This is a genomic window from Shinella sp. WSC3-e (genome assembly GCF_945994535.1).
Classification (GTDB): Bacteria; Pseudomonadota; Alphaproteobacteria; order Rhizobiales; family Rhizobiaceae; genus Shinella; species Shinella yambaruensis.
Window position 1 is genome coordinate 114733 of sequence record NZ_OZ000532.1, and the last position, 56474, is coordinate 171206.

Consider the following 56474-nt stretch of genomic DNA (forward strand, 5'->3'; position numbering starts at 1 on the left):
CCAGGGCGATGACCGCCGGCCCCGCATTGACGAGAATCTCCAGCCATCGCTCATACACCGAAATACCGATTCCGACGATCAGTGCCACCAGCACCACCAGGCCAAAGGCGCCGACCAGCTTTTCCGCACGGACGGCAAGAGCGGGGGCCTTGTGCCGGATCCCCATGCCGACGATCACGGGAAACAGGATGATCGTGATCATCACCCCGATCGTGCGCAGCACGGGGAGGTAGATGCGGGCATCGCCGTCACTCAGGCGTTCGATCGCGAAATTGGCGAAAAGCGGCAGCGTCGCAATCGCGACCAGACTGCCGACGGCACTCAACGCGATCGACAACGCCAGGTCCCCCCGCGCGAGGTAGGAAAACAGGCTGGACGTGGTGCCGATCGGGCAAGCGGCAACGATAACGAGACCGACCGCGATTTCCGGCGGCAGGCCCATGAGCACGGCAAGCGACAGACCCACCAGCGGAAGAAGCAGGAGCGCGGCCGCGATGCCCCAGATCAGGGCCTTCGGCCGCATGGCCACGCGGTGGAAATCAACGGGGGCGAGCGTCATGCCGATGCCCGTCATGATGATGAAGACGGCAACCGGCAGGCCGATGTCGATGAGGACGGACTGTTCCATGCGACTGCTCTTTCCAACAGAGGCGTTACGGTCCCGCCCGGCCGCCTAGCTTTGATCCATCGGCCCCCGGAATGCAACCGGCCTGTGTCGCGCATCCCGGCCGGCACGCCGCCGCCCGCCGCCGCCATCATGGTGACGGCAAGGCCACCGAGCAGCGTGCGCTCCGGCCGCGCCCGGCCGCGCACGAGCGCAAGGCCGATGCCCGCCGAGACGGTGAAGGCGCCGGCCGCCGCGCCGATGGAGAAAAGGACCGGATCGAGCGCCGTCGTCGAGACGACAACAAGCAGCACGGCGATCGTCGCCCCGCGCGAAACACCGAGGGCCTCCGGCGCGGCGAGCGGATTGGAGGTGCGGCCGAGACCCGGGTTTCCTTTACCGCCATTGCGCTCATGAAAGCCTGCCCCAAATATGATGAATTCCTTCATATTTTCGCGGGCGCCGCCTGACAAGCCCAATAGCAGACGCCCGGCGCGGGGGCTCCAGCCTCCCCGCAGGTGGCATTCTGTACGGGCGTGGGAACAGGCCTTCGGCCACGTCATCAAGGAGAATGCCGGTGGCGGTTTCCTTTATCGCAGGCGTCCAGCGATTTTGAGGAAAGATGGGATCAGCCTTGCCATGGCCGGTCACGGCCATCGGGATCATCTTGCTGCTTGTACTTGCTCGTCAGTCGTCCGCGGCTGCCCGGAGGTAAGCCCTCGACAAGAGGCGGGCCTCCTCGCGAAATCTGCTGAGCACCTCGGGCCCTGAAGCCAAGGCGCCGAAGCTTCCGCGAGAGAGCCCGGCAAGGGCTGACAGAAGCGTGAAGGCGACCCGCCCGAAATCGCCGTATCTTGCATCGGAGGCGTTTTCGAGCCCCCTTACGACAGCCGTTTCCAGCCGCTTGTAGACACCTGCGGACAATCGGAACTGATCTATCGCGCCGGCGACCCGGTAAAGAGCGGTCGTTGCATCGGGACGCGCGATCTTCACGGAGACATAGGCATCGGCGATGCTGTCGGCGAGATCGGAAAGTGGTCGTTTGGCCCCGTCGGCGCTGACGCGCTCGATCGCCTCGGCCATGTCCTCGAAATGGCGCAGCAGGATCGCATAGAGCAGCGCATCCTTGTTCGGGAAATACTGGTAGAGCGTGCCGACCGAAACCCCGGCGCGCTCTGCCACCCGTGTCGTCGTCAGCCGTGCCAGACCCTCCGAGAGCAAAACCTGAATAGCAGCCTCGTGAATGGCTTCGATAGTCGCGCCAGCGCGCGCCTGGACAGGCGGTTTTCGTGGCTGGAGTCGTTGAGGAACGGCGCTTTCCAAATGCGAATACCGAAGTGAAGGATTGTTCAGTTATATTGACGACATCACCTGCTGGTCAAGCGCGGCGTCCGGAGCGACGGGCAACGACAGCCTCCAGCGATGGCGTGCAAAGCTCGGTTTCAGGTCGCGGCAAGCAAAGGACAACGAGATGATCGATGATATCAAAGGTTGGAGTGGACCCCGGATGACCCGCAGGCGGTTCCTGGTGTCCGCCGCCGGTGCAGCCGCCGTCACATCCGCGCCCGCGCTGTCGATGACGGCTTCCAAGGCGATGGCCCAGGCGCCCCGTGTCCTCAAGTTCAGCGATCATGAGCCGCTCGGCGGAATGCGAACCCGTTTCCTCAAGGACGTCGTGTTTCCGGCGATCGAGGCGGAATCGAACGGACGCCTCAAGATCGAGGATCACTGGAACGGCGAGATCGCCGCAGCCTATGACGCACTCGGCGCCGTGACCGATGGAACCACCGACATCGGCACCGTCGTGCCGGAATACACCGCAAGGCAGCTGCCGCTGCACCAGATATTCAAGAGTTTCATCACTGGTCCGGTCGGCGGCCGGCAGATCGATTTCTTCGAGCGCGTCTATGCGGAAGTCCCCGCCTTCCCGGCGGAGCTGGACAAGAACAACATCGTCCAGATCTATTTCGGCACGGGATATCCGGTGGCGTTTTTCCGCAACGCGCCCATGGCCGGCCTGGAAGACCTGCGGGGTGGCAAGTGGCGATCCGCCAGCTTCTGGCATCTGGATTTCCTCAAGAACACCGGGGCTATGCCCGTGACCATGCACTGGGGACCGGAAATCCCCGCCGCCTTGAAGGCGAAGGAACTGGATGGCCTCATGGTGAACGTCGACAGCGGCTACATGCTGAAAGTTCACGAAACAGCACCACATGTGCTGGTTTCAAGGGATTTGTGGTTAGGCCATGTCTACATCCTGTCCATGAACAAGGATGTCTGGAACAGCCTTGCGCAGGAAGACAGGAACGCCATCCGTCGTGCCGCCAGAAGCTCCTACCAGACACTGGGTGCTGCCATGGACAAGAGCTTCGACGCGCAGCTGGAGGACCTGAGGAAGGCCGGTGCGACCGTACGGATCCTTGAACCTGCGGAGGTGCGGCAGTTCCAGGCAGCCACCCGGTACAAGGAGGTGCAGGCCGCTTGGGCAGGAGAACAAAAGGGACAGGGCGTTGCGGACGCCGACGTCGTTGTCGGGAAGGTCACGTCAGTTATGGACGATTTTGTCGGGTGAGCGCTCGCCGGAGCCGAAAACCTCCCAAGGACGTCATAGCCCTGCCCTGAGCGGGAGTTCGCGTCAACCACCGCGGCGAAGCAATAGGCGATGAGATGATGACGACCGCCGTGCCGCGGAAGTGGAGCTAGCGATCGAGGTCGGCATGATCGAGCCCGAAGTGGTCCAGCACCAATTGAAGATTACGATGGTTGGACTTGAAATAGACGTCGAAGACGTCGCCAAGCACCGGCACGCTTCCCGCAACCGTGTCGAACCCGACATTGAACAGCATCCTGACGAGCTTGTCATTCGGGACGCCGAGACGACGCGCCTCATTGACGATGACGAGGCTGACGGCGGCTGCGGCAAAATCGCCGATGCCGGGGATCAGGCCCAGGACTGAATCCGCCCCAAGCGAGACCCGCGTGCCGGGAATGCGCAGCGCCGTATCCATCAGCCGTGCCAAGCCGCGCATCCTCCGGAGGCGTGCCAGTCGTTCGATCGGTAGATTATGTTTGTTCATCGCCCACCTGTACTCTGTGTAGGTAGTCCTGCCAGCCCGCCGTTTCCAGCTGACCGCAATGGCATGAGCCGGCACGAGGCACATCACCGCCATGAATTCCGGAGATCGCACCGACCTTTGGATGGCTTTGCAGACTACGCCTCCTTCCGCTTCAGCGTCCCTGGCTTTTCGCCATCGGGAAGGAACGGTTTCCGGATGAAGACCACTCGCTCGGGAAGCTGCTCCGGAGACGGCCATCGTTCGGCGACCTCCTGCGCGCGGTCAAAGCCGTTGCGGTCGCCCGGCATCTGGATATCGGTGAACATCAGGACGAAAGCAGCCCGATGCCGTTCCAACCGGGCGACGGCCTTCGCGACATCCGTTGCTTCGAGCGCGCGCGCCATCGACAGGCTGAGGACGTCGTCTAGCTTACAGCAAACAACCGGATTCGTTTCATCGAGGTCAAACGATCTGCTTGATGAAGCTCTCCAACATGGTTTTCAGGCGCTGGGCATCCTCGTTGCCATAGCTGTCCTCGACCTTGGCCTCATGCTCCTCGACCCGCTTGTTTTGCGACGCAAGCATCGCGGCGCCTTTGTCGGACAGGAACATGCGGACCTTGCGACGATCCGCCGGATCCGGAACCCGGTAGACCAGAGCGTCCTGCACCATGCGATCGACCAGCTTTGTCAGCGTCGGCAGGTTTAGCGCCAACTCCTCCGCGAGCTTGCCCATCGGCAAGCCGCCTGATTCCGAAAGAACCTTCATCAGGCGCCACTGGTCCAGCGACACGCCCTCGGCCGTCAACTGCCGGCTCAGATGGCGATTTGCCTGGGCAAGCAGATGCGAAAGATGTTCGTTGAGCAAGCGTTCGGCCATGATTCTTTAATCAGCAATTGTTTAATCGGAAACTGTATATATAGTGCTTCTGTCCTGCCGCATAGGCTGGCGCCAACGAAAACAAAACATTCACAATCCGGCATTGCGGAGCGTGTGTCTGGGGTGGAGCGAAAAACAAAAAGGGGAGAATGCCGTGACGCTCGATTTCGCCCTGGCCGGTGGCGCCCGCAGCATATGGATGCGCGGCCCGACCTCCTCGCGTCTGCCAAAGGCTCCCCGGGGTTCGTTTCCGTTTTCGCAAAACGCGCGCGGACACAAAGCGTTTGCGTCGCGCAAGCGTGAGCCCATCCGGATCGGGCTGCTGGTTCCCTTTCAGGGCGCGGATGCGATCTGGGGGCCATCCTGCCAGTACAGCGCCGTTCTCGCGGCGGCGGAGCTCAACGAAAAAGGCGGCATACTTGGCCGGCAGATAGAGCTTCTGGCGGCCGACGCCGGCGGCAGCCCGCAAGCCGTTGTCGAGCGCGCCCGCGACCTTGTCGAGCGCCAGGGCGCCAATGCGTTGATCGGCGTCCACCTCTCCTCCGTCAGGGTCGAACTCGCCCGTGCGCTGGCCGATCGTGTGCCCTATGTCTTCGCGCCGCTCTTTGAAGGCGGCACGGAAAGCGAGAAGGTCTTCAGCATAGGCGAGGTGCCCGAAAGGCAGTTTTCAGGTCCGGTCAGCCATTTCATGGACAATCAGGCGGCCAGGCGCTGGTTTCTGGTCGGCAATGATTACGTTTGGCCCAGGGCTTCGCACAACTGGGTGCGCGATTTCGTTCTGGGGCGTGGCGGAGCGGTCGTCGGCGAGGAGTATGTCGGGCTTGGCTATGACACGACCCACCTTGTCGATATGATCGAGGCGGCCAATCCCGATATCGTTTTCCTCTCCCTTGTCGGTTCGGAATGCGTGCCGTTCAACCGCATGTTTGCCGAACGCGGCCTTTCCCGCCATATCCTGCGCCTGTCGGGCGCTGTCGAGGAAAATACGCTGATGGCGATTGGCGCGGACAATACCGAGAACCTGTTTTGTGCCGCAGGCTATTTCAGTGCGTTGCAGACGCCGGAGAACCACACCTTTCTCAAACGCTACCGGGATGCTTTTGGCGTGACGGCGCCCGTGCAGGGCGTGTTGAGCGAAGCCTGCTATGAAGGCCTTCGCTTCTTCGGCGCCCTGGCAACCCGCGCGCAGTCGCTTGAAATCGATGCCCTGTCGCAGGCCTTCGAAGGCTTGAGCTTCGAAAGCCCGCGCGGCGTAACCACGGTTCGAAACGGCGTCGCCTCCGGGCCGACCTATCTCGCCCGCGCCGAAGGCACCGAGTTCGAAGTCTTGCGCAGCTTCGACAACGCCTGATCCGGAATTTCCGAGCTTCGATAAACAGATAGCACAGGTTCAGCCCGCAAATCCGGACCGCGCTTGAAAGGCGTGCGCCGCATCTTCCCCATCCGGCTGTTTTGAAAGCGCTTTCCAGCTTCGCCAAAGGGCTGCGGAAGACAAAACCTGTCGCCTTATAAAAATACTTGAAAAAGAAAATATTGAATATATAAACATATCGACCGCATGAAATCCTCCTGCCCGCTTCCTTCCGGTTCGGGCCGGGCCTGCAGGCTGCCGCCTGCCGGAGCGGATTCGTGCGCCTATCCGGAGCTATAAAAGAGGGTGAACTCATGAAAATCAGCAGACGCCTGTTTCTCGGCGGCACGGCCGCTGTTCTGACCGCACCGTGGGTCAATCGCAGCTTTGCGGCCGACGACATCACGATCGCAAGCATCTACGATCTTTCCGGCGGTCTCGAGATCTACGGCCAGCCGATCGACGCCTGCCTCGATCTTGCCGTTTCCGAACTGAACGAGGCCGGCGGCCTGCTCGGTCGCCAGATCAAGGTCCAGAAGTACGATCCGCAATCCAACATCCAACTCTATACGCAGTTTGCGACGGAAGCCGCAACGAGCCTGCAGGCTGCAACGGTCTTCGGCGGCATCACCAGCGCCTCCCGCGAAGCCATCCGGCCAATCCTCGGCCGTTACCAGACGCTCTACTTCTACTCGCCGCTCTACGAGGGCGGTGTCTGCGACCGCAACACCTTCCTGACGGGCTCGACCCCTTCGCAGACGATCGGCCAGCTGATGCCCTTTGCCGTCAAGAACTTCGGCAAGAAGGTCTATGTTCTGGCAGCGGACTACAATTACGGTCAGATTTCCGCCAAGTGGGTACGCGACTTTACCGCGCAAGCCGGCGGCGAAGTCATTGCCGCCGAATTCTTCCCGCTCGACGTCACGGATTTCAGCGCGGCGATCCAGAAGATTCAGCGCGAAAAGCCCGACGTGATCTATACGCTCCTGGTGGGCGGCAACCATATGTCCTTCTTCCGCCAGTGGGCGGCGGCGGGCATGGCAGGCCAGATCCCGATCGTCTCCACGTCTTTCGGAGGCGGTAACGAGCACATCGTCCTGACACCCGCCGAATCCGATGGCGTCATGGCCGCGTTCGGCTACTTCCAGGAGATAAAGTCGCCGGCCAACGAGGCCTTCGTGAAACGCTACCACCAGAAGTTCGGAGACAAGGCGCCCTATGTGACCGAGCACGCCTCGGCGACCTACAACGCCGTCCACCATTGGGCAAACGGCGTCAGGAAGGCGAACTCCCTTGATCGCATGGCGGTCATAGAGGCGATCGAGAGCGGCTCGACGGTGGACGGCCCCGGCGGCTCCTCGACGATTGATCCCAAGACGCACCATTGCGCCACGGACGTCCATATCGGCCGGGTCAAGGACCACAGCTTCGAAATCCTCGAAAGCTTCGCAAACCAGCCGCCAGCCGACACGGCTGCCGTTTGCGACCTGGTCGCCAACCCGAACGACAACCAGCAATACGTCATCCAGTAGCCGCGGACGCATTGCCTCCCGGCGCGTGGCAGGCCGCGCACCGGGAGCCCATACGGGACAAATCCAGTGGACTATCTTCTTGTTGTGCTGCTCCAGATCGCTGGAGCCGTCGGCAATCTCGCGCTTGTCAGCGTCGGGCTTGCCGTCATCTTCGGCATGATGCGGGTCATCAACCTCGCCCATGGCGAGTTCATCATGCTCGGCGGCTTTGCCGCCATCTTCAGCGTGCAGGCCGGCATCAACATCTGGCTCGCCATGCTGGTGATCGCGCCGCTGAGCGTGGCCGTGCTCGGCGTGCTGGTCGAACGCCTTGTGATGCGCCGTCTTTATGGCCGCATGGTCGACACCATGCTGGCAAGCTGGGGCCTGAGCCTGCTGCTCATCGGGCTCGCCACCACCTTCTTCGGCAATCGCGTCGTCGGCGTCGCCGCCCCGGTCGGGAGCTTCCGCATCGGTGAATACAATCTCGGCGCGTATGATTTCGTGCTGGCCGGCATCGCCCTCGTCGTCTTTGCCGCGGGCTACGCGATATTGCGCTTCACCCGCGTCGGCCTGGTTGCCCGGGCAACCATGCAGAACCGGGAAATGGCCTCGTCCCTCGGCATCGAACCCTCGCGGGTCTACGCCGTCACCTTCGCGATCGGCTCCGCCCTCAGCGGCTTGGCGGGCGGGCTGCTTGCGCCGATATCCGGCGTCTTGCCCACCATGGGCGTCGCATATGTCGCCAAGGCCTTCATCACCGTCATCACCGGCGGCGCCAGCGTCATCACCGGCACGGCGCTGAGCTCGACCCTGCTTGGCAGCATAAACACGGTCTCCACCTTCATCACCACACCGGTTCTCGGCGACGTGGCCCTGCTTCTGGCTGCCACCATCTTCCTGCGCCTCCTGCCGACAGGCATCACCGGCCGCATCTTCAAGGGGGCACCATGACATTGTCCACGTTCTGCCGTGCCAGCGGCACGCATGTCGCGCTCGCAGCCGTCGCCATGCTGGCAGCGATCGTCATCTTCCCGAAGGTTGCGCCGCTCTACACGCTGATCAACGTGACGCTCTACATGTCCATGGGCGTCTTTGCGCTGAGCCTTGCGCTTCTCTGGGGCTACGGCGGTATCCTTTGTTTCGGCCAGTCGGCGTTCTTCGGCCTCGGCGCCTATGCCTATGCCATTGCCGCCATCAACTTCGGCGACACAACGCTGGCATCTGCGTTCGCCATCGCGATTCCCGCCCTTTTTGCCGCCGGCCTCGGTTATTTCCTGTTCTATGGCCGTCTCAGCGATGTCTATCTCGGTGTCATCACACTCACCGTCACGCTCATCCTGTTCAAGCTGATCAACAGCACCGGCGGCGACGCCTGGCGGATCGGCGAGGCGCGGCTCGGCGGCTTCAACGGCATTCCCAACACGCCGCTGCTGACAATGCCGTTCACCGGCATCCCGCTGTCCCCTGCAAACCTGTTCACGCTCGCCTGCATCGCCCTGTTTGCAACCTATGCCCTTTGCAAGAGGCTGATCACCACCCGCTTCGGCCGCGCCGTGATTGCCGTGCGGGAAAACGAGGTGCGGGCGGAACTGCTCGGCTACAATGCCAGGCGCCTGAAGCTCGCCATCTTCGTCATCTCCGCGGGCATTGCGGGGCTGGCCGGATTGCTGTTCGCCAACTCCGTCTTTGTCAGCCCGACCATGTTCAGCCTTTCCATGGCCGCGCAGGTGCTGATCTGGGTCGTGGTCGGCGGCCTTGGCACGCTCTTCGGCCCAGTCGCGGCCTGCTTCGCCCTGCAAATCGCGGCGGCGGCACTCGGCAAGCTCGGCCTTATCGACCCCAACATCGTGCTCGGGCTGGTGCTGGTCGTCTTCGTGGTCTTCGTACCGGGCGGCATCCAGCCGGCCCTCGCCGCGCTCCTTGCCCGCATCGCCACCCCGCCCCGCGGGTCCCCGGGACATATGCGCGAGGAGGCCGCATGATGAGCGGCTATCTCCTCGAAGCGCGGGATGTCGCCATGCATTTCGGCGGCGTAAAGGCACTCGACGGCGTGGATTTCCGCCTGAAGAAGGGCGAGCTGCGCTGCCTTCTCGGCCCCAACGGCGCCGGCAAGAGCACCTTCTTCCGCTGCCTCACCGGTACCCACAAGCCAACCCGGGGGCATATCCTCTTCAAAGGCACCGATATTGCCGGCAAGGAGCGGCATGACATCGCCCGTGCCGGCATCGGGGTGAAGACCCAGGTGCCCAGCCTGTTCGACGGTCTCACCACCCACGAGAACCTTTGGCTTGCGCTCCGCACGGTTCGGAACGCTGCCGCACGGGAGGAGAAGATCGCCGATGTGATGGAGCGGGTGGGCATTTCACCGCTGCGGGGCAACGTACTCGGGCGCATGGCCCATGGACAGCGCCAGCTCGTGGAACTGGCGATGGTTGTCGCCAGCGATCCGGATCTCGTGCTGCTCGACGAGCCGGCCGCCGGCATGACCGACGGCGAGGTGGAGCGCCTCGCCTCCATCATTCGCGATCTGAACCGCACCCATACCGTCGTGGTCGTGGAGCATGACATGCACTTCATTCGCATGATCGCGGACCAGGTCACCGTCTTCCATCAGGGCCGCATCCTCGCGGAAGGCCATGTGGAAAGCATCCTTGCGAACCAGACCGTCCGGGACGTCTATCTGGGGAAAAAACATGGCGCCTGATCTCCTGACCGCCGAGAACCTTCAGTCCGGCTATGGCCGCATTCCGATCCTCTTCGGGATCAGCCTGTCGATTGCGGAAGGCGAGTTCGTCGGCATTCTCGGCCATAACGGCATGGGCAAATCAACGCTGCTGCGCACGCTGATGGGCCACATCGTCCCGACTGGCGGCAGCATCCATCTTGCCGGTCGCGACGTGACCAGCGCCTCTCCCGCCGCTCGCTCCCGCGCCGGCATCGGCTATGTCCCGCAAGGGCGCCAGATATTCCCGGCGCTTTCCGTAATGGACAATCTGCGCGTCGGCGCCCCCCACCAGAGCCCGAAACAGGCCAAGGCGATCATCGATCAGGTGATCGAGGACCTGCCGCGGCTGAAGCCGATCCTGTCGCGGGCCGGCGGGGTGCTCTCCGGGGGCGAGCAGCAGATCCTCGCCCTTGCCCGCTGCCTGTGCGCCCATCCCAAGCTGATCCTGCTCGACGAGCCGACCGAGGGCATTCAGCCGTCCATCATCGAGGAAATGAAGGACACGCTGAAGGCCCTCGCCCGCTCGCGCAACCTTTCGATCCTGCTCGTGGAGCAGAACCTCGAATTCATCAGCGATCTCGCCACCCGCGTCCTCGTCATCAAGCGCGGCCAGCTCTCCGGCGAGATCGACCCCGCCAAACTGCACGACGCCGATCTGGCGGGCGAATTCCTGCCCGCCTGATCTCCTTCAACACCCAGAAAACGAGGTCATCATGATCACCATCACCGCCGTCATCCGCGCCCGCAAGGGCTATGAGCAGACCATGGCCCAGGCCCTGCTCGAAGTCGCCGAGCATGTGCGCGCCAACGAGCCGGACACGATCGGCTTCCATATTTCCCAGGATGCGCAGGATCCCTGCCTGTTTGCCACATACGAGCGCTTTGTCGATCGCGCCGCGATGGACCTGCACAACAATTCCGACGTCGTCGCCCGCTTCTTCGGCATCGCAAAGCCGATCCTCGACGGTGAGGTCATCCTGATCACCGCCAACGAAATTTCCGCCAAGGCCTGAACATCGACGAGGGGAGCAAAGTATCATGAACGCACCTGTAACTCTCCAGCGCCTAGGCGCGGATGCTGCCCGCTTCGTGGCGAAGGAAAAGAAGCTCTATATCGACGGCACGTGGGTTCCGGCTATGGAAGGTGGCACCATCGACGTCATCGACCCCGCAACCGGCAAGGCCTTCGATCGTGTCCCGGAGGGCAAGGCCGCCGATATCGACCGCGCCGTTGCCGCCGCCCGCAAGGCGTTCGATGACGGCCCATGGGCCAACATGACGCCGGCCGACCGCGGAAAGCTCGTCTGGAAGCTCGGCGATCTCGTCGAAAGGCATGCGGACGAACTGGCGGAGCTCGAGGCGCTGGACAATGGCAAACCGGTGACGGACGCCAGGAACGGCGACGTTGCCTTTTCTTACGAGCTGCTGCGTTACATGGCCGGCTGGAGCACGAAAATCTGCGGTCAGACCATCCCGCTGTCGGCTGGCGCTCCGTTCCATGCCTATACGCTGCGGGAACCCGTAGGTGTCTGCGGACAGATCGTGCCGTGGAATTTCTCCTTCATGATGGCTGTCTGGAAAGTGGCCCCGGCGCTTGCTGCGGGCTGCACCATCGTCCTCAAGCCGGCCGAGCAGACGCCGCTGACGGCCCTGCGTCTTGCCGAACTCGTCGAGGAGGCCGGTTTCCCCGCTGGCGTTTTCAACGTGGTGACAGGCTATGGCGAAACGGCAGGCGCGGCCCTCGCCGCCCATCCCGATGTCGACAAGGTCGCCTTCACCGGTTCCACCGAAGTTGGCAAGAAGATCCTCGACGCGGCCAAGGGAAACCTGAAGAAGGTCTCGCTCGAGCTCGGAGGCAAGTCGCCGATGATCGTCTTTGCCGACGCCGACCCGGCTGTTGCAATCCCCGCCATTGCCTACGGCATCTTCTACAATATGGGGCAGACCTGCACCGCCGGAACCCGCCTGTACGTGCACAAGGACATCGCCGATACCATCTTGACCGGCCTTAAGGCCTTCGCCGAATCCATGTCGATCGGCGTCGGCCTCGATCCGAAGACCCAGATCGGGCCGCTTGTGTCCCAGGAGCAGTTTGACCGCGTCAGTGCATATGTGAAGGCAGGACTTGCCGATGGCGCCAAGCTCTATTGCGGCGGAAATCGTGCGGGAACGGAAGGATACTTCCTCGAACCGACGATCCTGACGGAAACCACCTCCGACATGTCTGTCGTCAAGGAAGAGATCTTCGGGCCGGTCCTCGTCGTTGCCACCTTCGACGATGACAATATCGACTCCGTCGTCAAGGAGGCCAACAACTCGATCTACGGATTGGCAGGCAGCGTTTTCACGCGCGATGTCAGCCGTGCCCACAAGGTCGCAAAGAAGCTGAAGGCAGGCACGGTCGGGGTCAACACCCACCACGTCATCGACCCCGCGCTTCCCTTCGGCGGCTTCAACCAGTCCGGCTGGGGGCGCGAGCAGGGCTATGAGGCCATTCTTCTCTATACCGAGGTGAAATCCGTCGGCATCGCGCTGTGACCACCCTGCGGCGTGGCGGCTTCAACCGCCGCGCCAACCCTTCCGGTATCGGAGCAAGAAGTGAAAACGCATGCACAACCTGACGATCAACGGCGAACGCCTTTGGCGGACGATCACGCAAACCGCCGCCTTCGGCGCCGGCCCGGATGGCGGCATCCGTCGCTTTACGCTTTCACCGGAAGACAAGAAGGTTCGCGACTGGCTTCGCGAACAGTGCGAAGCCATCGGCTGCAGCCTTAAAGTCGATACGGTCGGCAATATGTTTGCGACACGCCCCGGCACCAGGGAGCATGCACTGCCAATCGCCATGGGCAGCCATCTCGACACGCAGCCAACCGGGGGCAAGTTCGACGGAATCCTCGGCGTTCTTGCCGGGCTGGAAGTCCTGCGGACGTTGCACGACGCCGGTTATGAAACCGAGCATCCGGTGATGCTCATCAACTGGACGAACGAGGAAGGCGCTCGTTTCGCGCCCGCCATGCTCGGCTCCGGCGCGCATGCCGGCGTCTTCGACCAAGCCTTTGTGGACAGCCGCCTCGACACCGGCGGCGTTTCCTTCGCCGAAGCCATCGAAAAGATCGGCTACCGCGGCGAGACCCCCTTGGGAGAAACGTCCTTGGCCGCCATGTTCGAACTGCATATCGAGCAGGGGCCGGTTCTGGAACGGGAAGATATCGAGATCGGCGTCGTGACCGGCGTCCAGGCGATGCGTTGGTACGATCTTGCCATCACCGGTCAGGAAGCCCATGCTGGCTCCACACCGATGGACATGCGCTGCGATGCGCTCGCCGACGCAGCCGCGATTGTCCTTGGCGCCCAGGAAATAGCCCGCAAGCTGGGCGGCATGGCGACGACGGGCCAGCTGTCGATCAACTCGCCCTCCCGGAACGTCATTCCGGGCAAGCTGAGCATGAGCCTCGACCTGCGCCACGTCACAGACGGCGGGCTCGACTCACTGGAGATCGAAGTGACAGATCTCATCCGGAAGCAGTGCGGCAAGCGCGCGCATCTCCAGACGGTCTGGATCAGCCCGGCCGTGCATTTTGATAATGATTGCATTGAAACGGTTCGACGTGCCGCGGAACGGCTCGGAACCAGCAGGCGCGATATCGTCTCCGGCGCCGGCCATGACTCTGTCCATGTGTCGCGCATCGCGCCGACGACGATGATCTTTATTCCATGCAAAGACGGCCTGAGCCACAACCCAGCCGAAAGTGCACGGAAGGAGCATTGCGTTTTGGGAGCCCAAGTGCTGCTCGAAAGCATCATTTTGCACCAGTCCTCCACAGGCATTTGAAATTCCTTCGATCTCCTCCGTACCAGCCGATCAGTGGTCGGGCGCATGTCCAGCATCCGCGAGCGGCAGGGCGTATGCTATGATCATCTGATCGGCCAGGCCGGGACCGAACCCGAGAACGCTTGACGCCGCCAGGTCGTGTGAAGGTTGCCTGCGAAAACCGAGGCCCTCATACAGCTTGCATGCCGCCGTCATGAACTCGGCAGTGTGCAGCGTGAGCGCATGTGCTCCATCTTGGCGGGCGCGCCCTATGCACCACGAACACAGTGCGCGACCGTAGCCATGCCCCTGTGCCGACGGTGCGACGGCCAATGTTCGCAGTCCTGCAACGCCGGAAGGCCAGCCCATTCCCTCATGCGATGCGTCTGCGTAGTAGGTGACCGTCCCGACGAGGCACCCTTGCATCTCGAGCACCGCAATGTCCGTCTGCCCCCACCGGCTCGCGAAATCACACGAGTCCTTCAAATAGGGATCGAAGATGTGCGCCGGCAAAACTCCCCGATAGTGCGCGAAAGCATCGGCAACAAGAGCAGCCACGGCGTCAAGTTCCCGGCGCCCGGCAAGGCGTATCATACGTTCCGTGTCGATCATTTCGTGTCCTCGCTTGAGGTGACGGGAAAGGCTGCTTTCCCTCAAGGCTTACGGCGCTCCGCCTTCGGCAACGTCCCATTGTTCGGAGCAAAGCCGGCCAGGCTTGCATAACCGCGCACGACCTGCTCGCGTTCCTCGTAGGATGCGACCGCCTCGATGTCGTCGAAACCGTCGGGTGCGCGCGCCTCGACGAGATCGATCACGCCTTCCGGCCCACCCCTGCGGTTCGACAGGACGACTTGTGATGTGGGCGGGCGGCGCTCGCTGTCATAGGCGCCGAGCGCGGCCTCGACGGTCCCGTGGGTTCGCAGATGCTCTGCCACGGACCGGGCGTCGAGGATGGCCTGGCTCGCGCCGTTCGAGCCGACGGGGTACATGGGATGGGCGGCATCTCCCAGCAGGGTGACGCGTCCGAACGACCAGCGCGGCAACGGCTCCCGATCGCAATTGGAATATTCGTAGAACGCGCCGGTAGCGCGGATGATCCCGGCCGGATCGACGTAATCCAGGCGGAAGCGATCCCGCACGAACGGCAGGACCCGTGCGAGTTTCCCCGGCCGACTCCAGTCCCCGAGGGTGAAGCGCCCGGCCTGCGGCGCACGGCTGCGGGCCATCACGGCCCAGTTGGTAAGGCGCATGGCCGGATCGTCCGGATCCTTGCCGATCGGATAGAAGACGAATTTGGCATGGTTGCCGCCGGCGACTGCCATGGTGCGGCCGTCCCGCCATTTCGGCCAGCGCGTGGCGCCGCGCCAAAGCATGACACCATTCCAGATGGGCGGACCTTCATCCGGGTAAAGCGTTGCGCGTACAGTCGAATGAATGCCGTCAGCGCCGATCAGCAGGTCACCGCCCGCCTGCGATGCCCTACCACCTTCTGACAGCTGAACGGTGACGCTCCGCTCGTCTTGCGCAAAGCCGTGCACGCGGCATCCCGTGCGGATGATCCCCTGCCCCAGCCGTTCGATGACGGCCTTGTGGATAAGGCCCAGCAGCCTGCCGCGATGGATGCTGACCTGCGGCACGGCATGACCGGCCTCGATCCCGCGCAACTCCTGCCAGACGACCTGGCCGAACCGAGTCGCATAGATCAGCCCGCGCGTGCGGATTCCCGCTGCGTCGAGGTCGTCCATCAGTCCGAGTTCGGCCAGAAGGCCGACAGCATGCGGCAACATGTTGATGCCGACGCCCAGCTCCCGCACCGCATCCGCACGCTCGAAGATCTCCACCTCGACCCCGGCCCGGTGCAGGAAGAGGGCGGCCGTCAATCCACCGATACCGGCCCCCGCGATCAACGCCTTCATGGCCCTGCTCCCGGTTCGCGCTGCATGGCGACGGGTTCGGCAGTACCATGCCCATAGCGAGCTCCGATCTCCCGCAAAGCGCGGAGAAGATAGCGCGTGAACATCCAGCGCTCCGATCCTGCATTGCTACCAGGCTATGGGTATCGAACGCGTGCTCTGACGGAAATGACAGAAATATCGTATTTTCTGCCAAGGCGCCGCCGAAACCCTGGCGGCAGCGATTTCCCGAAGTGTGCGTAGGCCACATGTCTAACTGAGGGACATCCGGGCCTTAACGGATACGTCGGCAACGCCTCACCGATCAGCCCGGCACGGGCCAGTTCTCGCAGCGCTCGATCAGGATAGCGGGTGATATGCCCTCCAGGTCCAGGGCCGGGAGAAGGTCGTTGTCAGCAATCAGGTCGCGGTTCATCGAGGATGAGAAGATGTTGATGCCGGCTTCGTGCAGAATGGCCGGCCGGCCGGCGATGCGGCCGAGCAGGCTGGTGGGCACGAGGCCGAAGGGCACGTCCTCGTAGATGTAGCGGCTGTCGACGGTCGCCGGGCCGAAGCCGCCGCGCCCTTCCGCATGCATCTGCTGGTTCATCTCGGACACGGTGCCCATTGGCACGTGGAAGGACAGGGAGAAGTGTTCCTGTACCGTGCGAACGGACAGGCCGAAGCTCTCGGCGATCCTCAGCCGTTCAAGGTCGAGCGCCTCGATGAGCCGCCCGACGGCGGGCGTGACGTTTTCACCCTGGCCCCATTTTTCGCCCTTTTCCATGCGGGTCAGGTTGAGAAGCGCGATGCCGAGGTGGTTCTGCGGATTGAGGTTTGAAAGCGCGATGGCGAGGAGGCCGTCGCGGATGACGAACCGGTCGCCGAAGAGCTCTGTGCAAAGCGCCTTGCCCATCTCGGCTTCGGACTTCGGCAATGTTGCCACATCGACCTTCTGGCGCACGGAATTGACCGCAACGCTGGTGCCGTCCGGCTGCTGGCGGCCGGTCAGGAGCGTCGTGCCCCAGATGATAATGGGCAGGCGCACGCCGCGTTCGGCGAGACGCCCGGCAAGGTACAATGCGCCGAAGGAGCTGTGCGAGCTGATGATGACGGGCTGTCCGGAAACAAGGTGGGGAACGGCGGCGTCGAAGACATGGCGGTGGCCGTTGGCGGGCAGGGCGACGACCACCGCATCCACGCCCTTGACCGCGTCGGCGCAGTCGCGGGCGACCGCAACCGTTCCGGAGAATTCGACCGCGCCTGTCGCTGTCAGCGGCGCGCCTTCTGCGAGCTTGCGGGTGCGCTCCCCGGAGGGAGACCACAGGACGGGCTGGTGTCCAGCCCTAGCCAGGAAAGCCGCCATGCCGAAGGCGATCGCGCCCGCGCCGAGAATTCCAATCCGCATCGATTATCTCCCTGTTCGTTTCGAGCACCGGGCAAGGCTGCCACCGGCACCGTTTGGCCAAAGGTTTCCCTGCCGATATGGCAGCCGGGGGTGTATTTTCTACAAAAACACCAGACAAAAAAATCTTGTGTTTTGTCACTAGCGCACAGAATGCGTTTTATGCACAGTAGAATTGTCATAATGCAAGGAATGCATGATACCCATGGAAGTCCGCGACCTCGAGGCATTTCTGGCAGTCATGTCCACCGGCAGCATCACCGCTGCCGCCCGGCTGCTCGATCGCTCGCAGTCGCAGGTGACGCGCCTCATCCAGGATCTCGAGACATCGCTGGGCTTTCCGCTGTTCGAGCGCAACGGTCCCAAGATCACGCCGACGGACGAAGGGGTCGCCTTTCATGACGATGCCGAGCGCTTCTTCAGCGGCATCGGCCACCTGCGCGACCGGGCCAAGGCGATTGCCGGCCGCGAGCCAGAACCGATCGAGATCGCCGCGACGCCGGCCTTCGCAAGCGGCATCATTCCGCTCGCTCTCGCCGAATTGCCCGCGGAGCGGCTTCCCCGCACCATGCAGCTGCGCAGCATGCCGGCGGAAGCCGCCATCCAGTCGGTGCTCGGCCGCACCGCGGATTTCTGCGTGACGTCACTGCCGGCCGACCAGCCGGGCCTGGAAGTGCAGGGTTTCTTCGAGGGGCGCTGCGTCGCTGCCGTCGCCCATCACGATCCGCTGGCGAAAAAGTCCGTCATTTCCATCGCCGACCTTGCCGATCGTACACTCGTGACCATGGCGAACCCGTTCCGCCTGCGCCACCGGGTCGATCAGGCGCTCAAGGCGGCGAATGTCCGCCCCGCCCGCGTCATCGCGACGAACGCGACGATGAACGCCGTGCAGATCGCCTCGACCGGGCTCGGCATTGCCGTAATCGAGCCCGCCACGGCCTACGGCCTGCAGTCTGCGCCCGTTGCGATCCGGCCGCTCGATGTCGATGTCCCGTTCCTCTGGGCGATTTTTTCCGCAACGGCGCGCCCGCTTTCGGCCGGCGCGCGCGCGCTCATCCGGCAGATCGTGGATGTCGCATCCAGGCGTATTCCGGATCTCGTCATCCATGACCCGCGCCAGATGGCGCGCATCGCGGACCGCACGTTTTCCGGCCGCGCCGGCGACCCCGCTCCGGCCGGCGGCGATGCCCGCGACATGCCCGACGTGAATGAAAATGAGCCCGCAAAGACCAAAACAAGGAGAGAGTGACATGAAGGACTTTACCACAACACGCCGCTCGACGCTGAAGCTGCTTGCCGCCGGCACCGGCATCCTTGCCGCTCCGGCCATTATCCGTCCGGCCTTTGCCCAGAGCAAGGTCGTCAACATCACGACCTACGACAAGTTCGTACCCCAATCCTTCATCGACCAGTTCCAGAAGGATACCGGCATCGAAGTGCGCATCCGCCTCACCGACGACCAGGGCAAGCAGTACAATCTGCTGACCGCCGAGGGTGCGACGCCTTCCACCGACATCGTCACCGTCACCGGTCACCGCCTGTCGCAGTTCCTGAACTCGAACCTGCTTTCGGCGCTCGATACCGGCCGCCTGAAGAACTGGGACAAGCTCGCCGCCGCCTACAAGGGCGCGCCGCAGCTCACCATCGACGGCACCACCTACGGCCTGCCGCTGCTTGCCGGCTATGAAGGCCTGGCGCGCAACACCGAATACACCAAGGAGACCGATACCTGGGGCCTTATGTTCGAGGACGAGTTCAAGGGACTTACCTCCTATATCATCACCGACTTCCTCTCGATAGTCATGACCTACCAGGGCAATGACGGCGACTACGTGACCTATGGCGACAAGCCGGATGTCGCGCAGACCGCCACCAACCAGGCCCGCGACTTCCTGATCCAGCACAAGGACAAGGTGCGCAAGTATTACGACGCCGGCTCCGAGGTGCAGCAGATGTTCCTCAACGAGGACATCTATCTGGCACAGGTCTGGTCCGGCCCGGCCGCCAAGCTCATCATGGACGGCCACCCGATCGAGATCTCGGTGCCGAAGGAAGGCACCTATGGCTTCCTCTACTCGTTCAACGTCGTCAACAACGCGCCGAATGCGGACGCCGCCTATACCTTCCTCGACGCGATCCTTTCCTCTCCGGAAATCGGTGCGGCGATGACCCGCCAGTCCGGCTTCGCCTCGGCCTTCGCAGGCGTCAACGACGTGCTGGACGATCGTGAGCGCGCAGCCCTTTCGCTGCCCGACGAGCAGGCCCAGCGCATCCAGTTCTTCAGCTCCGTCAACCGCGACATGAAGAACGAGATGATCGACAAGGCCGCCGCCGAGATCAAGGCGGCCTGATCCTGACGACAGGCGCGGCCGGTCTTCGGCCGGCCGCGCATGGGCATCCTTCGAAGCCGGGAACGACGAGAATGGTGGATACGACGATGCAGCCCCGAACCGTCACCTCGACGGCGCCGCCGCGCTACGCCGGATGGATCGGCAGGACGGTCAATTCGACCCTTTACCGCAATACGATCGGGCTTCTGGCCAGCAACCGCTGGGTCCGGCTTGCCGTGCTGGCGGGCGTGCCGCTCGTTTGGATCGCCGCGTTGCATCTCGGCCCCATTCTGCAGATGGCCAATATCAGCTTCCTTGCCAACTACCCGCCCCGGCCGGGCGTGGACAGCGGATACACGCTGGAGAACTACGGCTTCTTCTTCTCCGACCGGCTCTATTTCATGCCGTTCGTGCGCAGCCTCATCTTCGCGGCCGTCGTGACGGTCTCGACGCTGGTGATCGTCTATCCGGTCGCCTACTACGTCGCGAAAGTGGTGAAGCCGAAGAACCGGATGCGCGCGCTGCTGCTGCTGCTCATTCCGTTCTGGGCCGGCGAGCTGATCCGGACCTTCTCGGTCATCATGCTGCTTGCAAACCGCGGCGCCGTGAACGTGCTGCTGCGGGAGCTCGGCTTCATCGACCGGCCGATCCCGATGCTCTACACCTTCTTCTCGCTGAGCTTCGGCGTCGTCTACCTGCTGGCTCTCTACATGCTGCTGCCGCTCTATTCGGCGATCGAGAAAATCCCGACGCCGCTCATCCACGCCGCATCCGACCTCGGCGCCGGGCCGTTCCAGCGCTTCCGCCGGGTCATCCTGCCGCTTTCCAAGGACGGCATCGTGTCGGGCTGCAGCCTCGTCTACCTCACCACCATCGGCGTCTTCGCGGCGCCCCTGCTGCTCGGCGGACCGAACGCGGTCATCTTCCCGGAGGTCATCGCCACCCTCTTCCACGGTTCGAACGACAAATGGCCGGAAGGCGCCGCCTTCTCGATGCTGATGCTCGCCGTCTCGCTGACGACGGTCGGGCTCTTCATGCGGATCGTCGGCGGACGCTCCGTCCGGCTGATGTGAGGAGAGGATGATGAGAACCTATTTCAACGACCTGCCGAAGACGGCGCTTGGCGCGTCCTACTGGCTCTTTGCGGTCTATCTCGTCCTGCCGCTGTCGCTGATGATGGTGATGAGCCTCAAGGATGCCAATTTCATCGCCTTCCCGATCAACAGCTGGACGCTCGACTGGTATGCGAAGGTGCTGCAGGACCGGCAGTTCATCAACGCCTCGCTCTACTCCATCGGCATCGCGCTCGCGACCACGGTCTGCGCCACCATCATCGGGGTCTGGATCGCGCTCCTGATCTCGGCGGAGAATATCTGGGGCAAGGCGGCGATCTTCGCGCTTGCCTGCCTGCCGGCCGTCGTCCCCGGTCTCATCAACGCCATTTCCATGCGCATCTTCATCCGCGCGCTGGACATTCCGACCGGAACCTTCGCCATCGTGCTCGCACACACGGTGCACGCGGTTCCCTTCGTGGTGATCATGGTTCTGACGCGCCTGCGCTCGATGCCGGCGAACCTCGTAGATGCCGCGCGCGATCTGGGGGCAGATCCGTTCATCGCCTTCCTGCGCGTGACGATCCCCTATCTGATGCCCGCGCTCATCGGCGGCATGATCTTCTGCGTGCTGACCAGCATCGACGACTTCGTGCGCACCTTCTTCCTCGGCGGATACCAGCCGACCCTGCCCATGCTGATCTTCGCCAAGGTGCAGGGCGGCATGTCACCGGAAATCAACGCCATGGCGACGATCGTGCTCATCGTCACGACCATTGTCGGCCTCTATGCCGAATACTTCACCCGCCGTTCCAGGAGCTGATGCGTATGCAGCCTGTCGTCCAATTCAAGAACGTCAACAAGTTCTACGGAACGCAAGCCGCCGTAGAGGATCTGGACCTTGCCATCGATGCGGGCCAGTTCGTCACGCTGCTCGGCCCGTCGGGCTGCGGCAAGTCGACCACGCTACGCATGCTCGGCGGCTTCGAGGACCCGACCTCCGGCGAGATCTATCTCGATGGCAAGCCGATCTCGCACCTGCCGCCGAACCGGCGCAATGTAAACATCGTCTTCCAGGACTATGCGCTGTTCCCGCATCTCTCCGTCATGCGCAACATCGCCTTCGGGCTGGAGCTGAAGGGCCTGGCGCAGGATGCGATCCATCGCCGCGTCACGGAGCTTCTCTCCCTCGTCTCGCTCGCGGATTATGCCGAGCGCATGCCGGCCCAGCTGTCCGGCGGCCAGCGCCAGCGCGTGGCGCTGATGCGCGCGCTCGCACCGGACCCGAACGTGCTGCTGCTCGACGAGCCGCTCTCGGCGCTCGACGCCAAGCTGAGGCAGCAGATGCAGATCGAGCTGAAATCGATCCAGCAGAAGACCGGCAAGACCTTCCTCTTCGTCACGCACGACCAGGAAGAGGCGCTTACCATGTCCGACGTCATCGTGGTGATGAACAAGGGACGGATCGAGCAGATGGGCGGGCCGGACGAGCTTTACGCCCGTCCGCGCAGCCGCTTCGTCGCCGACTTCATCGGCCGGAGCAACTTCATCGAGGGCAAGGTGGTCTCCGTCTCGGGCAATATCGCCAGCCTGGACTGGCAGGGCAACATCATCCACGCGGACGTCAACGGCACGTCGCCTGCGACAGGCAAGGTCGTAACGGTCGCGCTGCGCCCGGAAGCCCTCTACTGTCTGACGGAGAAGCCAGAGGGACGGCTGGCGCTCAAGGGGCGCATAACCGGCCGCGTCTTCAAAGGCGCGCATACCTCGCTCACCGTCACGCTCGAAAACGGCACCAGCCTGCTGGTCCAGCTCGACCCCGTGGCACTGTCGCATATCGAGGGGGACGACGTCTGGATCGGCTGGCGCGAACGCGACGCCGTCCTCCTGGCGGATTGAAACGGAGAGTGGAATCATGATCGACAGACAGCAGCAGCAAAGCCGGCTCTCCAGCCTCAATGCGCGCGTGAAGCAGGACCTCGGCTATCTCAACTATCCGCCGGCCAACTGGTCGAAGCCGGTCACGACGGCCGACGGCGGGCCGGTCAGCGACGTCGTCGTCATCGGCGGCGGCATGTGCGGCCTCGTCGCCTGGCATGCGCTGACGCGCGCCGGCATCGTCAACCTTCGTATCGTCGACCGCGCGCCGAAGGGGCTCGAGGGCCCCTGGCTCACCTATGCCCGGATGGAGACGCTGCGCTCACCGAAGATCCTGCTCGGCCCGGCGCTCGGCGTCGCCTCGCTCAGCTTCCGGGCGTGGTTCACCGCGCTTTACGGCGAGGGCGAATGGGAGGAGCTCTACCGCATCCCCAGGCCCATGTGGATGGATTACCTGTCCTGGTATCGCGAGGTCATGGACGTCCCGGTCGAGAACGACACGCATGTCACCCGCATCCTGCCGCGCGAGGACAGTCTTCTCGAACTCGAGATCGCCGGCGGCGCCCGTCCGTCGATCGTTACCCGCAAGCTGGTGATGGCGACCGGCCGCGACGGCCTCGGCGAGCCGACGATTCCGGATTTCGTCAAGGGCATGGAGCGGCACAGGTCCTGGGCGCACTCGGCCGACGAGATCGATTTCGACCGGCTGAAGGGCAAGCGCGTCGTCGTCATCGGCGTCGGCGCCTCGGCGGTGGACAATGCGGCCGAAGCGCTGGAGCAGGGTGCCGGCGAAGTCCGCCTTCTCGCCCGCCGCAAGGAGATGCCGACGATCAACAAGCTCATGGGCATCGGCTCCTACGGCGTCATTGCCGGCTTCGCCGAGATCTCGCCGGAATGGCGCTGGCGCCTGATGGACTATGCCGCCAAGCAGCAGACGCCGGCACCGCACAATTCGACGTTGCGCGTCAGCCGTCACCCGAACGCCTATTTCCATTTCGGCTGCGCCATCGCCTCGATGAAGGAGGAGGACGGCGAGGTCGTCATCACCACCACGAACGGCCGCGTCTTCCGCACCGATTTCGTCATCCTGGGGACCGGCTTCTCGATCGATCCCATGAGCCGGAGCGAGCTTGCGCCCTACCAGGACAGGATCGCCTGCTGGGAGGACCGCTACGACCCGCCGGCGGGCGAGGAAAATCCCGGCCTCGGCCGCTTTCCCTGGCTGAACGGCGATTTCTCCTTCACCGAGAAGGAACCGGGCACGGCACCCTGGCTGAAGGACATCCACTGCTTCAACTACGGCGCCTCCGTCAGCGTGGGCAAGGTGAGCGGGGACATTCCGGCGATCAGCGAGGGCGCGCTCTGGCTTGCGCGCGGCGTCGCCGCCTCGCTCTTCATCCGCGATGTCGATTATCACTGGGAAGCGCTGCTCGCCTACGAGAAGCCGGAACTCGACGGAACCGAGTGGACCGATGCCGACGCGCCGGTGCAGGCACAGAAAACCGCGTGAACGAACGCGCGAAATGAGGACACGCCCATGACCGCCTCCCCCGCCGCCGATGTCATCGACACCGTGCTCGGCCTCGACCGCTTCCCGGACCTGAAGGCGCTGCGCGAGCAGCGCGGCAAGCTCAAGCACCTGACCCAGACGAGCTACGAGGCTGCCCTTCGCCCCGCCGAGCCGCGCAACTTCTCCTACGGCATGAGGGCGGCGCTTGCCGCGCGCATGGCCACGCTCTGGAAATCCGGTGAACTCGCCGCCCATTACCGGGCGCTTCTCGATGGCGAAGATCCGGTATTGAGCGCCATCGCCGATCCGGGCACCGGCCCGGCCGATGCGGATGCGCGCCTTTCCGCGATCCTCGCCCATGTCGACCTGGTGACGCTCGCGCCCAAGGAGGCGACGCGCGCCAATATCGAGAAGCTGGCCGCCGCCGGCCTCGACGACCGCGATATCGTCACGCTCGCCGGCCTCATCGCTTTCGTCAACTACCAGGTGCTGGTCGTGGCCGGCCTCAAGATGCTGAGGGACAACTGACATGTCGGACGCCGTTCACGAATTCACCGTCGAGGCGCTCGACTGGAAGCCCTATGTCAGGCCGGTCGACCTGGACACGGCAACGCCCGAACAGCTGGACGCCTTGAAGGTCACGCCGTCCAACAAGAAGGTCTCAGCCTATGTGCTGGTGCTCGCCAACGAGGCGGAGACGCTTCGCGAGCGCACGCCGCTCTTCAACGACATCATGTACAGCGAGGGCGGGCTTTCGCGCGGCGGCCGCGAGATCGGCGCGCTCGCCGCCTCCTTCGTCAACCATTGCATCTACTGTGCCGCCGTGCATGCGGCCCGCTACATCCAGATCGAGAAGCGGCCAGAGGTGGTGGAGGAAATCTACAGGAACGGTCTTGACGCCGACCTGCCGGAGTTCGAGCAGGCGCTTTTCAACTTCGGCGTGGACCTGACCGCCCATCCAGACAATGTCGGCACCTACCAGTTCTACCACCTGCGCGAGACCGGCCTCGACGATCTTGAAATCCTCGACCTCATCCATTCGGTCGCGATCTTCGGCTGGGCGAACCGGTTGATGCACACGCTCGGCGAACCGCACCGGCAGGAATGAGTGGAACAGCTTTCCCGCACTGACGGGGGCGGCGCCGTCCGCCCCTTCGACATCACCCATCGCGACGTCCTGACGATCGCGCTTCCGATGATGATCGCCTATCTGTCGAGCCCGCTGGTCGGGCTGGTCGCCACGGGCGTCATCGGGCAGCTCGGCGACGAGGCGCTCATCGGCGGCGTCGCCCTGTCGGCCGTCATCTTTGACGTCATCTTCGTCACCTTCAATTTCCTGCGCGGCGCCACGACCGGTTTTACGGCACAGGCGCTCGGTGCGGGCGACAGGCACGCGGAACAGCGCATGCTGGCGAGCGGCCTGATCATCGCGCTCGTCGGAGGTCTCGCCCTCCTCGTCTTCCACAAGCCGCTTGGCGAACTCGGCCTTGCCGCAATGGGCGCGAGCGGGGCCGTCGCCGAGGCGGCATCGACCTATTTCGCCTGGCGCATCTGGTCGGCGCCCTTCGTGCTCTTCAATTTCGTCGTCTTTGGCTGGATCATCGGACGCGGCGAGGCGCTCTGGGGCATGATCCTGCAGACGCTTCTGAACGGGATCAATGCCGGGCTCAGTATCTACTGGGTGCTGGGGCTGGGCTGGGGCGTCGCGGGTGTCGCCGCCGCCTCGCTCGTTGCGGAAGCGGTGACGGCGGTCGCCGGCCTGTACCTCATCTGGAAGAAGACCGATCCCAAGGCCTGGAGCCTGCCGGGTGCTGCGGCTTTCCGCCGGGCCTTCTCGGTCAATGGCGACATGATGATCCGCTCCTTCGCGCTGCTGATCGGCCTGTCGCTCTTCACCCGGCAGAGCGGCACGCTCGGCATCGAAATCCTCGCAGCCAACACGATCCTCCTGCGCTTTTATTTCTTCGGCGTCGCCTTCCTCGACGGGGTCGCGACGGCAGCCGAGCAGCTTGCCGGCAAGGCCGTCGGCGCGCGCTACCGCCCGGTCTTCGACCGGACGATCAGCCTGACGACGCTCTGGGGCTTCGTCTTCGCAGGGCTCGTCTCTCTCGCCTTCCTCGCCGCTGGCGACTGGGTGATCGGCATCACGGCACCGACGGAAGCGGTTTCCACGCTCGCCCATCTTTACCTGCCCTATGTGGTGGCGCTGCCGATCTTCGGTATCGTCGCCTTCCAGATGGACGGCGTCTATATCGGCGCGACCTGGTCGAAGCAGATGCGCAACCTGATGCTGCTCTCGCTTGCGCTCTATCTCGTCGCCTGGAAGGTGCTGCCGGCGCATTTCGGCAACCACGGCCTCTGGATCGCGCTCATCCTGTTCCAGAGCGTCCGCAGCATTGCCTTCCGCTTCATGCTGCCTGGTCTGGCCGACCGTACCTTTCCCCGCTAACGCCATTTAGCCGACCGGGAGACCCTGGAAAGACTCGATCGTTTCGTCAAGACGCACCCATTCGTGTTTCGATTGTTCGAATACCGACATTGTCGGTGCGGCGAAGGCCGGATAGGCAAACGAGCCGACGGCCACACCGATCCAGGAGGGCGAGGCATCGGCCTTCCAATAGACCGTCGAACCGCAGGCCGGGCAAAAATGCATCCGGACCTTGCGGCCACTGTCGGCAATGCGGATGAACTCCGTGGACGGTCCGGATATCTCGACACAGTCGATTGAGTAGAACGCATTGGCGCTGAACGGCGCGCCGGTTCTTCGCTGGCAAGCGAAGCAGTGACACAGGGCGGTCAATTGTGGCAGTTCGCTGAATGTCAGTCTCAGGGCACCACAGGCGCATTGGGCATCGGCCATGGAAATTCCTCCCGCTTGCGTGGTCAAATTTTGCTGGTTGAGGGCTGAAGTGCAGGTCGGAACCGCGAGTCCTTGCGGTCGACGATGCGAAGGGCCGAAGCCTGATAGGTTTCAGGCTAGCCGGAACAGCAAAATAGAACGAGGGAATGCCGAGGTCCAGAGGCTTACGGTCGTTTCTGCCCGTCTGCCTTTCGCGAGACTCATAGGGAGTATAGCGGCCGCACGGTCGGCGGTTCTGAAGGATATCAGACCGCCGACCGTGCCAAACGGTGACCTATGCCAACGCTGGCAGCAACTGATCGACGCTTTTCTTTGCATCGCCATAGAACATGCGTGTGTTGTCCTTGTAGAACAGCGGGTTCTCGATGCCGGAATAGCCGGTGCCCTGGCCCCGCTTGGAGACGAACACCTGCTTGGCCTTCCACACTTCGAGCACCGGCATGCCGGCAATGGGGGAGTTCGGGTCCTCCTGTGCCGCCGGATTGACGATGTCGTTCGAGCCGATAACGATCACGACGTCCGTCTCCGGGAAGTCGTCGTTTATCTCGTCCATCTCCAAGACGATGTCGTAGGGCACCTTGGCTTCGGCGAGCAGCACGTTCATGTGGCCCGGCAGGCGGCCGGCGACGGGGTGAATGGCGAAGCGCACGGTCTTGCCGGCCGCGCGCAGCTTGCGCGTCAGCTCGGAGACCGACTGCTGGGCCTGTGCCACCGCCATGCCGTAGCCCGGCACGATGACGATGCTGTCGGCTTCGTTGAGCGCGGCGGCGACGCTTTCCGCGTCGATGGCGATCTGCTCGCCCGATATCTCCATCTGCGGGCCGGCCGTGGCGCCGAAGCCGCCGAGGATGACCGAGACGAAGGAGCGGTTCATCGCCTTGCACATGATGTAGGAGAGGATCGCACCCGAGGAGCCGACCAGCGCGCCGGTGACGATGAGAAGGTCGTTGCCGAGCGTAAAGCCGATGGCGGCGGCCGCCCAGCCGGAATAGCTGTTCAGCATCGAGACCACGACCGGCATGTCGGCCCCGCCGATGCCCATGATCAGGTGGTAGCCGATGAAGAAGGCGGCGAGCGTCAACAGGATGAGTGTCCACGCGCCCGCGCCGTTCACGTAAAGCACGAGGAGAAGCAGCGAGAGGATCGCCGCACCGGCATTCAGGAAGTGCCCGCCCGGCAGCTTCTTCGCCTTGCCGTCCACCTTGCCGGCCAGCTTGCCGAAGGCGACGACCGAGCCGGTGAAGGTGACGGCGCCGATGAAGACGCCGAGGAACACCTCGACCTTCATGATCGAAAGCTCGACCGGCTCCTTGTGGGAGAGGATCACCGCGAAGCCGGTCAGCGTGGAACGTGCGGCCTCGTCGAGGCCGGCGACGTGCGCCGCCTCGATATGGGCGTTGAAGCCGATGAAGACGGCGGCGAGGCCGACGAAGGAGTGCAGCGCGGCGACGAGCTGCGGCATCTCGGTCATCTGCACGCGCGAGGCGACATAAGACCCAAACACCGCGCCGCCGGCGATCATCAGGAGAATGACGAGCCAGTTGCCGACACCAGGCCCGAAGACCGTGGCGATAACTGCGAGCGCCATGCCTGTTATGCCGTACCACACGGCGCGCTTGGCGCTTTCCTGGCCCGAGAGCCCGCCGAGGGAGAGGATGAAGAGAACTGCTGCCGCAATATAGGCGGCCGAGACGATACCGATGGTCATGACAGATTCCCCCCGATCAGGATTTCTGGAACATGGCGAGCATGCGCCGGGTGACGAGGAAGCCGCCGACGATGTTGATCGTGGCGATCAGCACCGAGAGCGCCGCCAGGATAACCACCAGCCCGTTGCTTGATCCGACCTGCAGCAGCGCGCCGAGGATGACGATGCCGGAGACCGCATTGGTGACGGCCATCAGCGGCGTGTGCAGCGAATGCGAGACGTTCCAGATCACCTGGAAGCCGACGAAGCAGGCGAGCACGAAGACGATGAAGTGGCTCATGAAGGCCGCGGGCGCGAAGGCCCCGACGATCAGCAGCAGCGCCGTGCCGACGGCGAGCAGGACAAGCTGGCTCTTCGTCTCGGCCCTGAAGGCGGCGGCTTCGGCCGCGCGCTTCTCCGCCGGCGTCGGCTCCTTGACCTTCTCCTTCGGCTTCTGCGCGGCAATGGCCGCTATCTTGGGCGGCGGCGGCGGCCAGGTGATGTCGCCGTCCTTGGCGACCGTCGCGCCGCGGATGACGTCGTCCTCCATGTTGTGGACGATGACGCCGTCCTTGGCCGGCGTCAGATCCGTCAGCATGTGGCGGATATTGGTGGCGTAGAGCGCCGAGGACTGCGCGGCCATGCGGCTCGGGAAGTCGGTATAGCCGACGACAGTGACGCCGTTGTCGGAGACGATCTTCTGGTCGGCGACGGTAAGGTCGCAGTTGCCGCCGCGCTCGGCGGCGAGGTCGACCACCACGGAGCCCGGCTTCATCGCCGCCACCATGTCGGCCAGCCACAGTTTCGGCGCGTCACGGCCGGGGATCAGCGCCGTGGTGATGACGATGTCCATCTGCGGGGCCAGTTCGCGGAACTTTGCAAGCTGCTTCTCGCGGAACTCCGGCGAGGACGGGGCGGCATAACCGCCGGTCGCCGCGCCATCCTGCACGCCGCCGTCGAAGTCGAGATAGACGAATTCCGCGCCCATCGACTCGATCTGCTCGGCCACTTCGGGCCGCACATCGAAGGCATAGGTCTGCGCGCCGAGCGAGACGGCGACGCCGATGGCGGCAAGGCCCGCCACGCCTGCGCCGATGACCAGCACCTTGGCCGGCGGCACCTTGCCGGCGGCGGTGATCTGGCCGGTGAAGAAGCGGCCGAAATTGTTGCCCGCCTCGATGACCGCGCGGTAGCCAGCAATGTTGGCCATCGACGACAGCGCGTCCATCTTCTGAGCGCGCGAGATGCGCGGCACCATGTCCATGGCGATGACATTGGCGCCCGTCGCGCGGGCCTGTTCCAGCAGCTCGGCGTTCTGGCCGGGATAGAAGAACGAGATCAGCGTCTTGCCGGCCGACAGGAGGTCGACCTCTCCCGTCGTCGGCGGGCGAACCTTGACGATGACTTTGGAAGCGGCGACCAGCGCAGCCGCATCCGCGACCACCGTCACGCCCGCGGCGCGATAGGCGTCGTCCGATATGCCCGCCAGAAGGCCCGCGCCCGCCTCTACGAAACACGCATATCCAAGCTTTCGAAGCTGAACCGCACTGTCAAGCGTCAGCGAAACGCGCGACTCTCCAATGGCCAGCTCCCTGAGAGCTCCAACCTTCTGTCCCATTTCTCTTCCCGGCAGAGCCGGCCCTCTTGTGTAGGCATGTGTTCCGAAATCGCCGCGCGGTGCCCCCGGCGATGCTGCGATCGGACCAATCCAGATGTTCAGCGGCGATGCTTGCCGGCATTTTTCCAGCGAAACGGCGATCACTGGTGATGCGAAAACACCGAGCGCGGGGCCACGCAAGCTGTTCCCTAGCGGCTTGCCCTAGTGAGCAACCAGAATGCCCTTGGCCTCGAAGATGTCGCGGATCTTGCGGACATAGCCGTGATAGTCCTTGTTCTCGTGTATCCGGCTCCACTGACGGGGGCGGGGCATGTCGATATTGAGATCAAGGTCGACGCGGCCCGGGCGGGGCGACATGACCAGCACGCGGTCCGCCAGGAACACCGCCTCGTCGATGCCGTGGGTGATGAAAAGCACGGTGTTGCCGAGCCGCATCCACATGGCCTGGAGATCCATGATCATCTGTTCGCGCGTCAGCGCGTCAAGCGCGCCAAACGGCTCGTCCATGAGCAGGAGGCCGGGCTCCTGGATCAGCGCACGGCAGATCGCCACACGCTGGCGCATGCCGCCGGACAGTTCCGAAGGATACTTGTTGCCGAACCCTTCGAGCCCGACCTGGGCCAGCAGTTCCTCCGCGCGGCTGCGGTATCGCGCCACATCCAGCCTCTTGATCTCGATAGGCAGCAGAATGTTTTCGAGCACGGTGCGCCAATAGAGCAGAAGATCGGACTGGAAGACGACGCCGATCTTGGGATGCGGTTTGTTGATGGTCTCCCCATCGATGGCGATCGTGCCGGTCGATGCGCCCGTCAGGCCTGCCAGCAGCGAAAGGAGCGTGCTCTTGCCGCAGCCGCTCGGGCCGACCACGGCGACAAAGGTGCCGGGCTCGAACTTCAGGTCGATCTTGTCGAGGGCCACGACATCTTCGTCTTCACGCGTCTTGTAGATCTTCGAGAGCCGGGCGATGTCGACCGCCGCACCCGCCTGGATAATAGCATTCATGGGATTACCTCATTGAATCTTCATTGCTTCGCCAGCCGCGGGCGGCCTGCTTACTTGGTGTCGCGCTTGTAGGTGACGCGGCTCTCGACGAAGTCGATGACGAAATAGAGCATCACGCCCAGGCCGGAGATGGCGACGACGGTCGCGAAGTTCAGCGTGGTATCGAACAGGGAATTGGCCTGGAGCTGCAGATAGCCGAGGCCGCGTTCGGCGGCGACGTATTCGCCGATGACCGCCCCGATGACGGCAAGCGACACCGCCACCTTGAAGCCACCGAATATGTTCGGCAGCGCTGCCGGCAGGCGTACCTTGAAGAAGGTCTGCCATTCGCTGGCGCCCATGGAGCGGACGAGGTTGACGAGGTTCTTGTCCAGCGCCTGGAGGCCGACCACCGTCGAGATGACGATGGGAAAGAACGAGATCAGAAAGGCGAGCGTGATCTTCGGCGCCCAGCCATAGCCCAGATACAGCACCAGCAGCGGTGCCAGCGCCACCTTCGGTACCGTCTGCAACGCGACCAGGATCGGATAGATGGCACGTTCGAACGCGCGCGAGTAGAAGATCGCGAGCGCCAGGGGAATGCCGACGAATACGCCCATCGCAAATCCGGAGACGACTTCGAAAAGGGTCACATAGGCATGGCTGGCGAGCAGAGGAAGCTCGTTGACGATACGCGTCGCGATGGCCACCGGCGTCGGCAGGACGAATTCCGAAAGTCCGGAAAGCGGAACCAGGACCTGCCACGCCCCAAGCAACAGGGTTGCGAGAATGATCGCCGAATAGCGTTCGAGCCACGGCCCCCGCGATTTCTTCCTGCGCATGGCCTTATCCTGTTTTGACTGGGCGCGATCGGCGCCGAATACATTCGTGCTCGCCACCTTAGCCTCACTGTGTCAGAAGTTCGTTGGTAAAGAAGGTCGATGCCGGCTTGGGGTCGCCAATCTCCTCGGCGCTGCTGACGAGTTTCAGCGCATCGACGACCGCCTTCTCTTCGATCCAGCCGAGCGGCGTGCCGCTCGTCGGTGCGTGGATCGATGCCGACGTCGCCTCGATCTGCTGCTGGATGACCTTGTCGGAGGGACCGGCCTGCCAGACCGCCTTGAGGGCCGCCGTCGCACCCGCCGGATCGGCTTTCGTCATCTCGATCGCCTTGGCATTGGCGGCAAGGAAGCTCTTCAGGGCAGCGCCCCGCTTGGCAATGCCGCTGTCGCTCACGACCACGGCCATGCCGGGGATGGCAAGGCCGTATTCCACCATGTCGAGCGTCGGGAAGGTCTGGCCGGTCTTGTCTTCAAGCACCGGCAGGTCATTGGTCTTGTAGACGCTGACCACGTCGACCTGGCCCTGCAGGAACTGCGGCACCCGCGACTGGGAATCCATCTGGACCTTCGAGACCTTGCCGCAATCGACCTGGTTGATTTCGCAGAAGGCGTCGAGATAGGACGTGCCGGTTTCCCCGACGGCATGGGCGATGGTCTTGCCCTCCAGATCCTTCGGCGTCTTGACCGGCTTTTCGGCATGCGAGATCAGGGCGATCGGCGTTTCCGGCTGGTAGAGCGCGACGATCTTGACCGGCATGCCCTTCTGGATGGCCGAGATGGCGAAGATCCCAGGCAGGATGACCGCGTCTTCCTGGCCCTGGATGAGCGAACCGAGCGCGGCCTGCGAGCCGGCGCCTTCGCCGAGCTTCAGGGTGACGCCGGCATCCTTGTAGACGCCTTTCTGTTCGCCGAGATAGAAGAAGCCGTATTCGCCCTTCAGTTTCCAGCTGAAGCGGACCTTCACCTCCTCGGCCATTGCACCCTGGCTCGCCACAAGCGTGGCGATGGCGGCTGACGCGACGAGTGCGGCTCCGCGAATGACACGTCTGACATGCATCATTTCACTCCTCCCTAGCGGACGCCCGCTGGCGTCCCGTTGGCTTCCTGCCTCATTCATTCCCCAAGGATCGAACCAGGGCCTCCTACCCGTTAGCTCAATTCTTGATCTCATAGTGTGATCACACATTGGGATTGTCAAGTAAAGAATCTGAGAGAGATCACATGTTCTTGCCCATGACGCACGCGCACGGCCGAAAGCCTCGCACATCATTCAATGTCCGGAAATCGCTTGTAAATTTTATTCGAACGACGCTGTCACCACCCTCCGTTGCCGGGGCGTGGTGCATGGTGTCGGCGTCCATGGGCAGGACCCGACGAGGCCCCTCGTCACGTCACGGTGTCGAGGCGAAAATGCTCGGCAACGAGTTTTCTATGGCCGAACGGCTGAGGTCCCTGGCGATGAACACCAGCCATCCGCCCGAGACGCCGTCCGGCCAGCGCGGCAGGTATTCGGGCGGGTAGACGACATGCTGAACCCCGTGAATGACCACGGGGCGGGAATCGCCCGCAACGGACAGCAGGCCCTTGACCCGCAGGATGGACTGGCCGCGGCTGGCGAGCAGCAATTCCAGCCAGTCGACAAAGGCCGGCCAATCCACGGCGGCGGCGACTTCGACGACGAAGGTCTCGACGCCGGCGCTGTGCCGGCCGAAAAGCGGCCCGTCGGAAGCATCGAGGTAGCGCGGGCGCTGGTCTCCGGTGCTCTCGAAAAGCGCGCCGGCGCCCGGCATCTTCGCCTTGCTGGAGACGAGCTGGCTGACCGTCGGGTTGATCGCGGCAATGTCATTGCGCAGCGCATCGAGCCGCCAGGGCTCGGCAAGATCGGACTTGGTCACCACCACGCGATCGGCCAGCGCCACCTGCTGGACGGCTTCGGCGAAGCGGGCGATCGTTCCCGCGCCCCCGACGCCATCGACCGTGGAGACGATCGTGCCGGCGCGGTAGCCGCGCCTCAACCGCAGATCGCTCATCACCGCCTGCATGATCGGCGCGGGGTCGGCAAGTCCCGTCGTCTCGACGACGACGCGGCGAAAGGGCTCCACCTCCCCGCGGCGCACCATCTCGAACATGTCGGCGAGCGTCGAGACCAGATCGTCCCGCACGGCACAGCACAGGCAACCCGAAGACAAGAGCACGGCGTCTTCGGACACTTCGCGCACCAGGAGATGATCGAGGCCGACCTCGCCGAACTCGTTGATGACCACAGCCGTGTCGGCGAAGTCCGGTTCGCCGAGCAGATGGCGGAGAAAGGTCGTCTTGCCGCTGCCGAGGAAGCCCGTCAGGACATGGACGGGAATACGATCATCCAGCGCGGGAGCGGCAGGCTGCACGGTCAGGCCACCTCGAAGATCGCGTCGATCTCCACCGGCACGTTTCGCGGCAGCGAGTAGCAGCCGACCGCCGCGCGGGCATGGCGCCCCGCCTCACCAAAAACCTCGACCATCAGATCGGATGCGCCATTGATGACCTTCGGATGGTCCTTGAAATCCGGTTCGGCATTGACGAAGCCGCCCAGCCGGATCACGCCGACGACGCGGTCGAGATCACCGCCCAGCGCCTCCTTGAGCTGGGCGAGGATGTTGACGGCGCAAAGCCGCGCTGCCGCCTGGCCGTCCTCGACCGAAAAGTCGGAACCGAGCTTGCCGGTGAACTTGTCCCTGCCGCCCTCGGCCGGCACCTGTCCGGAAATATAGACCTGGCTGCCATGGCGGCGCGCCGGCACATAATTGGCCAGCGGCGCCGTCGTCGTCGGCAGCACGATGCCCAGGCTCGCCAGTTTGTCGTCGATCTTCCCCACCACGATGCGTTCCTCCCCGATCATTTAGTAGTCGAATTGCAGCTCCGGCCCGTGCGCGAAGGGCAGTTCCAGCCCCTGCGGGCCGGCGACGCTGAGCAGGGCCTTGCAGGTGGTGCGGATGTCGTGGACGATGCCCTTCTTGGCCGCCGCGGCGTTCTTGTCCTTGAGGGCTGCCAGGATGTTTTGGTGGTCCGACGCATTCCAAGGCATCGAGGGGATCAGCAGCGACATATACATGGTCGGGCCGAACTGCAGCCAAAGCGACTCGATCAGCGGCATCAGGACTTCGCTGTCCGCTGCCTGGTACAGCGTGAAATGGAATTTCTGGTTGGACGACAGGCAGTTCAGGATGTCGCGCTTTTCGATGGCCACCAGAAGCTGCTTGTTGATCGCCGACAGCTCTTCCGCCAACCCGGTCGGATCCTTTTTCACGGCGAGCTCGGTCGCCATGCCCTCCAGCATCTCCCGGATCGTAAACAGCTCGGTCAGTTTTTCGGGCCGCAGCCTCGGCACGCGGACCGAACCGCCCTTGGTTTCCTCCAGCGCATTGGCAGCAACGAGGCGGCTGAGCACTTCGCGCACCGGCATCGGACTGGTGCCGAGCCCGACAGCCAGCTTGCGCAGGCTCATCACCTGTCCCGGCAGAAAGGCGCCGACCATGAGCCCACGGCGCATGTAACGAAGGACATGCTCATGGACATGGCCGCGTGCCGGCTTTTCGGCAGCGTCGCTGTTGACCTCGTTTTCCGGCTTCTTGATCGGCATCTTGTCTTCAGACTCCGTCATCTCGTCTTAAATCCGCGATCCGCCAGAAGGCCAATCCCGCCACACCGCCCGTCTGCCCCAGGGGTTGACAGGTCAAAATTTGTGATCTCACATTGTGATCAATAAACGACTTTTCTCAAGACGGCAACCTTTAACTGTCCTGCCGCTCCGCAGACGCCAGCCGACGGAAAAGTCGCCCTGAGACTCCGATGGGAGAATGAGACATGACTGCGACCGTTTCCGACCAATCCGCCTTGCGTGCCCATATCGACCGCGCCGCCGGTCTCGGCCGCTATGTGCTGCGCAACGTGCGGCTTCACACGGCGACCACAAGGGCGGACGCTGCCGATGCCGCAGACAGCGCGTTCTTCCTGGCCGATGTGAGTGTAGAGAAGGGCAGAATATTAGCAATAACGCCTGCACGTCCGCGCACCACCACGGCGAACGACCCGAACTTGCCGCTCATCGACGTCGGCGGGCGCGTCGCGCTGCCGCCCTTCGTCGATTGCCACACGCATCTCGACAAGGGCCACATCCTGCCGCGCACGCCCGCGGCGGACGGGACGTTCGACGGCGCGCTGGCGGCGACGCGCAGCGACCGCACGGCACGATGGTCAGCCGGCGACCTTGGCAGGCGCATCGAGTTCGCCCTTCGCTCGGCCTTTCACTACGGCACATCCGCCATTCGCACGCACCTCGATTCGCAGCCGCCGCAGGCCGAAATCTCCTGGCCCCTGTTCACGGAACTCCGCCAGCATTGGCGCGGGCGGCTCGCGCTACAGGCTTCCTGCCTGTTCCCCATCGACATGGCACGGGACGATGCATTCCTGCGCGACATCGCAAAACGCGTCGCCGATGCCGGAGGGATCCTCGGCGCCGTCGCCTATCCGGTGCCCGATATCGATCACCTGCTCGACCGGATGTTCCGTGCCGCCTCGCACTACGGCCTCGATCTCGACTTTCATGCCGACGAGAGTGCCGACCCGGCCGCCGATATGCTGTGCCGCATCGCCGAAACGGCCTTGCGCTCCTCTTTCGCCGGCAGGATAGTGGCCGGACACTGCTGCTCCCTGGCGATGCAGGAAACCGCGATTGTCGACGCGACGCTCGACAAGGTCGCGGCGGCCGGCATCACCGTCGTATCGCTGCCGACCTGCAACCTCTACCTCCAGGATCGCAGGAAGGACGGCACGTCGCCACGCTGGCGCGGCGTCACCCTGCTGCATGAAATGAAGCGGCGCGGAATAGCCGTCGCGCTCGCCTCGGACAACACGCGCGACCCGTTCAATTCCTACGGGGACCTGGACATGCTCGATACGTTCCGCCTCGGCACGCGTGCCCTTCATCTCGACCATCCCCACGGCGACTGGATCAAGGCGGTTTCTACGACGCCGGCCGGGATCATGCGCCTGAACGGCCACGGCGCCATCGCAGCAGGGCAACCGGCCGACCTGATCCTTTTCGAGGGACGCTCCTGGTCGGAGATCCTCTCCCGGGCGGAGAGCGACCGTATCGTCATCCGAAACGGTTCCCCGAGCTCGGCCCCCCTGCCCGCCTATGCGGAACTGGATTCGCTGGAGGGATTTGCGCTTACCTGAAGCACCGGCCCGCCAAGAAAAACCCCGCCTGGTCAGGCGGGGTTCCCAACATTCCGATCATCTCGAAGCAGATCAGGCCGTCGCGCCGACCTGGTAGAGCTCGACCTTCGTACCATCCGGGTCGGCGATATAGATCGTCAGACCATAGGGACCGTCGTGAAGGTCGGTATAGTAGCGGACGCCGGCTTTCTTCAGCTTCGCATCCATGGCGCGCACATCGTTGACCTCGAAGGCGATATGGTCGAGCTGACGGTGCTCGCGCGTCTTGCCGTGGATGAGGGCGATCCCCTGATGGAAGGCGGTGAACGGGCGGCCGTCGGCGAGCGGCTTGGCCGGGCGGATCGTGAAACCCAGCAGGTTGGTGTAGAAATCGACCGACGTGTCGATATCATCGACCATGATCAGCTGGTGGCCATAATTCGTCACGCGCGGCTTGACCTGTTCGCCGATCCAGTCGAGCACTTCGGAAGAGGGAGCGATCTCGCAGAAATACTGCTTCCACACCTGCTTGGCCGTCGCCTCCCAATCGGCATTCACCCCCGAGATGCAGTCATCGACGGCAATGACGTCGAGGTCGCGCAGATAGGCTTCGCGAATGGAGGTCTCCACGCAGGCATTGGTGGTCGCCCCGGTAATGAAGAGATGCTGGGTGCCCAGCATCTTCAGCATCATCTCGAGACGCGTCTCGTAGAACGCGCCGAAACGATGCTTGCGGATGACGAAGGCCGGATCGAAATCCGCAAGGTCCTTCAATTCGTCGATGATCTGCTCGTCCCAGGTTCCGGCAAGCGCGGAAACGCGCTTGCGGCGCGCGGTATGGCCGAGCAGCTTTTTCCTCGCGCGGTTGTGGTCGATCGCAAAATGCTCCTGCATCGTCCAGATGACCGGGATGCCCGTGTCCTGGCAACGCTTGATGAGCTTGGCCAGCGGCGGCACGATGGAGGAGAGCCGTTTGGTGTCGACGCCGGAAACACCCAGCGTTCCCTCCTCGTGAATGAACGCATTCTGCAGGTCGATGACCAGAAGCGCCGACTTGCGATAGTCGAGGGTTTCAAGGGCCATCACTTGTGCTCCACCATGTCGATGCCGAGCACGCCGCCGCGGCCCCAGCTATCCTTGGGCGTCTCGTGGATCACAACATGCAGGTGATCCGGCTTGCAGGCGGCCTCTTCGACCATGGCCTTGGTGATGGCTTTCACGAGGTTGCGCTTCTGCTCGACGGTGCGCCCCTCCCACATTTCGACGACGACGAATGGCATTCTATGTCTCCTCTCTTTCAGCGGGCGTGGCGCCGGAGGCCCAGACGGGCACGGCGGACGCAAAGCCCGAAACCAGGTCATTGTCGGCCCGGTCGGCGCCGGAGAGCAGCCAGAGCGGGCGGTTCGAATAGTTCACCAGGACCTGCTCTTCCATGCAGGCCCGGTTGGCCGGATGCGCAGGCTCCCGCACGAAGCGGCTCGTCGCCGGCATCAGCCGGATCACGTAAAGCGGCTCCGCATCCTCAAGGCCGCAAAGCGCCTCGGGACCCATCGCCGCCAGCGGAACGGCCCGCGGAATAGGATCTTCTCCGGCGACAGGCACGAGCACAACGGCGCCGGCGAGCGGCGCCACCGGCCAGTACCGGCCTTCCCTGCGCGCATCCAGAAACGCGCGATATCGACCGGCCTCTGTGAACAGTTCGCTGTCCCAGAGGATTATATCGGCCCCGAGCACGCTCCTCGCCGCGTCCACGACGAGGTCGCTCTCGCACAGTTCGAGGAAGGCCCAGGGGTCGGTCAAGGCGATGCCGTGGCCCCAGGGATTGTGGATGCCCGACAGTCTCTCCTGGCGGATCGACGCCTTGCGGCCGACGATCCTGGCGACGGCCTCGCGCACCGGCAGTCGCGCCGGTGTCAGCGGGACCCGGCCGGCCAGGTCGAGATGGTCGGGAATCGCCACGGTCATGCCGGCACGGTCACGCAACGGCCACGGCCGTAATGCCGCTCGTCGACCGCGCCGTTTTCATAGACGACCTCGCCGCGGGCGACCGTCATCACCGGCCAGCCCTTCAGGGTCCAGCCCTCGTAGATGCAGGTGCCCTTGCCGGTGTGCTCGACCGTGCGCTCCTCATCAAGATCGACCAGAACGAGGTCCGCATCGAAGCCGACATCGATATGGCCCTTGCGCGGCCAGAGGCCGAAGCGGCGGGCCGGATTGAACGAGTTGAGCTCGACCAGGCGGCTGAGCGGCAGCCCGCGCTGGTGCACGCCGAAGTGCAGCATCAGCGACAGTTCCCAGGGGAAGCTGACGACACCGGGGAACTCCGTCCAGAGATCCTCGAGCTTCTTGGGCAGGAACGGCACATGGTCGGTGCCCAGGCTGTAGACCGAGCCGTTGAGCATGCCGGCCCACAGGCCCTCGAGTTCGTTGCGGTCGCGCAGCGGCGGCGAGATCTTGGCGCGCATGTCGAGATCGTCGTCGTAGCAGGTGCGCGTCAGGTAATGCGGGCAGGTTTCCACCGTGACATGGATGCCGCGGGCCTGCGCTTCGGCGGCGAGGACCGGCCCCATGCCGACCGATGTGTGCACGAGATGCAGCGAGCAACCGGTCTTCTCGGCCAGGAAGATCATGCGCCGGATCGTTTCGACCTCGCAGAAGGCCGGGCGCGATTCCGTGTAGGCGCCGAGGTCCTGGCGGCCGGTCGCGGCGATCTCCTTCTTGATCCACGAGGCGATCTGGGTGTTCTCGCAATGCACGTTGATCACCGCGCCGGGGATCTTCGACAGGATGCGCATGGCGGCGTAGACCCAGCCGTCGGTCGCCGGGACGATGCCGATCGGGTTGTCGGGCTCATAGCCGAAATAGCATTTGAAGGACTTCACGCCGGTCTTGGCGACGATTTCAGGGATTTCGGCGATGTGCTCCTCGCGCTGGATGCCGAAGTGGAAGCCGAAATCGATAACCGCATTCTCCTCCCCCAGCGCCTTGCGCTCCTCGTAGAAGGGCAGGTAGGATTCCTTCAGATTGCGGATGTAGAGCAGCGCCGTCGTTACGCCACCGGAGGCGGCGGCGGCCGTCTCGGTCCGCATGTCCTCCGGGAAGGGGAACTTCACACCGAGATGGCAATGCGGGTCGATCAGGCCCGGCATCAGGACCCGGCCCCCGGCATCGATGGTGCGGGTGGCTTCCGGCAGGACCTCGTCCGCCCCGGTCAGCACGATCTTGCCGTCCTTGACGGCGACCCCGCCGAAATATTCGCCGTCGTGGCGAACCACGCGGGCGTTCTTGATGACGAGATCCGCCTTCATTGCTTTTGCTCCAATATGCCTTCGATACGCCGGCTGATGCCGGTCCACTGGCTGCGCCCAACGGTGATCGGCGCGCGCGCGCCCATGCCCCGGGCCCAGATCGCCTTCAGCCCGAGTTCACCGGCCGCCTCGCGGTCGATCGTGCCGGGCGGGGCCGCCACATCCACCAGAAGCGCATGCTTGGGCAGCAGTTCGAGCTGCGCACGCTCCATCAGGCGCTTCGGAACGCTGCCGATGACGATATCCATCCGGGGCAGGTAGTCCGGCAGCTCCTCCAATGTCAGCGACTGCGCGCCGGCCGCATAGGCCGCGGCCCGCTGCACCGGGTTTCGCGCCGCGACATGGACATGGGCACCGAGCGCCACCAGCGTGTTGGTCAGCAACGAGCCGATGGTGCCCTGTCCCACGAGCATGACGTTCGACTTGTGGATGGTGATCTGCGTGTTCTCGATGATCACCTTGAGCACACCCTCGACGATGGCGGGGCCGCGCAGCAGCATCAGATCGACATCCCACTCATATTCGTGCAGCGTGATGCCGAGCGCCTCGCAATGCCCCTTCAGATTAGCGTCGGCCCAGCCGAGGATGATGTGGCCCGGCTTGTTCATGCCCGCGAGCATGTCGCGCGTCGGGATGATCTTCTCGGGGCACTTCGGCGCGAACAGCGCGCCCTCCGCCGTGATGCCGGGGATCGGGAAGAGGGCGATGTCGGCCCCCTTCAGCGCGTCGGCCGCGTCCTTAGCGTGGTAGACGCCCTCGATGCCCTCGTCCGGCCAGGGGAAACCATAGGCCCGAACGGTCGCGCCGGCCCGCAGGGCACAGCGGGCAATCTCCTGCTCGCGGGCATCCCCGGCGACGACCGCGATGACGGTGTTCTTCCAGCTCATTTCGCCCTCACCTTCTCGATCACCTGCTCCTTGCTCATCCCTGCTATGCCCATCGCCTCGGCGGTACGGCCGCCCTCGCGATAGTTGGCGCCGACCGCGATCTGCGCCAGGCTGTAGAGGGAATGGGCCACCGGCGTCTCGACGCCGCCGATCCGCGCAAATTCAAGGAACGGCAGCAGGCCGTGACCGAAATCCTCCTTGTAGTAGCGGTATTCCAGGGAGTCGGGTCCCTTGATGCGCTTGTTGGCTTCGCCGCCGGCAATTGCCGCCCGGTAGTCGCTGGTGTCGACCACATCCGCCTCTACCGTGCCGAGAAGCTTCATCTCCTCGATCAGGTTCGGCAGGTCGTGCCCGAAAGCCCTGGCGACCGCCAGCCGTTCCTCGTCGAGCTGCTTCATGACGCGGGCAACGCCGGGGGTCATGGCATCGACATAGAAGGTGAAGTTGCCACCCGTCGCCTCCACCCATGCGGCCGCCAGCACTGCGCCCGGCGGATGCAGGACCATGTTGACGTTGGAAAGGTCCGAGGCGATGACATCGGCAACGGGATCGAGGCCCGGAAAGAGCTTGCCGGCGATCTCCAGAACCTCCGCCCCACCCTTCAGGGCGGCCGCCTTGAGCCGCTTGGCCCGGCCGGAAACCGTCACGCCGTCCGGGCGATACTTGCGCGCCACATAGGTCAGCGTCGAGAACTCGACCACGGCCGGCGCCGCACGCCCGCTGCGCGCGAAGGTTTGCGCAAACTCCAGGGCGCCGCCGGTATGGCCCGGATTGAGGATGACGGGGCTGGACGAGGGCCAGCCTGCGGCCGCGAGCGCCGCGGCAATCGGCGAATGCGAAAAGGTCGGCAGTGCCACCACCGCGACATCGACCCCCGCGATCGCCGCCTTGAGGTCGGTGGTGATCAGCGCCGGCTTGGCGACACCCTCGCCGAGCTTGCCTTCATGGGCAACGCCGCCGAGTTTGATATGCGGCTCCAGCGTTTCGGCCGATCTCGCCCAGAAATGCACGTCGTGCCCGGCCTGGACCAGCTCCGCAACCGAAGCCGCCCCACCGGCGCCTGCACCTAGTACTGTTACCTTCATTCTGTCCTCCCGGGGGAAAGCGTGGGCAAGACCACCTGTCCCCATTCCCGGAGCGGGCTTAAGGTCCCGGCTCCACTGGTTGCTCCTCAACAACTTTGATCACACTTTATGATCACAGATAGAATTGTCAAGCAGAAGAATATGCTTTCGCATGCTCAATTCGCCCGATCGGTGAAGGCTGCTTGCCCCGCCGGGCGAGAACCATGCGCCCGTCTTATCCGGACGGATGCTCGCCGGCGCCCACACCGGGTTTCGCACTGAATCCGTCGCGAATGAGCAGATTTATCGGCTCCCGCACACCCAGCGTGATCCGCTTCACCGACTTCCTTCCGGAATATTGTTTCTACGGCATCATCCAGCGGCACGCCCTTTCGGCGCGATCCGCGATGCAGGGGGCCGAGAAGTCCAACACCACCATCATGAACGGCAGCTTTATGGTATCCCCTGCAGCGCACGGTGCCCGGAACGAGACCACCCGTCGGACCTTCGACGGCAGCGCACCATTGCTGCGCGGCCACCCTTCAGCCAGGCCGACAGGCCGAGCTTCGACATGCCGCCCCAAAGCGCCCGCTTCCGACAAGGCAGACTTCAGGGCAGCCTCTCGGCCGCAGCTTGCCCCGGCCGGCGCCGAACGCCGGCCAGACAGGCCCCGGCTCAGTTTCCTTCGTCGTAGAGCGTCGTGGTCGTCTCGACATTCCCGTGGTGGAGACCGGCCCGCACCACCGCGGCGGCGGCCAGTTCGCGGGCCTTGGCGCGGATCGCCGCCTCGTCGACGCCCTGCACCTTGCCGTCGGCATAAAGTGCCTTGCCGTCCACCCAGGTCTGCGTGATCGACGCGGTGGATGCGGAGAAGACCAGCGCCTGCAACGGATCGTAGAACGGCGTCCACTCGATATGGTCGAGGTCGAAGAGAATGAAATCCGCCTTCTTGCCCACTTCGAGCGAGCCGATTTCATCGTCCCACATCAGGGCCCGCGCCCCTTCGATGGTGGCGGCGCGCAGCGCCTCGCGCGCGGTGAAGACGTCGGGCTTCAACCGCGCATCCTTGAACATCCCGGCCACGACCAGCATCTGCCGCATGAGGTTCATGTTGCCAGCCGCCGACACGCCATCGGTCCCAAGCCCGACCTTGACGCCGGCCTTGACCATTTCGGGATATTTGCCGATGGACGTCGCGCCCTTGCCGAGCTTGAAGGAAGAGCACGGGCAGAAGGCGACGCTCGCGCCCCGCTCCGCCAGCAGCCTGACCTCCTCGTCCGATACCGCCGCACCATGGGCGATGACGAGATTCTTGCGGATGCCGCCGGCCTGGTCGACCCGGGTGATCGGCCAGCAGCCATATTTGCTCTCGCAGACCCTGGCCTCCTCGATCGAGGTCGCCAGGTGGTAGGTCGTGCCGACGCCCAGCTTCTCGGCCAGCGTGACGGCGCCGACATGCAGTTCGAGGCTGCACGGCTCCTTGCCCTCGATGTTCACCCAGCAGCGGGCGCGGCCGTCGAGCGTGTTGTTGTAGCGTGTGACGCATTCCTCCAGCACCTTCAGCGCCGTCTGCGCGTCCGGGAAGAAATGATGCTCGGCCATTTCCTCGGTCCAGCCACGCGGCAGCTCGGCCGGCCGGTTGTCCGCGGCATGGCGGCCGGTAATGCCGCGCATGCCGGTCTTTTCCATCGCCCGGATGACGATCCCGGGATCGTATTGCGAGCCCATGTCGAGGAAGCAGGTCGTGCCGCATCGGAGCATCTCCGTGATGCCGAGCAGCGCGCCCCAATATTCGTCCTCTTCCGTGATGAAAGCGTAGAAGGGCTTGGCCCAGTGGAAGACCCAGGCGCGCGTGTTAAGATTGTCGGGGAAGACCGCGCGCGAAAGCGTTTCCGACAGATGGACGTGGCTGTCGACGAAGCCCGGGCACATGCCCAGCATCCTGCCGTCGATCACCTTGTCGAAAACCCCGCCCTGGTGGCGCGCCTTGACTTCATCCGCCGCTCCGATGTCGGCGATGCAGTCGTTCTCGATCACCACGCTGGCATTGCGCAGCACCGTGTCGTCCTTGTCGACCGTGAAAGCGAAGTTCAGATTTTCAATCAGCGTACGCATGCGGCTCCACCCAATGCTTCAACACGTTTCCCTCCCGATCGCCCGCCGCGCGAGATGGCGGGCGACACTCATGGCGGCCGGGCAGGACACCGGCCCGGCCGCCGTAGCGCCCTCAGGCGACGGCCTGTGCCTTCACGCCCTGCCTGGCGGTGCCGCAGACGATGAGCTTGTCCGTGTTCGTGTAGTCGGACAGGAGTTCCGATCCGTTCGACGTCACAAGCAGCATGTCCTTGTTCTGCATGCCAAAGCCGTAGCCGGTGTTGTAGCAGAGCGGCTCGAAACCGAGGACCATGTTTTCCTCCAGCGGCGCGTCGCTGCCCGGCTTGCCGAGCACCGGCGTGAGGCCGAGATAGGGATCCTCATGGAGATGAAGGCCGATTCCGTGGCCGACGAAGGAGATCGGCGGCAGGTCGAGCTTGGCGAGCTTGGCGATGAACGCGTCGTAGATCGCGCGGCAGCTGGCACCCGGCTTCACCTTCTCCATGATCTCGTACTTGCATTCCACCAGATGGGTCCAGATCTTGTCGGCCATGGGCGGCGCTTCGCCGACGATGGCCGTCCGGCAGACGCCGGCCTGGTAGCCGTCGATGACGGAGAAGATTTCCACGCGGCAGACATCCCCGCGCTTGAGGATGCGGTCGGACGGGCCGACATTCGGCAGCACGCTACGCTCGCCGGTGGCGACGATGAGGAGCTTGAAATGCTCCGCGCCAAGCGAATAGACGTTGCGCGTCAGGTGCCCGGCAATATCCATTTCGCTGTCGCCCGCATCCACCTCCGCCAGCGCGTCGGCAATGGCCTGGTCGGCGATGCGCGACAGTCTGCTGAGCAGCGTGATCTCCTCGGCCGTCTTGATCTGGCGCAGCCGCGCGAGGATCGGCTCGGCGTGCTCGAAGCGCGCGCCGGGCATCGCCGCGATCAGGCGGGCGAAGTCGCCGGCAGGCAGATAGTCCATCTCGAGGCCGATGCGCGCCGCCGCAAGGCCAAGACCGGAGAGCTGGTCCGCAAGGACCAGCATCGGGTCATCGGAAAACTCCGCCCAGATGCGTGACGGCACGTCGGGCATGCGCCGCTTGATCGTCGACGCTTCCATATCGACACCGAAAATGGCGCTGCGCCCGTCGGCGGTGACGATCGTCATCGCGTGGCGATGGCGTATCAGCGGTTGCGACGGAACGACGAAGCCTGCCGTATAGGCAAAGTTCTCAGGCGAGGAGCAAATGATGGCATCGAGCCCATGCTCCGCCATGGCCCTGACCTGTTTTGCAACGATTTCTGCCCGCATGTTCTTTCCTCTCTCCTTGCGTTTGCTGGCGGACGCTCAGTCGCGAACGCGATATTTCTCGACCTTGGCAAGATCGACATCGATGCCCATGCCAGGCCCCGTCGGCACGACGATCGCGCCATCGACGAACTGCATCGGCTCGACCAGAAGGTCGTCCTTGTAGTAGATGCCGCCAACCTGGCCATGCTGCGCCTCGGCCGGCGTCGATACGGGAATGACGCAGGACAAGGTCACCGCCGGTGACGCGGCGGCGAGCTGGACATTGGCGAGGTTGCCAATGCCGGTCTCGATCGATCCGTTGACGTTGCAGAGGATGCCGGCGGCCCGGCAGACCGCGCCCACCTCCATCGCCTTGTAGAGGCCGCCCGCCTTTGTCGTGTAGATCGAGACGATCTGGATACCGCCATTCTGGACGATCTGGATGGAATCATGGGCATTCCAGGCCGATTCGTCGGCCATGACCGGCGCGTCGATCCGGCGCCCGACCTCGGCGATCCGCTCGATGCCCATCACCGGCTGCTCGACATATTTGAGCCCGTTCTTCTCCATCTTGCGCACGGTCTGCACGGCCTCGCCCGGCGTCTTGTAGCCCTCGTTGGCATCGACGCAGATCTCGACCGCATCGCCGGCGACCTCCCGCACGGCATCGACCATGGCAACGTCCCGCGCCGGATCGACGCCGATCTTCACCTTGATCGTCCTGACGCCTTCCGCGACCAGCTTGGCGACCTCGGACCGCGCCTCTTCGATGGAGATCAGGCCGATGGAATGGGTGACCGGCACCCGTTCACGCGCCTTGCCGCCGAGCAGGGTGTGCACGGGAACGTTCAGCCAGCGGCCGGCAAGATCATAGGCCGCAAACTCGACCGCAGCCTTCGAATAGGGATAACCACGGATGATCGCATCCATCCGGGCATGCAGTTCCGCGAAATTGCCGAGTTCCAGCCCGATGACCGCGGGCGCGAGATAGGTGTCGATGACCGCGCGGGTGATCATGGCGGATTCGCCGAAATAGCGGCCGAATTCCCCGCCCCAGTCCTTGAGCGCCGGCGCCTCGCCCCATCCGACCCGGCCGTCGCTATCGGTCATCCTGACCATGACGTAGCGGCCGATGACCTCGGTGAGGCCCGCCCACTTGTGCTCGCGCCGCGTGGGCAATTGGACAATCAATGTTTCGATGGACTTGATCGTTGGCACTGGCTCCACCTTCTCCTTGTCGTCGCAGACATCTCGTTGTAAAATGCGATCATCTATTGTGATCACACTTTATGATCATGATTTGGAATGTCAAGGATGGCCGGATCGATTTTTTGCACCGGCAGGCGGGAGGGAAAACATGATCGTCGAAGCGACCAACTACTTCGCCAGGGAGGGCCTGGCCGACGCGGTGCTCGAGCAGCGCCGCAAGGCAAGCGAGATCAGGCGCGGGCTCGGGCTCGAGCCAGGGCTGATCCTCGTCAAGCTGGAAGGAGACGGTCCCGATGTCCGCTGGGAGTGCAGGTTCGCGTCCAGAGCAGCATATGAAGCCGACCGGGCAGCCAGGGCCGCGTCCCCCGACTTCGAGGAAGCACGCAGAGCCATGCATCGCCTGCTGGCAAAGTTCGAACGGCACGTCAGCCAGGAAGCCGACGCGGTGCAGAACCGCTGAGATCCTCGCCTCTGCACCGGAGAGCGCCATTTTGAGTGACGGCGTGTAAACCCGCAAAGACGGGTGCAGATATCGCCGTCCGTTGCTTTGCCCGTCCACCCTGAAGGACATGCCGCATCGTCCAGCGCCGAATGCACGCCTCCAAAGAGCTGCCCATGACAAAATTATCGCTTCCTCATCTGTCACGACAGGCAGGCATGCTTCGGCGATCGCACTTGCCGCCGAAGCACTGAGGCCGGTGCGGTATCCACGGCAAGCCGGTCGTCCCATGCAAATCTGGCCAGTTCAGCAACGGCCTTCGAGGAGAGGGCGGGCCCTTCGCACGGAAACTTCTTCGAAGGCCAAAAGCACCCATCCGTAAAGCGCGAGCGAGCAGCATCGCTTCGTCCTCACCGCAGGCGGTCAGCCGTTCGGCGACAGAGCCACATTTCTGGGTTTCGCGAGATTGCCGGCACCCGGTCCAGACAAGCCCTAAGCGCTTACAATATTTCAGCTTTTTTAACACCCAGCCGGGTAATCTGCGGCAGTCTCACAGGAGACGCTGAAGAGAGCACGCAGACTAGTCCATGGCAAACAACTAGAGTGTGCGAGCGGTTTAACCGTTTTTTTCCCGTCAAAACAACACCGCTCGCAAAATCTCCACAATGCCGGATAAGCTTGCCTTATCGGTCGTTGTGTTCATTATGAAGCAATGAGCCGAATCGACGACCGCAACAGCGAACTTCATCCTCCGCAGACCTCTGCACCGCCGCACAGCGCGCCGGCCGTCGACGGCATGGCCACCGCCGTTGCCGCGCCGTCCGCCTCCCCTGCCCTGCCGGCCCACCTGCAGGACCTCACCGAACGCGCCCGATCCTATGTCGAGGCCGCCAGCGCCGCCAACACGCGAAAGGCCTACGCCTCCGACTGGAAGCACTTTTCCGCCTGGTGCCGCCGGCAGAACGTTTCCCCCTTCCCTGCCGACCCGCAGGTCGTCGGCCTCTACATCACCGCCTGCGCCTCCGGCACGGCAGAGCGCGGCGGCAAGCCGAAGACCGTCTCCACCATCGAGCGGCGCCTTGCCGCGATCGGCTGGAACTGCGCGCAGCGCGGCCAGCCCCTCGACCGCAAGGACCGCGCCATCGCCACGGTCATGGCCGGCATCCGCAACCGCCATGCCGCCCCGCCGCGCCAGAAGGAGGCCCTGCTTCCCGAGGACCTCATCGCCATGCTGGAGACGCTCGACCGCGGCACGCTGCGGGGCCTGCGCGACCGGGCCATGCTGCTCGTCGGCTTTGCCGGGGGCCTGCGCCGTTCGGAGATCGTCGGCCTCGACCTTGGCCGCGACCAGAGCGAGGACGGACGCGGCTGGATCGAGATCTTCGACAAGGGCGCGCTGGTGACGCTGCGCGGCAAGACGGGCTGGCGCGAGGTCGAGATCGGCCGAGGTTCCTCCGATGCCACCTGTCCCGTCGCCGCGCTGGAAACCTGGATCCGCTTTGCCAAGATCGCCCGCGGCCCCCTCTTCCGCCGCGTGACGGGCCGGGGCAAGGCCGTCGGTCCGGACCGGCTCAACGACCAGGAGGTGGCGCGCCTCGTCAAGAAGGCGGCGCTTTGCGCCGGGGTGCGCGGCGACCTGCCGGAGGCCGAGCGGATGCAGGCCTTCGCCGGCCACTCGCTGCGCGCCGGGCTCGCCTCCTCGGCCGAGGTCGACGAGCGCCATGTCCAGAAGCATCTCGGCCACGCCTCGGCCGAGATGACCCGCCGCTACCAGCGCCGCCGAGACCGCTTCCGCGTCAACCTCACAAAGGCCGCCGGGCTTTAGCCGAGGGCCGGCCCGGTTCGAAGCCGGTTCCTCAGAGACTGTGCAAGCTCGGTTTTATGAGCCTCCTATCGCCGGCATTAGGGCGGTGGCTAGAACCGGCCAGGAAGACCCCTGCCCTCTCGGCGAGACGGGTAACGTCCCTGCGCCATCAGTTGACGGATGGGCCGCACGACAGAGAAGGGCTTGCGCGCGTCGCGGGGACGGGGCCAGTATCGTCGGGGCCGGCTGGGGAGGGTTCCATGGTGCGACGGTTCACTGCAGCGATCTCGTCCCTTATCCTCGCCATGGCCATTCCGGCCCAATCGAGCGTACCAAAAGGCTGGTTTCTGCATGAAGACCAAGCGCCGACGCTGACCCTAGCCTATTATGACCCCTCCTCCGGCGACGTGGTGTTCGCCGTGACCTGCACTGGCCAAACGTCGATGGAGCAACGCCTTGTCGATCTGTTGCACGGTGGTTTCACGCTGGCCTCGGACGGACAAGAGATGCGGACATTCTCGACGACCGGGCAGGATCCCGTGCATGTTCGCAACCTCACCGAGGCATGCCGAGGCTAGCACAATTTTAGCAAATGTATGGCCTAGCCGGCATTCTCGACTGGCACCGCCTTGCCATTCGCGCGCAGCAGCGCCATGAGCATGGGGCCGAGCGAGAACTCGCCGCGTGCCGCTTTCCGTGTCAGGTCACGCAGATAGCCGCCGGGCGAACTGATATGCCCCGCCCTTTCGAGAATGCAGGCGATCGCGACGGCCGCGTTTTCGGGTCCCATGGTTTCGCAGGCCTCCTGATAGGCTGATGGGCTGACCCCGAGCATCGAGCGGACGACCACGGCGGCCGCCATCAGGTCCCGCCAGCGGGAAATTGCCCCGTCCGGTCCGTACATCCCTATTTCCGGGCACGCCCGCAGCACCATGCCCAACGGGAATGCCCTGCCCGGTTCGGCTGGACGCTCCCGGTTGGAAACCGACGGTTCGCCCTGCTCTTTTTCAGAGCTAGGTTCAAGTTCATGGATGGAGTCGGATTTTGAATTTTGTATATGCTGACGGTATTCGACATCATTGGTGTCGGATTTTTTCGAAATAAGCTGATCTTCCAGCATGTTGACGATCTCATCGCGCAACAGGGCCAATTCGTCGAGGCATCCTTCCAGCTCGGTTGCCTGTTTTGCGAAACGCAGCCGGGCGACAGCCGCCACATAGTGATCCTCGATGAGGCTCCAGTCGCCGGCAGCCCCCTCCTCCATCGCCGCGGAGATCAGCTTGCGGATATCCCGACGCGTGATGGAGATGCGTTCCCGGACGATCTTCTGGTGCCGGCGCTCCTCAGCCACCTGCTGGGCCATCCGTGCAAGCTCTTCCGAGCGCGCGAGCAAGGGCGCCAGGCTGAAGCCATAGGCGGTCTCGATCACGCCATCCCTCCCCTTTCGCGCGTAGCGCTTGCCATTGGGGCTGTCCTGGCGGTTGATGAGGCCCGCCTGAACGAGGAGCGACAGGTTCTCACGAAGGGTCGTGCCGGCAATGCCGTTTGCCCGTGCCGAGAGCTGCGCGTTGGAAGGAAAGACGATCAGATTGGCGTCCTCCTTCAATTCCACCTCGGGATGGAACGATAAAAGCGCGTTGAGAACGGCTAGCGCCCGGTCGCGCAGGCCCATCAGGGAACGCGCATCGCAGGCGTCACGATAGATCTTCCACTTGTCGGCGGATTTCCCGCGTTTGATATTGGCCGCCTCGAACTGGTTTTTCACCAGCGCAAGCGTCATCGGCCGCCGCCCGAAGGGCGTCGTCACATATCCACTCTGCATTTCCTTCACCTTCCAAAAGGCAAAAGAAATCCGCTCACCAAAAAGGGTGCCAAAGACTCTTGACTGTGATTCGTGGAAATGCGATTCTCGGGGTGCTTAGTTCTGAGAGAGGCTTCCACGTGGGCAACCGCTTGGGGGCCTTTTTCTTTTGCTGTTCAGTCTCCCTTGTTTTCCTCGTCCAGGAACTGCGCATAGAGCGAGTCCAGATTGCGCGAAAGAAAGTCACCGAAACGGGCGGCATTCTTCGCCTTCATCGACAGCGAAAAGACCTTGCCGCTGTTCTTGATCTCCGCCAGCACAGTCTTGTCCTGCGGCTCCCACTTGGCCTTGGTCGAAGCGGGCTCGGCCTTCCGGACCGGGCGTGTGCTCTTGTTCAGCGCGGCATAGAGCGCCAGGAAGCGCTCGTCCGGCGCCAGCGCCTGAAAGTCGGCGTCACGGACGATGCCGCGCACCTTGTCATTGTTGGATGCCTTGCCGGCGAGGAGCGAAAGCTCAACCCAGCGTTCCCGCCCGATGCCCGGCGCCGCACCGATCGCGCGGATGATGTCGGCCGGGATGCGCTCAGTGACGGACATCATCTTGGAGATCGCTGCCGCATTGGCGGCCAGTGCCGAGGCAATGACCTCCCGGTCATAACCGAGATCCTCCAGGCGCCGCGCGAAGAGCGCCCGCTCGATGAAGGTCAGGTTGGCGCGCGCGGAGTTTTCCTGGCCCTGCGCGATGACGTGAGTGCGGTCGTCGATCGACTTGACGACTGCCTTGACCTTGCGGCCGAGCTCCCGCGCCGCCCGCAACCGCCGGTGACCGAAGACGACCTGGTAGCGCCCGGCCGCCGTCGCATGGGGCCGCACGAGGATCGGCGTGTCCTGGCCCCGTTCGCGGATTGCCTCGACGAGCTCTCGGAAATCGTCATTGTCCTGCGCCAGGCGATCCTGCACAAAGGAATCGTCGATCAGGTCCGGATCGAACTCGACGACCGCTTCCCCTTCGAGGAAGCGGTCCGCCTGCTTGGCAAGCTCGTCGAGCGAGCGGACAAGCGACTTGCCGGCGCCCCGCATGGGATAGGAAGCGGCGACGGTGCTGTCGTCGGTCAGGGCCGCCAGGCCTTCGAGGAGATTCTTTCTTGCCATCTTGTCAGTTCCGATAGGCCTCAGCCTATTGTTTTTCCTTCAATAAATACCGATTTTGTCAGCCGACAAATCAGCGCCCCCACGAACGGTGGATAAGATCTGTGATTTCCTCATTGACGGCGTCGAGCGATTCCAGCGCGCGGTCATAGGTTGCGCGATTCATGGCGGCGCGTTCGACCTCGTAGAGCGTCTGCTTGGTGATGCCGGCATCGGAGACGGCCGTGGATTTCACCATCTGGTTCTTCAGCATGAACTCGTGGAACATGGTCGACATGAAGCCGACCATCTGCGCCTGCGGCACATCCATCGGCTCGTAGCGGGTGATGAGGTAGCGGTACCAGGAAAGATTGACCTCGGCCCCGGCCGCGCGGATCGGCTTCAGAATGCCGCCCAGCATCAGCAGGAACTGGCCCATCGACATGACGTCCAGCATCTGCGGATGGATGGTGATGAGCACGCTGGTCGCGGCCGTCAGAGCCGTCAGCGTCAGGTAGCCGAGCTGCGGCGGGCAGTCGATCACCACGACATCGTACTTGTCGTCCACCTCCGCCAGCGCCCGCGAGATGCGGGTGAAGAAGGTCTTGCCCTCGTTCGACGATTTGTCCGCCATGGCAAGCGGCGTGTCGTATTCGTATTCCTGCAGGTCGAGATTGGCCGGAACGATATCGAGCCCGGGGAAATTGGTCGGCCGGATGATATCGGCAAGAGCCTTCTTCTCCCCATCATAGCGGATGGCATCGTAGATCGACGCCACCTGGTCGAGCTCCGGCTGAAAGCCGTGCAGGGAGGAGAGCGAGGCCTGCGGGTCGAGATCGACCGCCAGCACCCGATGCCCGGTCAGGGCGAGATATTGCGCCAGATGCGCCGCGGTCGTCGTCTTGCCGGAACCGCCCTTGAAGTTGACGACGGCAACCACCTGCAGCTTCTCGCCATTGCGGCGATGCGGCACATACATGCGGCTTTCCGAACGGCCGTGCTGGTCGAGATACTGGCGCAGCTCCAGCATCTGCCCGGCCGTATAGGAGCGGCGGCCGGAAGGCGAGGTCTGCGGGGAGGGGCCTTTGCCGTCGAGATGCAGTTTCTTCAAGGTGCTCTGCGAAACACCGACATAGTTCGCAACCTCGGCCAGCGAAAACGGCCGCAAGGTCTTCCTTGCATTCGGCGGGAATCGTTGCACGCTGAGCAGATGCAGCTTCTTCGAGATCAGATCGCCCTGTTCGAGGATTTGGTCCTCGAAATTCACGGGGTTGTGCACCGAAGCGCTGGGATTAGCGTTCATGAACGGTCATTCTCTCAGATAACGATTTTCAGCCGTAAAAGGCTACATAAGCGTGATTATGTGCGATTCTCTAGGGGGGGCAAGGTTTTTAAGGTTAACAACCTGCCAGCCGGCTGACATGAAACGGCAGCGAGAAGCTAACACCTTGCCGCAGCTTTGCTTTTTCACCCAGCCGCAGGCGACCGCCGCGCGCCTTCCGATGCTTCGCGGCGCCCTTGCGTCATGGTCGCGCCGGCGGCCGACGATCCGGGCGGCCGAATCGCGTTTCATCCTGCCATCCGCGTCGCATTCCGCCCATGCCTTGCGACAATGGAAGGCCCATCGACAGATTTGTCGGGATCAGGCCTTGTTGGAGACAGGGATTCGATGATGCATTCATGCGAAAACCCGCGGCAGGCGCGAGGCCTGCCGGGCGAAGCACGGACCGGTTCGAGGAGCCCGCGATACAATGAGCAAGTCCAACTACAAGGACATTGCCCGCCTTGCCGGGGTCGGCACCGCGACGGTGGAGCGGGTATTGAACGGGCGTGGCGGCGTGCGCCCCGAACTGACCGAGAAGGTGGTGATCGCCGCCCGCAGCCTCAACTATCCCCGCACGCTGCCCGATGCGCATCGCGGCTTGCTGCGCATCGAAGTCCTGATGGTCCGTCCCGAGACGACGTTCTACCGGCGCCTGTCCAAGGCGTTCGAGCGCATCGCCGCGACACTGGATCCCTTGGTCGTGGTGCATCGCAGCTTTACCGAGGAGATGAACCCGGAGCAGATCGCGCGCCATATCCGCTCGACTGACCTGCCGCGCGCGGGCCTCATCCTCGCCGTGCCCAACAGCCCGCTCATCAAGGCGGCGGTGGAGGCGGTGGCGGCCCAGGGCGTGCCCGTCGTACATGTCGTCACCCGCGCCTCGGAAAAGACCGGCGCCTTCGTTGGCATCGACAACCAGGCCGCCGGGCGGACGGCCGCCTGGTTCATCGGCCGTATGGCCCGGGCAGAAGGCCCCGTCGTCGCCCTCTGCCATCCGATCTATCAGGTGCACCGCGACCGCATCCGCGGCTTTTCCGATTATTTCGCCGCCCATCCCGGCCCGATCGCCTTCGAATGGCTCGGCTTCACCCGGGATGAGGAGCATTTCAGCGCGGAGACCCTTGCCATCGCGTTGGAGAAATATCCCGGTCTCGTCGGCCTCTACAATGCCGGAGGGGCCAATTCCGCGCTGATCAGCGTGCTGCGTCGCCATCCACGGGGCAGGGACATCCTGTTCGTCGGGCACGAGCTGACCGATTATACCCGCGCGGCGCTCAGCGAGGGCATCATGGATGTCGTTCTCGACCAGGCGCCGGAAGCACAGGCCCAGCGCGCGCTCGATCTCGTCCTGCGCCGCATCGGCCTGACGGATGTCGAACCAGACCCAAGCCCCATCCGCTTCATCACCATCACCGCCGAGGGCCTCTGATCTGATTTGATCAAAGAACCCTTCGGCATTCCGGCGAGCTCTTGATAATTTCCAAGTCGGGAGGAAAGCCGGCATTGCGCAAGGCGCAACGCGGCGAGCGGCGCGGCATGCGCTCCTTCCAACAGGGAAATTCCGCGGGTGCCGATGCACCCGCACGTCCGAGGGAGAGCGCAATGGACGATCTGCAATACGGAACGCGCAACAAGCGCGGGGACTGGGCGCCGAACCAGCCGGTGGAAACCGCGCCGCTGTTTACCTTTCCGCCCCGCTTCCTGGCGATCCTCAAGTGGTTGCCGCACTATTTCTTTCCGTGGAACGCCATCTTCGCGGCCTCTGCCGTCGCCTACTGGGCCTGGGTGATCCCGCCGGTTGAGACGATGCAGACCCTCGGCATCGGCTGGGCCGCCTGGCTCTATGCGGTGAATGCGGTTTGCGTTCTTCTCTTCTACGGCGCCTTCGAACTGCATCTCTATGTGCTGAAGCGGCAGGAAAACCGCTTCAAGTACAACGGAAAATTCCCCGCCGACCAGAAGAACAAGGCCTTCTGGTTCGAGAGCCAGAACCTCGACAACATCCTGCGCACGTTCCTTTCGGGCGTCACCATCTGGACGGCGATCGAGGTCGCCATGCTCTGGGCCTATGCCAATGGCTATGCGCCCTGGCTGAGCTTTGCCGAAAATCCGTGGACGCTGGCACTCGTCGCCCTTGTGGTGCCGATCATCCACGAGTTCCACTTCTTCTGCATCCACCGGCTCATCCACACGCCGTTCCTCTACAAGTGGGTGCATTCGGTCCACCACAATTCGGTGAACCCGTCGCCCTGGTCGTCACTGTCGATGCATCCGGTCGAGCACCTGCTCTATCTCGGCACCGCCTTCTACCACCTGATCCTGCCGTCGAACCCCGTCCTGATGCTCTACCAGCTCCACTATGCCGGCTTCGGCGCCATCCCCGGCCATGTCGGCTTCGACAAGGTGGAGGTCGGCGAAGAGACGCTGGTCGACAGCCATGCCTATGCGCACTACCTGCACCACAAATATTTCGAGGTGAACTACGGCGACGCCCTGATCCCGCTCGATAAATGGTTCGGCACCTGGCACGACGGCTCGGCGGAAGGCGAGGCCCGCATGCAGGAGCGCTACCGCAGGCGCAAGGAAAAGCTCGCCGCCCGCAAGGCCCGCGCTGAAGTCCAGGGAGCCGCCGAATGACCTGGGTTCAAGCCTGCAAGCTCACCGATATCGAACAGGAAGGCGCCATCCGCTTCGATCATGGCGGCCGCACCTACGCGATCTACCGCGCGCCGGACGACAGCGTCTATTGCACCGCTGGCCTGTGCACCCACGAGGCGATCCATCTTGCCGAAGGGCTGGTCATGGATTTCGAGGTGGAATGTCCCAAGCATTCCGGCGCCTTCGACTATCGCACCGGCGAGGCCCTGCGCCTGCCGGCCTGCGAGAACCTGAAAACCTATCCCGCCGAGGTGATCGACGGAGAGGTTCGCGTCGC

At 63.8% G+C, this 56474-nt stretch carries 56 protein-coding genes (2 of these 56 only partly in view); 26 read left to right on the forward strand and 30 right to left on the reverse strand.

Annotation, left to right across the window (positions count from 1 at the left end):
* The 3 genes from AABF56_RS27255 to AABF56_RS27265 form a co-directional block, all read right to left on the reverse strand.
* Positions 1-628, reverse strand: partial view of a bile acid:sodium symporter family protein gene (locus tag AABF56_RS27255; RefSeq protein WP_244770627.1) — the 5' portion only. Its footprint begins 242 nt before the window's first position; the window shows 628 of its 870 coding nt (coding positions 1-628); its start codon is at positions 626-628; the stop codon falls past the left edge of the window.
* Positions 571-1053 (reverse strand): iron chelate uptake ABC transporter family permease subunit, encoded by a 483-nt coding sequence (locus AABF56_RS27260; protein WP_272808223.1) that lies wholly within the window; start codon positions 1051-1053, stop codon positions 571-573. Before AABF56_RS27260 ends, AABF56_RS27255 begins: the two co-directional genes overlap by 58 nt.
* A 238-nt stretch (positions 1054-1291) precedes the next feature.
* Positions 1292-1927, reverse strand: a complete 636-nt coding sequence (locus AABF56_RS27265) for a TetR/AcrR family transcriptional regulator (RefSeq protein WP_272808224.1) — start codon at positions 1925-1927, stop codon at positions 1292-1294.
* Between the two features lie 148 nt (positions 1928-2075).
* Here AABF56_RS27265 and dctP point away from each other — a divergent pair, with 148 nt between their 5' ends.
* Positions 2076-3176 carry a TRAP transporter substrate-binding protein DctP gene (dctP, locus tag AABF56_RS27270; RefSeq protein WP_272808225.1) on the forward strand — a complete coding sequence of 367 codons (1101 nt, stop codon included), beginning with the start codon at positions 2076-2078 and terminating at the stop codon, positions 3174-3176.
* Positions 3177-3303: 127 nt separating this feature from the next.
* On the opposite strand, the gene AABF56_RS27275 is transcribed toward dctP, so the two are convergent.
* The 3 genes from AABF56_RS27275 to AABF56_RS27285 form a co-directional block, all read right to left on the reverse strand.
* Positions 3304-3681 carry a DUF4112 domain-containing protein gene (locus AABF56_RS27275; RefSeq protein WP_244770710.1) on the reverse strand — a complete coding sequence of 126 codons (378 nt, stop codon included), beginning with the start codon at positions 3679-3681 and terminating at the stop codon, positions 3304-3306.
* A 134-nt stretch (positions 3682-3815) separates the two neighbouring features.
* Entirely contained in the window at positions 3816-4064 is a 249-nt protein-coding gene (locus AABF56_RS27280; RefSeq protein WP_272808226.1) for a response regulator transcription factor, read from the reverse strand.
* A gap of 58 nt (positions 4065-4122) precedes the next feature.
* Positions 4123-4539 (reverse strand): MarR family winged helix-turn-helix transcriptional regulator, encoded by a 417-nt coding sequence (locus tag AABF56_RS27285; protein ID WP_272808227.1) that lies wholly within the window; start codon positions 4537-4539, stop codon positions 4123-4125.
* Positions 4540-4693: 154 nt separating this feature from the next.
* Here AABF56_RS27285 and AABF56_RS27290 point away from each other — a divergent pair, with 154 nt between their 5' ends.
* From AABF56_RS27290 to AABF56_RS27330, 9 genes are all read left to right on the forward strand, one after another.
* A complete protein-coding gene (locus AABF56_RS27290; RefSeq protein WP_244770631.1) occupies positions 4694-5890 on the forward strand; it encodes a substrate-binding domain-containing protein in 1197 nt (398 codons plus the stop codon).
* Between the two features lie 314 nt (positions 5891-6204).
* Positions 6205-7422: an urea ABC transporter substrate-binding protein gene (locus AABF56_RS27295; RefSeq protein WP_272808228.1), complete on the forward strand. Its 1218-nt coding sequence runs from the start codon at positions 6205-6207 to the stop codon at positions 7420-7422.
* A 66-nt stretch (positions 7423-7488) separates the two neighbouring features.
* On the forward strand, positions 7489-8355 hold the full coding sequence (locus AABF56_RS27300) for a branched-chain amino acid ABC transporter permease (RefSeq protein WP_272808229.1): 867 nt from the start codon (positions 7489-7491) through the stop codon (positions 8353-8355).
* Positions 8352-9386 carry an ABC transporter permease subunit gene (locus tag AABF56_RS27305; RefSeq protein ID WP_272808230.1) on the forward strand — a complete coding sequence of 345 codons (1035 nt, stop codon included), beginning with the start codon at positions 8352-8354 and terminating at the stop codon, positions 9384-9386. The genes AABF56_RS27300 and AABF56_RS27305 overlap by 4 nt, the downstream gene beginning before the upstream one ends.
* Entirely contained in the window at positions 9386-10108 is a 723-nt protein-coding gene (locus AABF56_RS27310) for an ATP-binding cassette domain-containing protein (protein WP_272808231.1), read from the forward strand. Before AABF56_RS27305 ends, AABF56_RS27310 begins: the two co-directional genes overlap by 1 nt.
* A complete protein-coding gene (locus tag AABF56_RS27315) occupies positions 10098-10811 on the forward strand; it encodes an ABC transporter ATP-binding protein (protein WP_272808232.1) in 714 nt (237 codons plus the stop codon). Before AABF56_RS27310 ends, AABF56_RS27315 begins: the two co-directional genes overlap by 11 nt.
* A 31-nt stretch (positions 10812-10842) precedes the next feature.
* On the forward strand, positions 10843-11142 hold the full coding sequence (locus tag AABF56_RS27320; protein WP_244770637.1) for a putative quinol monooxygenase: 300 nt from the start codon (positions 10843-10845) through the stop codon (positions 11140-11142).
* Positions 11143-11167: 25 nt separating this feature from the next.
* On the forward strand, positions 11168-12667 hold the full coding sequence (locus AABF56_RS27325; protein WP_272808233.1) for an aldehyde dehydrogenase family protein: 1500 nt from the start codon (positions 11168-11170) through the stop codon (positions 12665-12667).
* Between the two features lie 70 nt (positions 12668-12737).
* Positions 12738-13964, forward strand: coding sequence for a M20 family metallo-hydrolase (locus AABF56_RS27330; protein WP_272808234.1), 1227 nt, complete (start codon positions 12738-12740; stop codon positions 13962-13964).
* Between the two features lie 30 nt (positions 13965-13994).
* On the opposite strand, the gene AABF56_RS27335 is transcribed toward AABF56_RS27330, so the two are convergent.
* The 3 genes from AABF56_RS27335 to AABF56_RS27345 all read right to left on the reverse strand — a co-directional run bounded on the left by AABF56_RS27335 (position 13995) and on the right by AABF56_RS27345 (position 17243).
* Entirely contained in the window at positions 13995-14555 is a 561-nt protein-coding gene (locus tag AABF56_RS27335; protein WP_272808235.1) for a GNAT family N-acetyltransferase, read from the reverse strand.
* A 41-nt stretch (positions 14556-14596) separates the two neighbouring features.
* A complete protein-coding gene (locus tag AABF56_RS27340; RefSeq protein ID WP_272808236.1) occupies positions 14597-15859 on the reverse strand; it encodes a flavin-dependent oxidoreductase in 1263 nt (420 codons plus the stop codon).
* 301 nt (positions 15860-16160) lie between these two features.
* On the reverse strand, positions 16161-17243 hold the full coding sequence (locus AABF56_RS27345; RefSeq protein WP_272808237.1) for an NAD/NADP-dependent octopine/nopaline dehydrogenase family protein: 1083 nt from the start codon (positions 17241-17243) through the stop codon (positions 16161-16163).
* A 193-nt stretch (positions 17244-17436) separates the two neighbouring features.
* Here AABF56_RS27345 and AABF56_RS27350 point away from each other — a divergent pair, with 193 nt between their 5' ends.
* The 9 genes from AABF56_RS27350 (at position 17437) to AABF56_RS27390 (ending at position 26459) form a co-directional block, all read left to right on the forward strand.
* Positions 17437-18489 carry a LysR family transcriptional regulator gene (locus tag AABF56_RS27350; protein WP_272808238.1) on the forward strand — a complete coding sequence of 351 codons (1053 nt, stop codon included), beginning with the start codon at positions 17437-17439 and terminating at the stop codon, positions 18487-18489.
* Position 18490: 1 nt separating this feature from the next.
* Positions 18491-19591, forward strand: coding sequence for an extracellular solute-binding protein (locus AABF56_RS27355; RefSeq protein WP_244770644.1), 1101 nt, complete (start codon positions 18491-18493; stop codon positions 19589-19591).
* A 71-nt stretch (positions 19592-19662) separates the two neighbouring features.
* Positions 19663-20643: an ABC transporter permease gene (locus AABF56_RS27360; RefSeq protein ID WP_336314401.1), complete on the forward strand. Its 981-nt coding sequence runs from the start codon at positions 19663-19665 to the stop codon at positions 20641-20643.
* A gap of 10 nt (positions 20644-20653) precedes the next feature.
* On the forward strand, positions 20654-21445 hold the full coding sequence (locus tag AABF56_RS27365; RefSeq protein ID WP_272808240.1) for an ABC transporter permease: 792 nt from the start codon (positions 20654-20656) through the stop codon (positions 21443-21445).
* Between the two features lie 5 nt (positions 21446-21450).
* Entirely contained in the window at positions 21451-22521 is a 1071-nt protein-coding gene (locus AABF56_RS27370; RefSeq protein WP_272808241.1) for an ABC transporter ATP-binding protein, read from the forward strand.
* A 16-nt stretch (positions 22522-22537) separates the two neighbouring features.
* Entirely contained in the window at positions 22538-24010 is a 1473-nt protein-coding gene (locus AABF56_RS27375; protein WP_272808242.1) for an NAD(P)-binding domain-containing protein, read from the forward strand.
* A 27-nt stretch (positions 24011-24037) separates the two neighbouring features.
* Entirely contained in the window at positions 24038-24538 is a 501-nt protein-coding gene (locus tag AABF56_RS27380) for a CMD domain protein (RefSeq protein ID WP_272808243.1), read from the forward strand.
* Position 24539: 1 nt separating this feature from the next.
* Positions 24540-25118 (forward strand): peroxidase-related enzyme, encoded by a 579-nt coding sequence (locus tag AABF56_RS27385; RefSeq protein WP_272808244.1) that lies wholly within the window; start codon positions 24540-24542, stop codon positions 25116-25118.
* Positions 25119-26459 carry an MATE family efflux transporter gene (locus AABF56_RS27390; RefSeq protein ID WP_272808245.1) on the forward strand — a complete coding sequence of 447 codons (1341 nt, stop codon included), beginning with the start codon at positions 25119-25121 and terminating at the stop codon, positions 26457-26459.
* Between the two features lie 6 nt (positions 26460-26465).
* Here AABF56_RS27390 and AABF56_RS27395 read toward each other — a convergent pair whose 3' ends face one another.
* The 9 genes from AABF56_RS27395 to AABF56_RS27435 all read right to left on the reverse strand — a co-directional run bounded on the left by AABF56_RS27395 (position 26466) and on the right by AABF56_RS27435 (position 35620).
* Entirely contained in the window at positions 26466-26870 is a 405-nt protein-coding gene (locus AABF56_RS27395; RefSeq protein WP_272808246.1) for a GFA family protein, read from the reverse strand.
* A gap of 274 nt (positions 26871-27144) precedes the next feature.
* Positions 27145-28578 carry an NAD(P)(+) transhydrogenase (Re/Si-specific) subunit beta gene (locus tag AABF56_RS27400; protein WP_272808247.1) on the reverse strand — a complete coding sequence of 478 codons (1434 nt, stop codon included), beginning with the start codon at positions 28576-28578 and terminating at the stop codon, positions 27145-27147.
* A gap of 16 nt (positions 28579-28594) precedes the next feature.
* Positions 28595-30175, reverse strand: coding sequence for a Re/Si-specific NAD(P)(+) transhydrogenase subunit alpha (locus AABF56_RS27405; RefSeq protein ID WP_272808248.1), 1581 nt, complete (start codon positions 30173-30175; stop codon positions 28595-28597).
* 201 nt (positions 30176-30376) lie between these two features.
* On the reverse strand, positions 30377-31177 hold the full coding sequence (locus AABF56_RS27410) for an ABC transporter ATP-binding protein (protein ID WP_272808249.1): 801 nt from the start codon (positions 31175-31177) through the stop codon (positions 30377-30379).
* A gap of 50 nt (positions 31178-31227) precedes the next feature.
* A complete protein-coding gene (locus AABF56_RS27415; RefSeq protein WP_272808250.1) occupies positions 31228-31998 on the reverse strand; it encodes an ABC transporter permease in 771 nt (256 codons plus the stop codon).
* A 64-nt stretch (positions 31999-32062) separates the two neighbouring features.
* On the reverse strand, positions 32063-33058 hold the full coding sequence (locus AABF56_RS27420; RefSeq protein WP_272808251.1) for an ABC transporter substrate-binding protein: 996 nt from the start codon (positions 33056-33058) through the stop codon (positions 32063-32065).
* Positions 33059-33389: 331 nt separating this feature from the next.
* Positions 33390-34388, reverse strand: coding sequence for a CobW family GTP-binding protein (locus tag AABF56_RS27425; RefSeq protein ID WP_272808252.1), 999 nt, complete (start codon positions 34386-34388; stop codon positions 33390-33392).
* Between the two features lie 2 nt (positions 34389-34390).
* Positions 34391-34858, reverse strand: coding sequence for a RidA family protein (locus tag AABF56_RS27430; protein ID WP_244770658.1), 468 nt, complete (start codon positions 34856-34858; stop codon positions 34391-34393).
* Between the two features lie 21 nt (positions 34859-34879).
* Positions 34880-35620: a GntR family transcriptional regulator gene (locus tag AABF56_RS27435; protein ID WP_272808253.1), complete on the reverse strand. Its 741-nt coding sequence runs from the start codon at positions 35618-35620 to the stop codon at positions 34880-34882.
* 224 nt (positions 35621-35844) lie between these two features.
* On the opposite strand from AABF56_RS27435, the gene AABF56_RS27440 reads away from it, so the two are divergent.
* Positions 35845-37218, forward strand: coding sequence for a cytosine deaminase (locus tag AABF56_RS27440; protein WP_272808254.1), 1374 nt, complete (start codon positions 35845-35847; stop codon positions 37216-37218).
* Between the two features lie 72 nt (positions 37219-37290).
* Here AABF56_RS27440 and AABF56_RS27445 read toward each other — a convergent pair whose 3' ends face one another.
* From AABF56_RS27445 to AABF56_RS27485, 9 genes are all read right to left on the reverse strand, one after another.
* Positions 37291-38280 carry an isochorismatase family protein gene (locus AABF56_RS27445; RefSeq protein ID WP_272808255.1) on the reverse strand — a complete coding sequence of 330 codons (990 nt, stop codon included), beginning with the start codon at positions 38278-38280 and terminating at the stop codon, positions 37291-37293.
* Positions 38280-38477, reverse strand: coding sequence for a 2-hydroxymuconate tautomerase (locus AABF56_RS27450; RefSeq protein WP_018431063.1), 198 nt, complete (start codon positions 38475-38477; stop codon positions 38280-38282). The genes AABF56_RS27445 and AABF56_RS27450 overlap by 1 nt, the downstream gene beginning before the upstream one ends.
* 1 nt (position 38478) lies before the next feature.
* Complete coding sequence (locus tag AABF56_RS27455) at positions 38479-39180, reverse strand: resolvase (RefSeq protein WP_338341925.1); 702 nt, start codon at positions 39178-39180, stop codon at positions 38479-38481.
* Positions 39159-40505 (reverse strand): dihydroorotase, encoded by a 1347-nt coding sequence (locus AABF56_RS27460; RefSeq protein WP_272808257.1) that lies wholly within the window; start codon positions 40503-40505, stop codon positions 39159-39161. The genes AABF56_RS27455 and AABF56_RS27460 overlap by 22 nt, the downstream gene beginning before the upstream one ends.
* Entirely contained in the window at positions 40502-41392 is an 891-nt protein-coding gene (locus AABF56_RS27465; protein ID WP_272808258.1) for a dipicolinate synthase subunit DpsA, read from the reverse strand. Before AABF56_RS27465 ends, AABF56_RS27460 begins: the two co-directional genes overlap by 4 nt.
* Entirely contained in the window at positions 41389-42477 is a 1089-nt protein-coding gene (locus tag AABF56_RS27470; RefSeq protein ID WP_272808259.1) for an NAD/NADP octopine/nopaline dehydrogenase family protein, read from the reverse strand. The genes AABF56_RS27465 and AABF56_RS27470 overlap by 4 nt, the downstream gene beginning before the upstream one ends.
* Positions 42478-43131: 654 nt before the next feature.
* Positions 43132-44571 carry an amidohydrolase family protein gene (locus AABF56_RS27475; protein ID WP_272808260.1) on the reverse strand — a complete coding sequence of 480 codons (1440 nt, stop codon included), beginning with the start codon at positions 44569-44571 and terminating at the stop codon, positions 43132-43134.
* Between the two features lie 112 nt (positions 44572-44683).
* Complete coding sequence (locus AABF56_RS27480) at positions 44684-45856, reverse strand: M24 family metallopeptidase (RefSeq protein ID WP_272808261.1); 1173 nt, start codon at positions 45854-45856, stop codon at positions 44684-44686.
* Positions 45857-45892: 36 nt separating this feature from the next.
* Positions 45893-47053 (reverse strand): mandelate racemase/muconate lactonizing enzyme family protein, encoded by a 1161-nt coding sequence (locus AABF56_RS27485; RefSeq protein ID WP_244770668.1) that lies wholly within the window; start codon positions 47051-47053, stop codon positions 45893-45895.
* 139 nt (positions 47054-47192) lie between these two features.
* Between AABF56_RS27485 and AABF56_RS27490 the strand changes: the two genes are divergently transcribed.
* The 3 genes from AABF56_RS27490 to AABF56_RS27500 all read left to right on the forward strand — a co-directional run bounded on the left by AABF56_RS27490 (position 47193) and on the right by AABF56_RS27500 (position 49865).
* Complete coding sequence (locus tag AABF56_RS27490; RefSeq protein ID WP_272808262.1) at positions 47193-47504, forward strand: hypothetical protein; 312 nt, start codon at positions 47193-47195, stop codon at positions 47502-47504.
* 691 nt (positions 47505-48195) lie between these two features.
* Positions 48196-49308, forward strand: a complete 1113-nt coding sequence (locus AABF56_RS27495) for a tyrosine-type recombinase/integrase (protein ID WP_272808263.1) — start codon at positions 48196-48198, stop codon at positions 49306-49308.
* 239 nt (positions 49309-49547) lie between these two features.
* Positions 49548-49865, forward strand: coding sequence for a hypothetical protein (locus AABF56_RS27500; RefSeq protein ID WP_272808264.1), 318 nt, complete (start codon positions 49548-49550; stop codon positions 49863-49865).
* A 23-nt stretch (positions 49866-49888) separates the two neighbouring features.
* Here AABF56_RS27500 and repC read toward each other — a convergent pair whose 3' ends face one another.
* The 3 genes from repC to repA all read right to left on the reverse strand — a co-directional run bounded on the left by repC (position 49889) and on the right by repA (position 53518).
* Positions 49889-51109, reverse strand: a complete 1221-nt coding sequence (gene repC / locus AABF56_RS27505) for a plasmid replication protein RepC (protein WP_272808449.1) — start codon at positions 51107-51109, stop codon at positions 49889-49891.
* Between the two features lie 155 nt (positions 51110-51264).
* Positions 51265-52239, reverse strand: a complete 975-nt coding sequence (gene repB, locus AABF56_RS27510) for a plasmid partitioning protein RepB (RefSeq protein ID WP_272808265.1) — start codon at positions 52237-52239, stop codon at positions 51265-51267.
* A gap of 70 nt (positions 52240-52309) precedes the next feature.
* A complete protein-coding gene (repA, locus tag AABF56_RS27515) occupies positions 52310-53518 on the reverse strand; it encodes a plasmid partitioning protein RepA (protein WP_272808266.1) in 1209 nt (402 codons plus the stop codon).
* A 448-nt stretch (positions 53519-53966) separates the two neighbouring features.
* Here repA and AABF56_RS27520 point away from each other — a divergent pair, with 448 nt between their 5' ends.
* From AABF56_RS27520 to AABF56_RS27530, 3 genes are all read left to right on the forward strand, one after another.
* Complete coding sequence (locus tag AABF56_RS27520) at positions 53967-54968, forward strand: LacI family DNA-binding transcriptional regulator (protein ID WP_272808267.1); 1002 nt, start codon at positions 53967-53969, stop codon at positions 54966-54968.
* A 173-nt stretch (positions 54969-55141) separates the two neighbouring features.
* The gene (locus AABF56_RS27525; protein WP_272808268.1) at positions 55142-56176 is read left to right on the forward strand and encodes a sterol desaturase family protein; all 1035 of its coding nucleotides are present in this window, start codon (positions 55142-55144) and stop codon (positions 56174-56176) included.
* Positions 56173-56474, forward strand: partial view of a MocE family 2Fe-2S type ferredoxin gene (locus AABF56_RS27530; RefSeq protein ID WP_064333906.1) — the 5' portion only. The gene runs 10 nt beyond the window's last position; only the first 302 of its 312 coding nucleotides appear in the window; the start codon lies at positions 56173-56175; its stop codon lies beyond the right edge, outside the window. The genes AABF56_RS27525 and AABF56_RS27530 overlap by 4 nt, the downstream gene beginning before the upstream one ends.

Bases quoted from the DNA above. Each gene is read 5' to 3' on its own strand.
- AABF56_RS27340 (WP_272808236.1), bottom strand. From the start codon at position 15,859: ATGAAGGCGTTGATCGCGGGGGCCGGTATCGGTGGATTGACGGCCGCC.
- AABF56_RS27495 (WP_272808263.1), top strand. From the start codon at position 48,196: ATGAGCCGAATCGACGACCGCAACAGCGAACTTCATCCTCCGCAGACC.
- AABF56_RS27295 (WP_272808228.1), top strand. From the start codon at position 6,205: ATGAAAATCAGCAGACGCCTGTTTCTCGGCGGCACGGCCGCTGTTCTG.
- AABF56_RS27350 (WP_272808238.1), top strand. From the start codon at position 17,437: ATGATACCCATGGAAGTCCGCGACCTCGAGGCATTTCTGGCAGTCATG.
- AABF56_RS27420 (WP_272808251.1), bottom strand. From the start codon at position 33,058: ATGATGCATGTCAGACGTGTCATTCGCGGAGCCGCACTCGTCGCGTCA.
- AABF56_RS27305 (WP_272808230.1), top strand. From the start codon at position 8,352: ATGACATTGTCCACGTTCTGCCGTGCCAGCGGCACGCATGTCGCGCTC.
- AABF56_RS27475 (WP_272808260.1), bottom strand. From the start codon at position 44,571: ATGCGTACGCTGATTGAAAATCTGAACTTCGCTTTCACGGTCGACAAG.
- AABF56_RS27260 (WP_272808223.1), bottom strand. From the start codon at position 1,053: ATGAAGGAATTCATCATATTTGGGGCAGGCTTTCATGAGCGCAATGGC.
- AABF56_RS27525 (WP_272808268.1), top strand. From the start codon at position 55,142: ATGGACGATCTGCAATACGGAACGCGCAACAAGCGCGGGGACTGGGCG.
- AABF56_RS27385 (WP_272808244.1), top strand. From the start codon at position 24,540: ATGTCGGACGCCGTTCACGAATTCACCGTCGAGGCGCTCGACTGGAAG.
- AABF56_RS27360 (WP_336314401.1), top strand. From the start codon at position 19,663: ATGGTGGATACGACGATGCAGCCCCGAACCGTCACCTCGACGGCGCCG.
- AABF56_RS27440 (WP_272808254.1), top strand. From the start codon at position 35,845: ATGACTGCGACCGTTTCCGACCAATCCGCCTTGCGTGCCCATATCGAC.
- AABF56_RS27480 (WP_272808261.1), bottom strand. From the start codon at position 45,856: ATGCGGGCAGAAATCGTTGCAAAACAGGTCAGGGCCATGGCGGAGCAT.
- AABF56_RS27395 (WP_272808246.1), bottom strand. From the start codon at position 26,870: ATGGCCGATGCCCAATGCGCCTGTGGTGCCCTGAGACTGACATTCAGC.
- AABF56_RS27375 (WP_272808242.1), top strand. From the start codon at position 22,538: ATGATCGACAGACAGCAGCAGCAAAGCCGGCTCTCCAGCCTCAATGCG.
- AABF56_RS27330 (WP_272808234.1), top strand. From the start codon at position 12,738: ATGCACAACCTGACGATCAACGGCGAACGCCTTTGGCGGACGATCACG.
- AABF56_RS27345 (WP_272808237.1), bottom strand. From the start codon at position 17,243: ATGCGGATTGGAATTCTCGGCGCGGGCGCGATCGCCTTCGGCATGGCG.
- AABF56_RS27275 (WP_244770710.1), bottom strand. From the start codon at position 3,681: ATGAACAAACATAATCTACCGATCGAACGACTGGCACGCCTCCGGAGG.
- AABF56_RS27285 (WP_272808227.1), bottom strand. From the start codon at position 4,539: ATGGCCGAACGCTTGCTCAACGAACATCTTTCGCATCTGCTTGCCCAG.
- AABF56_RS27315 (WP_272808232.1), top strand. From the start codon at position 10,098: ATGGCGCCTGATCTCCTGACCGCCGAGAACCTTCAGTCCGGCTATGGC.
- AABF56_RS27400 (WP_272808247.1), bottom strand. From the start codon at position 28,578: ATGACCATCGGTATCGTCTCGGCCGCCTATATTGCGGCAGCAGTTCTC.
- AABF56_RS27370 (WP_272808241.1), top strand. From the start codon at position 21,451: ATGCAGCCTGTCGTCCAATTCAAGAACGTCAACAAGTTCTACGGAACG.
- AABF56_RS27500 (WP_272808264.1), top strand. From the start codon at position 49,548: ATGGTGCGACGGTTCACTGCAGCGATCTCGTCCCTTATCCTCGCCATG.
- AABF56_RS27470 (WP_272808259.1), bottom strand. From the start codon at position 42,477: ATGAAGGTAACAGTACTAGGTGCAGGCGCCGGTGGGGCGGCTTCGGTT.
- repA (WP_272808266.1), bottom strand. From the start codon at position 53,518: ATGAACGCTAATCCCAGCGCTTCGGTGCACAACCCCGTGAATTTCGAG.
- AABF56_RS27445 (WP_272808255.1), bottom strand. From the start codon at position 38,280: ATGGCCCTTGAAACCCTCGACTATCGCAAGTCGGCGCTTCTGGTCATC.
- AABF56_RS27335 (WP_272808235.1), bottom strand. From the start codon at position 14,555: ATGATCGACACGGAACGTATGATACGCCTTGCCGGGCGCCGGGAACTT.
- AABF56_RS27365 (WP_272808240.1), top strand. From the start codon at position 20,654: ATGAGAACCTATTTCAACGACCTGCCGAAGACGGCGCTTGGCGCGTCC.
- AABF56_RS27520 (WP_272808267.1), top strand. From the start codon at position 53,967: ATGAGCAAGTCCAACTACAAGGACATTGCCCGCCTTGCCGGGGTCGGC.
- repB (WP_272808265.1), bottom strand. From the start codon at position 52,239: ATGGCAAGAAAGAATCTCCTCGAAGGCCTGGCGGCCCTGACCGACGAC.
- AABF56_RS27325 (WP_272808233.1), top strand. From the start codon at position 11,168: ATGAACGCACCTGTAACTCTCCAGCGCCTAGGCGCGGATGCTGCCCGC.
- AABF56_RS27410 (WP_272808249.1), bottom strand. From the start codon at position 31,177: ATGAATGCTATTATCCAGGCGGGTGCGGCGGTCGACATCGCCCGGCTC.
- AABF56_RS27405 (WP_272808248.1), bottom strand. From the start codon at position 30,175: ATGGGACAGAAGGTTGGAGCTCTCAGGGAGCTGGCCATTGGAGAGTCG.
- AABF56_RS27320 (WP_244770637.1), top strand. From the start codon at position 10,843: ATGATCACCATCACCGCCGTCATCCGCGCCCGCAAGGGCTATGAGCAG.
- AABF56_RS27435 (WP_272808253.1), bottom strand. From the start codon at position 35,620: ATGCCGATCAAGAAGCCGGAAAACGAGGTCAACAGCGACGCTGCCGAA.
- AABF56_RS27460 (WP_272808257.1), bottom strand. From the start codon at position 40,505: ATGAAGGCGGATCTCGTCATCAAGAACGCCCGCGTGGTTCGCCACGAC.
- AABF56_RS27280 (WP_272808226.1), bottom strand. From the start codon at position 4,064: ATGGCGCGCGCGCTCGAAGCAACGGATGTCGCGAAGGCCGTCGCCCGG.
- AABF56_RS27355 (WP_244770644.1), top strand. From the start codon at position 18,491: ATGAAGGACTTTACCACAACACGCCGCTCGACGCTGAAGCTGCTTGCC.
- AABF56_RS27490 (WP_272808262.1), top strand. From the start codon at position 47,193: ATGATCGTCGAAGCGACCAACTACTTCGCCAGGGAGGGCCTGGCCGAC.
- AABF56_RS27450 (WP_018431063.1), bottom strand. From the start codon at position 38,477: ATGCCATTCGTCGTCGTCGAAATGTGGGAGGGGCGCACCGTCGAGCAG.
- AABF56_RS27465 (WP_272808258.1), bottom strand. From the start codon at position 41,392: ATGAGCTGGAAGAACACCGTCATCGCGGTCGTCGCCGGGGATGCCCGC.
- dctP (WP_272808225.1), top strand. From the start codon at position 2,076: ATGATCGATGATATCAAAGGTTGGAGTGGACCCCGGATGACCCGCAGG.
- AABF56_RS27310 (WP_272808231.1), top strand. From the start codon at position 9,386: ATGAGCGGCTATCTCCTCGAAGCGCGGGATGTCGCCATGCATTTCGGC.
- AABF56_RS27380 (WP_272808243.1), top strand. From the start codon at position 24,038: ATGACCGCCTCCCCCGCCGCCGATGTCATCGACACCGTGCTCGGCCTC.
- repC (WP_272808449.1), bottom strand. From the start codon at position 51,109: ATGCAGAGTGGATATGTGACGACGCCCTTCGGGCGGCGGCCGATGACG.
- AABF56_RS27415 (WP_272808250.1), bottom strand. From the start codon at position 31,998: ATGCGCAGGAAGAAATCGCGGGGGCCGTGGCTCGAACGCTATTCGGCG.